This is a genomic window from Salmonella sp. 32100201201700099SM (genome assembly GCF_017572645.1).
Lineage (GTDB): Bacteria > Pseudomonadota > Gammaproteobacteria > Enterobacterales > Enterobacteriaceae > Salmonella > Salmonella enterica.
Genome location: NZ_JAGERQ010000003.1, coordinates 230687 through 288357 on the forward strand (window position 1 = coordinate 230687; position 57671 = coordinate 288357).

The following is a 57671-nucleotide window of genomic DNA, read 5'->3' on the forward strand; positions in this document are numbered from 1 at the left end:
ATCGCCGTCACCACCAGATCGGCGCCGCGCACCGCATCGCCGCCGGCGAAAATTTTCGGGTTGGACGTCTGGTAACGAAACTCGCTCTCGACGCTAGCGGCAATACGTCCCCAGTTATCCACCTTCACGCCATGCGATTCCAGCCACGACATACCATGCGGATGAAAACCAAACGCCATAATGACCGCATCCGCCGGCATCACGAACTCGCTGTCCGGTACAGGTACCGGGCGGCGTCGCCCCTGACCATCCGGTTCGCCAAGCCGCGTACGCAAAAAGCGAATACCGCTGGCGCGCCCGTGCGTATCCAGCACCAACTCAACCGGCTGAACGTTAAATTCAAAGTTCGCGCCCTCTTCCCGCGCGTTTTTCACCTCTTTTTTCGACCCCGGCATATTGGCCTCATCGCGGCGATAAGCGCAGGTGACGTTAGCAGCGCCATGACGCAGCGCCGTACGTACGCAGTCCATTGCGGTGTCACCGCCGCCCAGCACAACCACGTTAAGGCCCGCAGTATCAATAAACGGCTCGTCAGGCAACGCCGGAAGCCCCATCACCTGTTTGGTATTGGCGATGAGGAATGGCAACGCATCATATACCCCCGGCGCGTCTTCATTCGGTAAATCAGCCTTCATGGAACGATAGGTTCCTACCCCGACAAAGACGGCGTCATAACTCTCCAGCAGCGTCTCCAGAGAAATATCTTTCCCTACTTCGCAGTTAAGCTCGAAACGAATCCCCATCGCGCTGAAGATTTCCCGACGGCGCGCCAGCAGAGATTTATCCAGTTTGAAAGCCGGAATACCAAAGGTGAGCAAACCGCCGATTTCCGGATGGCGATCGTAGACGGTGGCGCTTACGCCATGGCGCGCCAGCACGTCAGCGCAGGCAAGACCTGCCGGCCCCGCGCCGATAATCGCCACGCGCTTATCGCTCTTCTGTACGTCCGACAGGTCGGGACGCCAGCCTTTGCTCAGAGCGCGATCGGAGATATAGCGCTCAATGTTGCCGATGGTAACCGCGCCATACTCATCGCGGAGTGTACACGCGCCTTCGCATAGCCGGTCCTGCGGACAGACGCGCCCGGTAATTTCCGGCAGGCAGTTGGTCTGGTGAGAAAGCTCTACCGCCGCATCAATATCGCCGGCTTTCACCAGTTCGATCCACTGGGGAATATGGTTATGCAGCGGACAGGTCCATTCGCAGATACTGTGTTCCCCGCATGTGAGGCAGCGGGACGCCTCACGCTCCGCCTGCGCGGCGCGAAACGGCAGATAAATTTCCTCAAAGGTGGTTTTACGCGCTTCAATCGCCAGTTTATCCGGTTCGCCGCGCGGCGGCGTCGCCTGCATACGCTCGACTTTGCTGCTTGCTGTCCCACGGTGTTGTGTATCAACGGTATGCCAGGGGCGAATCTCCTGCCGGGCGGTACGCAGCCGTCGCGTTTTAGCCAGACGGGTCAACGAGTCTTCGGTGACCAGTTGCAGCGCATCCGCCGGGCAATTTTCCACACAAGCCGGACCCTGTTCACGTCCCTGACACAGATCGCATTTATGCGCGCTGGCTTTGAACTGGTTTGGCGCGACGGGCGTCAATACCATCTGCATGGTGCCGAATGGGCAGGCGACGACGCAGGATTTACAGCCGATACACTTCTGCGCATTGACCTGCACGCTGTCGTTAATATGCGCGATCGCGCCGTTCGGACAGCTACGGGCGCAGGGCGCATCTTCGCAATGGTGACATGTAACCGCGCTGCGCTGGCGCTGATGTTTGATGACAGTAATTCGGGGCTGATAGCGCTGTGGCGTCAGAACATGTCGCTCATCATTGTGAGCCATTACGCAGGCGACCTCGCAGGCATGGCATCCCAGACACTGCTGGCTATTGGCCATAATAAAACGATTCATGGCGTCCTTCTGTTTTGGTTGCAAAAACCTTATTCTTTATATGAGCATTGTTATTAACTGACGAAGGCGGGGTCGGCAATGTTCATCTGCCCAGGAAGCACAACTATCTGTCCAGAACCTGTGGCAGATCAATTTATTTCAAAGCAAATGAAATTGCGGTTCAGCTAAATGCGGGGAGTACCAGTGTGACGGTTAAACGCCCGGTCTCGGCCAGTCTGGCTAAGGCTTTTTTCTATATTGTGCTGTTGTCTATTCTGTCCACCGGCAGCGCATTACTGACGCTGACCAGCAGTTTACGGGATGCCGAAGCGATCAATATCGCCGGTTCGCTACGAATGCAGAGCTATCGGCTGGGTTACGATCTGCAAAGCCGTAGCCCGCAGATTAATGCGCATCGTCAACTTTTCCAGCACGCGCTCAACTCGCCGGTACTGCAAAATCTCAACGCCTGGTATGTGCCGCAGGCGGTGAAAACTCGCTACGCGCGCCTGCACGCCAACTGGCTGGAGATGAATAGCCGCCTACAGGACGGCGACATTGCCTGGTATCAGACCAATATCAACAATTACGTCGATCAAATTGATCTCTTCGTTCTGGCATTACAGCATTACGCCGAGCGTAAAGTCATGCTGGTCGTCGCCATATCGCTGGCGGGCGGTATCGGCATATTTACGCTGGTCTTTTTTACCCTACGGCGTATTCGCCAGCAGGTCGTTCGCCCGCTGAATCAACTGGTCACCGCCAGTCAGCGAATTGAACATGGTCAGTTCGCCCCGCTGCCGCTGGATACCAGCTTACCCAATGAGCTGGGATTGTTGGCGAAAACGTTTAGTCAGATGTCGAGCGAGCTGCATAAACTTTATCGTTCGCTGGAAGCCTCGGTGGAAGAAAAAACGCACGATCTGCACGAAGCGCACCGCCGCCTGGAGGTGTTATACCAGTGCTCTCAGGCGCTGAATACCAGCCAAATCGACGTCCACTGTTTTCGCCATATTTTGCAAATTGTCCGTGAACATGACGCCGCCTGGTATCTGGAGTTAACCGTGGGCGATAACTGGCGGATTAGCGAAGGCACGCAAAGCCCCGACCTGCCGATGCAAATGCTGCCAGTGACGATGCAGGACACGGTCTATGGCGAACTCCACTGGCAAAGCCCCAACGTTAATGCCTCTACGCCGCTGCTGAACAGCGTCTCCACGATGCTGGGGCGTGGTTTGTACTTTAATCAGGCGCAAAAACACTTCCAGCAACTTTTGTTAATGGAAGAGCGCGCGACGATTGCCCGTGAGCTACACGATTCGCTGGCGCAGGTACTTTCTTATTTACGTATTCAGTTAACGCTTTTGAAGCGCGCCATTCCAGAAGATAACGCCGGCGCGCAAAGCATCATGGCGGATTTTTCCAGAGCGCTGAACGACGCCTACCGTCAGCTTCGCGAGCTACTCACCACGTTCCGTCTGACGTTACAGCAGGCCGATTTACCCTCCGCATTGCATGAGATGCTGGAAGATTTACAGAGTCAGACCCCGGCCAAACTCACGTTGGATTGCCGTTTACCCACGCTGGCGCTGGATGCGCAAATGCAGGTGCATTTGTTGCAAATTGTGCGTGAAGCGGTCCTGAACGCCATTAAACACGCCAACGCGAGCGAAATCGCCGTGAGCTGCGTCACACCGCGCCTGACGGCGATCATACCGTTTATATTCGCGATAATGGCATTGGTATCGGCGAACCGCATGAGCCTGCCGGACACTATGGTCTGAATATAATGCGTGAGCGCGCGGAACGCCTTGGCGGCACGCTGAATTTTTCGCAACCCTCCGACGGCGGCACGCTGGTCAGTATCAGTTTTCGCTCCTCCAACAAGGAAGAGAGTCAGTTAACGTAAAGAACGGCAAATCACCGGAAGGCCAGATGTCAGGCTTTCCGGCGTTGGCACAAAAAGTATGCTGTAAAAGCGCATGATAATTTACATTATCTCCTTTATTTCTCCACGTTTGGCTCGTAGCTTGCCGCTACAGTGAAGCAGTTCAAATCTATAACGATATGTAGAAACACGAGGTTCCCCTTTAATGGCGAATTTTTTTATCGATCGCCCCATTTTTGCCTGGGTGCTGGCTATCCTGTTGTGTCTGACAGGGGCGTTAGCCATTTTTTCTTTACCTGTTGAACAATATCCCGATCTGGCGCCGCCCAACGTACGTATTACCGCGAATTATCCGGGAGCGTCAGCGCAAACGCTGGAAAATACCGTAACCCAGGTTATTGAGCAGAATATGACGGGCCTCGATAATCTGATGTACATGTCATCACAAAGCAGCGGAACCGGACAGGCGACCATCACCCTGAGCTTTATTGCGGGAACCGATCCTGATGAGGCGGTTCAGCAGGTGCAAAACCAGTTACAGTCCGCGATGCGTAAACTGCCGCAGGCGGTACAGGATCAAGGCGTCACGGTACGCAAAACGGGCGATACCAATATTTTGACCATCGCTTTCGTCTCTACCGACGGTTCTATGGACAAGCAGGATATCGCCGACTACGTCGCCAGTAATATTCAGGACCCGCTCAGCCGCGTCAACGGCGTGGGCGATATTGACGCTTATGGTTCACAGTACTCTATGCGTATCTGGCTCGATCCGGCCAAATTGAATAGTTTTCAGATGACCACGAAAGACGTGACCGATGCGATTGAGTCGCAGAATGCGCAAATCGCCGTCGGGCAGCTTGGCGGTACGCCTTCGGTCGACAAGCAGGCGCTGAACGCCACCATTAATGCGCAGTCACTGCTGCAAACGCCGCAACAATTTCGCGATATCACCCTGCGCGTTAATCAGGACGGTTCCGAGGTCAAACTGGGCGATGTCGCCACCGTGGAGCTGGGGGCGGAAAAGTATGACTACCTCAGCCGTTTTAACGGCAATCCGGCTTCCGGTCTTGGGGTTAAGCTGGCTTCCGGCGCGAACGAAATGGCGACCGCGAAGCTGGTGCTGGATCGCCTCAACGAGCTAGCGCAGTACTTCCCTCACGGCCTGGAATACAAGATCGCGTATGAAACCACCTCCTTTGTCAAAGCCTCGATTATCGATGTGGTCAAAACGTTGCTGGAAGCTATCGCGCTGGTTTTCCTGGTGATGTACCTGTTCCTGCAAAACTTTCGCGCCACGCTAATTCCGACGATCGCCGTGCCGGTAGTATTAATGGGCACCTTCTCCGTGCTTTACGCGTTTGGCTACAGTATTAACACATTAACCATGTTCGCGATGGTGCTGGCGATCGGGCTCCTAGTCGACGATGCCATCGTGGTGGTGGAAAACGTCGAACGTATCATGAGCGAAGAAGGGCTCACGCCGCGTGAAGCGACGCGCAAATCCATGGGACAAATCCAGGGGGCGCTGGTCGGTATCGCGATGGTGCTGTCTGCGGTATTCGTGCCGATGACGTTCTTTGGCGGTACCACCGGGGCAATTTATCGTCAGTTTTCTATTACTATTGTCTCGGCAATGGTGCTGTCGGTGCTGGTCGCCATGATCCTGACGCCAGCGTTGTGCGCAACGTTATTAAAACCGCTGCACAAAGGCGAGCAGCACGGGCAACGCGGATTTTTCGGCTGGTTTAACCGTACCTTCAATCGTAATGCCGAACGTTATGAGAAAGGCGTAGCGAAAATTTTGCATCGCAGCCTGCGCTGGATTCTGATTTATGTTCTGTTGCTTGGCGGCATGGTGTTCCTGTTTTTGCGCCTCCCCACCTCCTTTCTGCCGCAGGAAGATCGGGGCATGTTCACTACGTCTATCCAGCTACCGAGCGGTTCTACGCAACAGCAGACCCTGAAAGTCGTTGAAAAGGTTGAAAACTATTACTTCACCCATGAGAAAGACAACATTATGTCGGTCTTCTCGACGGTCGGTTCCGGCCCTGGCGGGAACGGGCAAAACGTCGCGCGCATGTTTGTTCGCTTGAAAGACTGGGACGCGCGCGATCCCACCACCGGCTCCTCGTTCGCCATTATTGAGCGGGCGACAAAAGCATTTAACCAGATTAAAGAAGCTCGCGTCTTCGCCAGCAGCCCGCCGGCAATTAGCGGTCTGGGCAGCTCCGCCGGTTTTGATATGGAATTACAGGATCACGCCGGAGCAGGCCATGACGCGCTGATGGCCGCACGAGATCAACTCATTGAGCTGGCCGGGAAAAACAGTTCCTTGACCCGCGTGCGCCACAACGGCCTGGACGACAGTCCGCAACTGCAAATTGATATTGACCAACGAAAAGCGCAGGCGCTGGGCGTATCGATTGACGATATCAACGACACCCTGCAAACAGCCTGGGGATCGAGCTACGTCAACGACTTTATGGACCGGGGCCGCGTGAAGAAGGTCTATGTTCAGGCCGCAGCGAAATATCGTATGTTGCCGGATGATATTAATCTTTGGTATGTCCGTAACAAAGACGGCGGCATGGTCCCCTTCTCCGCCTTCGCCACCTCGCGCTGGGAAACCGGATCGCCGCGTCTGGAACGCTATAACGGCTATTCGGCGGTAGAAATTGTCGGAGAGGCCGCGCCGGGGGTCAGTACCGGGACGGCAATGGATGTCATGGAGTCGTTGGTGCATCAGCTACCGGGCGGTTTTGGCCTGGAATGGACAGCCATGTCTTACCAGGAACGGCTCTCCGGCGCGCAGGCGCCTGCGCTGTACGCTATTTCGCTATTAGTCGTCTTCCTGTGTCTGGCGGCATTGTATGAAAGCTGGTCGGTGCCCTTCTCGGTGATGCTGGTTGTGCCGCTCGGGGTCATCGGCGCGTTACTCGCCACCTGGATGCGCGGGCTGGAAAACGATGTTTACTTCCAGGTGGGGCTGTTGACCGTTATCGGCCTCTCGGCGAAAAACGCGATTCTGATTGTGGAATTCGCCAACGAAATGAATCAGAAGGGACACGCGCTGTTAGACGCCACGCTGTACGCCAGCCGCCAGCGCCTGCGACCGATACTGATGACTTCGCTGGCGTTTATCTTTGGCGTATTGCCGATGACCACCAGCACCGGGGCAGGCTCGGGTAGCCAACATGCTGTCGGAACCGGCGTGATGGGGGGAATGATCTCAGCAACCATTCTGGCTATCTTCTTTGTACCCCTGTTTTTCGTGCTGATACGTCGCCGCTTCCCGCTGAAGCCGCGCCCGGAATAAGCTCCCGGCCAGCCTGATACGGGTCATCGGGCACAAAAAAGGCGACTTTCGTTGAGTCGCCTTTTCTTATCCTCTATGGGAGCGCGGTGCTTTCCAGGCATTTATTTACGAAGCATGACTTCGATAAAATCTTTCCAGTTCCCCAGTTCACGTTCAATCATAATAGCCTCTCTTATTATTATGGGTATTCTACGTAGTTAGCGGTATAGAGAGAAGTTCATTTAACCGATTGTTGCGATATCCTCTGGTTATGCTGTCTATGATATTACTATGGCGCTGTAGCCGTAAATTTTATGTGACTTACTGCAATATTTAGCAACATTAATACCTTTTCTACTACTTTATCAAATTGGGTTAAAAAACAAACAATTGCATATACACAAAATAGGATTTATTCCACGAAGTATAAACAAGCCACATCTGGAACGTTTTGGAATCATTATTCACATTCACTCAACAATGTTATATTGATTGCCGATCAGTGCTGGATAAATAACCATAAACGGCCACACTTATTATCCCGCAGACGATACTATTGATTATTTATTCGAATTTCGCGTTAAAGGATTCAATATGATTACCCTCTATGGCATTAAGAATTGCGACACGATCAAAAAAGCGCGTCGTTGGCTGGAGGAGCATGGCATTGATTATCGTTTTCACGATTACCGTGTGGATGGCATAGACCTCCCTCTTCTTAATACCTTTATTGCCGAACTCGGCTGGCAGCCTCTACTGAATACGCGCGGCACAACATGGCGCAAACTGGATGAAGGCCACCGCAGCGGGATTACCGATGCCGACTCCGCCGCTGCTCTCATGGTTGAACAGCCGGCAATCATCAAACGCCCATTGCTCTGCGCGCCCGGGAAGCCTATGCTGCTTGGTTTCAGTGAATCCCGTTATCAGCAGTTTTTTGATGAGGTGTAGTCTATGTCGTGCCCGGTTATTGAGCTGACACAGCAACTTATTCGTCGCCCCTCCCTGAGTCCGGATGACGCAGGCTGTCAGGCATTAATGATTGAACGCCTGCGTAAAATCGGTTTTACCATTGAGCATATGGATTTTGGCGACACGCAAAATTTTTGGGCATGGCGTGGGCGTGGCGAAACGCTGGCGTTCGCCGGGCATACTGACGTCGTACCGGCTGGCGATGTCGATCGCTGGATCAATCCGCCGTTTGAACCTACGATTCGCGACGGAATGTTGTTCGGTCGCGGCGCGGCGGATATGAAAGGTTCACTGGCGGCCATGGTGGTGGCTGCTGAACGTTTTGTTGCGCAGCATCCTCATCACCGGGGCCGTCTCGCATTTTTGATTACCTCTGATGAAGAAGCCAGCGCAAAAAATGGCACCGTAAAGGTGGTTGAAGCGCTGATGGCCCGTAACGAGCGGCTGGATTACTGTCTGGTCGGCGAACCTTCCAGTACTGAAATTGTGGGTGATGTCGTCAAAAACGGGCGTCGCGGTTCCCTCACCTGTAACCTCACTATTCATGGCGTTCAGGGGCACGTCGCCTATCCGCATCTGGCGGATAACCCTGTTCATCGCGCTGCGCCTTTTCTTAATGAACTGGTCGCTATCGAGTGGGATCGGGGCAATGACTTTTTCCCGGCCACCAGTATGCAGGTAGCCAATATCCAGGCAGGCACCGGCAGCAATAATGTTATTCCCGGCGAACTGTTCGTGCAGTTTAACTTCCGTTTTAGCACGGAACTGACCGATGAGATAATCAAAGAACGGGTACATGCGCTGCTTGAGAAGCATCAGCTACGTTATACCGTAGACTGGTGGCTTTCCGGCCAGCCGTTCCTGACCGCACGCGGCAAGCTGGTGGACGCGGTGGTAAACGCCATTGAGCACTATAATGAAATTAAACCGCAATTACTGACGACGGGCGGTACGTCCGACGGACGTTTTATCGCCCGTATGGGAGCGCAGGTGGTAGAACTGGGGCCGGTGAACGCCACCATTCATAAAATTAATGAATGTGTGAATGCCGCCGATCTCCAGCTACTGGCCCGTATGTATCAACGCATTATGGAACAGCTCGTCGCCTGATGAGCGTTCCGGTAAGAGGAAATAAGCATGGACTGGCTGGCAAAATATTGGTGGATTCTGGTATTGGTGTTTCTGGTAGGCGTACTGCTGAATGTGATCAAAGATCTCAAACGCATCGACCATAAGAAATTCCTTGCCAATAAACCTGAGCTGCCCCCGCATCGCGATTTTAACGATAAGTGGGACGATGAAGAAGACTGGCCGAAGAAAGATCAGCCGAAAAAGTAACCGGATATCATGCCGGACAGGTATCGCTATCCGGCATGCTCCCCACCGCCGGGCATTACGTCGCGTAAACGCTGCGTTCGTCCGGCATCCAACGCAATCAGCGCCTGCGCCGCCTGCGCACGCTGCAACGCCAGCAGAGCTTTACGGCCTGAAATGCGTAGCCGGGCGCACAGTTCGGCATCGCTGGCTTTTTCTTCCAGCCGCCCTCTCAGCGCTGGTAATGGCAATGCGCTGTATTGCAGTAAACGATGCAGGCAACCTAACGATGTCAGTAGCGGGCGGTGCGCGAACGCAAAACCGACCAGCTCACGCCAGTCTTCATCATTAAGCGCCTGTTCATCTAACGCCGCCAGCGGTATCGCCTCGCCGTTCCACTGCGTCAGGATATCCGCATCGCGGCGCAAACGTCGGTGTTCCTGCTGCGCCAGCCGTTTTCCCGCGTCGCTCAGCGGCAATAACGCCATCGCCGTATAGCAACCGCTGCTCGCCTCCCGATGGTTGCCCATTCGTACCAGCACAAAACCGCAGCGTTGCCAGAAACGCCACAGCTCCGGCGTATAGCCGAAGCTGACGGAAAGATAATCACACTGCGCCGCCTGCATGCACGCGCAGGCAATCAACTGCTGACCGATGCCTTCGCGCTGGCGGGCGGGGTGCACCGCGATACGGCTTACGCGACGCCCGACCAGCGTCGCGGCTAAAGGGTCGCTACCGTGCGCCGCCAGCGACTGCGCCACCAGATTTCCACGCGGACGCCGGAAACCGCACCATACAGCCTGACTGAGTTCTGCGGATAACCCGCCCTCTTCGACCAGCCAGAGGGCGCCCGCCACACGGTTATTCGCCGTGGCCTGCAAGAAATGCTGTCCTGGCGCATCCATCATTCGGCGCAGATCCAGCGGCGAAGTACGATAGTGCGCCCCCGACAGTAATTGATACACAGCCCTCGGCAACGCGGGCGTCTCCCCCCAGGCCTGTTGGTAAAACGCCGAGATTGCTATCGCGCCATGTGGCGCCTGCGCAAATGCTTCATCGTCGAATATCAGCGCCTCGCTGACGATATTTTCCAGCGGGCATTCTGGCGCCCAGCGGACAGGCTGACGAAGCGTAAAGCGGTGAAGCTGCGAAAAACGGGCGCAAAACTTAAGTAAAAAACCGCGTCCGGTGCCTTCGTAGCCCTGAACGGTGGTGGTGAGTAGTATGCGGGGAAAGCGCGAAACCAGTTGCAGCAGCAGCGGCGCGGGGATTGCCGCCGCCTCGTCAACCACCAGCCAGTCGGCTCTTGCCCCGCTCGCCAGCAGCGCATCCGGCGCCATAAAGCAGAACCGCTCACCGGCAAACGCTGCCAGGATATCCGTTGCCGTTTTCGCCGGTGCGGTCACGATAGCCGTGTCCGCCATCCGGGAGATGAATTGCCCGGCCAGCGCCGATTTGCCGCGCCCACGGGGGGCAATCACCGTCGCCACGCCGGGCGGCATTTCACATAAACGCGATAAGATAGCCGCCTGCTCCGGCTGCGGCTCGCCGGTGGCGGGTCGCCAGCGTTCACGGGAAGGATAAGATGGCCAGCAAAACGGCTGGCGCTGTCGCCAAAGCAGCGTTTGCGGATCGCGGGAAAGAGTCCGTTTAAGATGCTGTGCAAACTGCGGTGTGGGGATAGGCTGCGCGCAGTCGCTCCAGCGCAGTGAATCGATATCAGGCCTGCTTTCCCACGTCTCGTACGGCGGCATCAGCAGAAGCAGCCAACTTCCGGCCTGCAAGGTCCCGCTCAGGGCGGCAAACGCTGCAGCGTCAAAGCCCTGCCAGGCATCAAATATCGCATGACGGAATTCACGGCCCAGCAGCGTTTGTAACGCCTGTGGTGTACAGCACGGCTGGGCGGGCGCGTCAGGCGCGACCCACAGCCAGTCACCGGGCAATGCAGCGCGTATCGCCTCGGCCCGCTCCCGGCACCACGCCGCATCGCCGCTGATGACCAGTAAACGGCGAATGCCTTCCTGTGTCATTTGCGACGTTAACGCCTGTAGCGCATCGATATCAGACATCCCTGCCCCGGTTTATCAAAAGTTTTTGCCAAACGTATTACATTGCGCCGGGTCGCCGCTGTCAAAGCCACGCTTAAACCAGCTGTAGCGCTGTTCTGAGGTGCCGTGGGTAAAACTATCCGGCACGACGCGCCCCTGCCCCTGTTGCTGTAAGCGATCGTCGCCGATAGCCTGTGCGGCATTGAGCGCCTCTTCCAGATCGCCCGCCTCCAGTACGCCTTGCTGCTGCATACTGTGTCCCCACACGCCGGCAAAGCAATCCGCCTGTAGCTCCATGCGCACCGAAAGGCGATTCACCTCCGTTTGCGACGCGTTTTGCTGTAACTGGCGTACTTTAGGCTCAATACCTAACAGTTTTTGTACGTGGTGGCCGACTTCGTGGGCGATAACATAACCCTGGGCAAAATCACCGTCCGCGCCCAGCTTATTTTTCATATCATCGTAAAATGAGAGATCGATATAGACGGTGCCGTCCGCCGGGCAGTAAAACGGCCCCATTACGGACTGACCCGCACCACAGCCGGTGCGCGTCATACCACGGTACATCACCAGTTTTGGCTGCTGATAGCCGCGCCCCATTTTTTGAAAGAGTTGCCCCCAGGTATCTTCGGTCGTCGCCAGGATCACCGAGGTAAATTTTGCCGCTTCATCATCATTGGGGCTTATCGAACGCGTCGACTGCTGCTGCGAAACCGGCTGACCAGTCAACAGACCGGTTAAATCCACCCCATAGTACCCTGCGACCAACACCACCACCAACAGAATGATGCCGCCTTTCCCGCGCGGAAGACGAAAGCCAGGGCCCCCCAGCGAAGGGCCGCCAGGCCGATTACGTCTGTCCTCTACATTGTTGCTTTCACGACGCCCTTGCCAGCGCATAATCACCTCATTCTCTCTTTGTTATACAGATGATCGTAGGCGGTCAGGCGCAGGATTACCACAGGTAAACGCTATCAGAATGAGGAAAGGATGATACCGGAGAGCGGTTGCCCCCCGGTCAGAAGCGGAATTAATCTAATTTCACGCCCAGGCGATGCGCGACGGCTTCATAGGCTTCAATCAGACCGCCCAGACTCTGGCGGAAGCGGTCTTTGTCCATTTTGTCCAGCGTCTCTTTATCCCACAGGCGGCTGCCGTCCGGCGAAAACTCATCGCCCAGCACCACTTCGCCTTTATACAGGCCAAACTCCAGTTTGAAATCCACCAGGATAAGACCAGCGTCATCAAACAGTTTTTTCAGTACGTCGTTGGCTTTGTAGGTTAACTCTTTCATACGGGCCAGATTTTCCTGACTTACCCAACCGAACGTTTCACAGTAGGAACTATTCACCATCGGGTCGTGCAGCGCGTCGTTTTTCAGGAACAGATCGAATATCGGCGGGTTAAGCTCCATGCCTTCTTCCACGCCCAGACGCTTGACCAGCGACCCTGCCGCACGGTTGCGCACCACACATTCAACCGGCACCATCTCCAGCTTCTTCACCAGACACTCGGTATCAGACAGCAAACGTTCCATCTGGGTCGGGATGCCCGCCTCGGCCAGTTTAGTCATAATGAAATGGTTGAATTTGTTATTTACCATGCCCTTGCGATCAAACTGTTCAATGCGCGCGCCATCCCCTGCTGACGTATCATTGCGGAATTCGAGCACCAACAGGTCCGGGTTTTCCGTGCTGTATACGGTTTTCGCTTTACCACGATACAACTCAGCTTGCTTTTGCATCTTTAACACTCCTGGGTGTGAATTAACGATAAGTATTCATTTCCTGCTACGCCTGCCGGAGACGCCGGCCTGTAATTGTGGTGCGAAATAGCGGTTAAATCGCGTTCTTGTACCGACGCACACGTTTGCGTGTCTTATCAGAAAAAAGGGCCGGATTACTCCAGCCCTGTTAAATTACTTGTTGAACGCTGCCTGGAAGACGGCAACCAGCGCGTCGTTCTGGCTTTGCGTCAGAGTATGCCCCTTAGGATCGATAAACTGCAAGCTGCTGCGGTTATCTAAATCGCCGACCTGCAATTTATAGTCTCCGGATGCCAGGCCCGGGTCGCTAGCGCCCAGATCCCGCCAGTCGCTGTCAGACAACGGTTTGTACGTTACCGCCATGCTGCCCTGAGAGCGAGTGCTGTCGGTGACTTTCATGCCCACTTTTTCCAGCGCGGCCGGGAGGCGTTGCCACACGAGGTTGAACGGACCGCGAACGACCAGCATAGGTAAACCGGTATCATCAGCGGCGCTCTGCACATCCATCGTTGCGGCGGAACGGTTCTGCGCGGCATTTGCCGCATCCGTAGCGGTCTTATCCAGACCGGCGGAAATGACGTTCATCATTTCAGTGCTATAGCGCTGCAGCGACGCCGCATCAGCGACCGGCTTGCCAGCCTGTTCCAGATTAACCAGTTTTACCGTTACCGCCTGCTGATAGCCCTGCGGCTTCACCGAGATTTGATAACGTCCACGATACTGTTCGTCTTCATCCAGGCGGTTCCAGCTCACCCAATCGGTCGTCAGGATCTGGCTGGCATCGTCACGTTTTTCAATCGGATAATTTTTCGCCTGAATCACGCTGACGACTTGCGGCCACAGCGTGCTGCTACGACCATTTTCCACCAATAGCGTAGCGGTATCGCCAGAGAACTGGGTACGCGCGCCGCTCACTAACGCTAACGGCTGCGCCGGCGGACGGATATCCAACGCCTTACCAACCGCGCCGCTCCCCTTCGTGACCGGAATAACGTAGTCGCCGGTCGTTATCGGCAGGATCATTCCTGCCGGGGCGTGAAGTTCAGCAAGCGGCGCGGCATCCAGATAGGATTCATCGCCGCTTACCTGGCGCTTGTAGCGCGAATCGGAACTACAGGCAGCGAGCAGCAAAACAAGCGAAACACCCGCAACCTTCGCCAGGCGCGACTTTTGTACTGAGTAAGCCATCAAATCTCCCTAAACTTTACAGCAGGCCAGCATGCTGAAGCGCTGCTTTGACGATGTCACGACCATGGTCCGTGATAGGCGTCATTGGCAGGCGCAGCGTGTCGGTCGCCACAAGACCCAATGCCTTACATGCCCATTTCACCGGGATAGGATTGGGTTCGACAAATAGTTTGTTGTGTAACGGCATCAGACGCTGGTTGATAGCGCGCGCCTCGGCAAATTGCCCTTCCGCCGCCAGTTTGCACATGTCAGCCATCTCGCGCGCCGCTACGTTAGCCGTAACGGAAATCACGCCATGACCACCCAGTTGCATAAAGTCCAGCGCAGACGCGTCATCGCCGCTAAGCAGAATAAAATCGTCTGAAACCAGCTCTTTGATCTGGTGAACGCGGGTTAAGTTCCCTGTCGCCTCTTTGATAGCGATAATATTTTTTATTTCCGCCAGACGACCCACGGTTTCCGGCAACATGTCGCAACCGGTACGGGACGGCACATTATACAGAATTTGCGGCAAGTCAGTGTGTTCCGCGATGGCTTTGAAATGCTGGAACAAACCTTCCTGCGTGGGGCGATTGTAGTACGGCGTTACCGTCAGGCAGCCAACAATGCCGCTATCGTTAAAACGCTGCGTCAGGCTAATCGCTTCCGCGGTCGCGTTTGCGCCCGTGCCGGCGATAACCGGAATACGTCCGTCAGCCAGTTCCAGCGTCATCATCACGACATCGCCATGTTCATCATGGCTTAGCGTGGCAGACTCGCCGGTAGTGCCAACCGAAACAATCGCCGAGGTACCGTTGGCGACATGATAATCAATGAGTTTTTTCAGGCAAGACCTACTGACGTTACCTTTCTCATCCATCGGCGTAACAAGCGCGACAATACTTCCCGTGAACATGGGCCATCCTCTGTGCAAACAAGTCTCTCAATGGTACGTTTGGTATGGCAATAAAAGCAAGCGACCAAAGCCGTTCTGATTGTTGTATGCAGGTTTTTTTTATGGTTTCCTTAAGATTACCTCACCGCTCAAAGGAATAACTGGTTTGACACCGTCATCACAACACTATTTGGTTATCACTGCGCTGGGCGCCGACAGGCCCGGTATTGTGAATACCATTACTCGCCATGTCAGCAGTTGCGGCTGTAATATCGAAGACAGCCGACTGGCGATGCTGGGCGATGAATTCACGTTTATTATGCTGTTGTCCGGCACGTGGAACGCGATTACCTTGATTGAATCGACATTGCCGTTAAAAGGCGCGGAGCTGGATCTGCTGATTGTGATGAAACGGACGTCCGACCGTCCCCGCCCGGCAATGCCCGCGACGGTATGGGTTCAGGTTGAGGTCGCCGACTCCCCGCATTTAATTGAGCGATTCACCGCGCTGTTTAATAGTCATGAAATGAATATTGCGGAGCTGGTCTCCCGCACGCAGCCGGCTGAAGGTGATAAAGCTGCGCAATTATTTATTCAAATCACCGCACATAGTCCGGTGTCGCAAAATTCCGCAAATATTGAGCAAGCCTTTAAAGCACTATGTACAGAACTCAATGCGCAAGGCAGTATAAACGTCGTCAATTACTCACAACATGATGAACAGGATGGAGTTAAGTAATGAATCCACTGAAAGCCGGTGATATCGCACCGAAATTTAGCTTGCCGGATCAAGACGGGGAACAAGTAAATTTGACCGACTTCCAGGGACAGCGCGTTCTGGTTTATTTCTACCCAAAAGCCATGACACCCGGCTGTACCGTGCAGGCCTGCGGCTTACGCGATAACATGGACGAGCTCAAAAAAGCAGGCGTGGACGTGCTGGGCATCAGCACCGATAAACCTGAAAAACTCTCCCGTTTCGCTGAAAAAGAGCTGCTGAACTTTACCCTTTTGTCCGATGAAAACCATAAGGTGTGTGAACAGTTCGGCGTCTGGGGCGAAAAGTCGTTTATGGGCAAAACGTATGACGGCATTCACCGCATCAGCTTTTTGATTGACGCTGATGGTAAGATTGAACACGTCTTTAATGATTTTAAAACCAGCAATCACCATGATGTGGTGCTGAACTGGCTGAAAGAAAACGCGTAAAAGCCTCAGGCCGCGCTGATGTGCGGCCTGGAAAGGGAATGCGCCGTCAGGCTTGCCGCGCCAGACGCCATATCGCCGCCACATTGCGCGCCGACAGGCTCAGGTTATATTCCGCCTCGTGTAAGGCTTCCGGCAGCGTAACGATATGCGACAAAATCGACAGCGCCGCATCGATACCCTGTTGATACACAACGTGATGATCGTGTTGCAGCCCACCGGCGAGCGCGATAACCGGTTTATGATACCGCTTCGCCACTCTGGCGACGCCAATCGGCGTCTTGCCGCAAATACTTTGGCTGTCCAGCCGCCCTTCTCCGGTAATCACCAGATCGGCATCTTTAACCGCCTGCTCAAGCTGTAGCGTTTCCACGACAATCTCTACGCCGGCGCGTAATTCCGCATTGAGCAATCCTAAAAGCGCGGCGCCCATTCCACCTGCCGCGCCCGCGCCGGGAGCATTAATCACCTCACGCCCCGTAGCCTGATAAATATGTCGGCCCCAGTTTTCCAGCGCCGCGTCCAGGGTGTTCACCATTTCCGCTGTCGCCCCTTTTTGTGGGCCAAAGATGGCCGATGCGCCCTGGGGACCACACAACGGATTGTTGACATCACACGCCACGGTTATCGATACCTTACGCAGCAATGGGTGACAACCGGACAGATCGATAGAGGCCAGCGCCGCCAGCGCCTCGCCGCCCGGAGAAAGCGAGCGCCCTTGTTTATCGCGCAATATAACGCCAAGCGCCTGCATCATCCCCGCGCCGCCGTCATTCGTCGCGCTGCCGCCAATTCCCAGAATAATACGCTTTACGCCACGCTCCAGCGCCGCGACGATTAACTCGCCGGTGCCGTAGCTGGTGGTATTAAGCGGGTTGCGCAATTCAGGCGAAACGTGATGCAGCCCGGATGCCGCCGCCATTTCAATCACGGCGGTATCGCTATCGCCCAGCATTCCCCAGCGCGCGGCCACCGGTTGCCCAAGCGGGCCTTGTACCCACTGGTCAACATAACGCCCGCCGCTGGCCTCCACCATTGATTGTACAGTTCCTTCCCCGCCATCCGCCATGGGCACTTTAACGTAGTCGGCGTCAGGATAAATTTCGCGGAACCCCTTTTCTATCGCCTCAGCGACCGCCATTGCGGACAAACTTTCTTTAAATGAATCAGGAGCAATAACAATTTTCATAGGGATTATCCTGCAAAACCAAAGAAACCGAACATCAGAGTAGAAATAAAGGTAATGGCTAACCCCACCAGCGTTTCATACGGCATTAGCTTTAAACGTTCATGAATTTGCATATTGACGCTGCCGCCCGTCGCGTGGAAAAAGCTGCCGTGCGGCAGATGGTCCAGCACCGTGGCGCCCGCATGGATCATAGCGGCTCCCGCCAGGGCGGAAACGCCAAGTTCAAGTAACGTGGGAGAGAAAACGCCGGACGCCACCGCCGTTCCCGCCGTGGTTGAGGCCGTCGCCATTGACATCATGGCGCCAGACACGGGCGCCAACAGCCAGGACGGCAATCCCGAAGCGGTGAGGCCATGAATCAGGACATCTTTAAGTTCGGAATTAGCGATAATGCCGGCCAGCGTACCGGTTCCCAGCAACATAATAGCGACAGGCGCCATACGCATCAGACCGGCGACCATGTACTGGTTACAGTGGCGCGCGCGTCCCATCAACAGCAGACCGACCAATCCCCCTACGGGCAGGGCAATTAACGGGTCAATGGAAATGCCGGCAAACGGACGGAGAGAAAGCAGGAAAATAGCGACCAGCGGCGCGCTAATCGCCACCAGAAAGCCGGGTCTGGCGACGGAGTCATCATGGTGAGTCACTTCATGATCGGCGACGCCCGCGCCTTTATTATTCAGCCGTTTCGCTAACAGATAGGCGATAATAAGCCCAACGATGCCCGGAACCACGCCCGCCAGCATAATAGAGGTAAGAGGAACATGAAACGCATCAGAGGCGGCAATAGCGTTCGGGTTGGGTGACATCACGTTACCCGCTTTGCCGCCGCCAACCATCGCCAGCAGAATAGCGCTTTTTGACAGGCCTGCATTACGCGCAATCGACAGCGCAATCGGCGCGACGGTAATCACCGCCACATCAATAAATACGCCGACGGCGGTCAAACATAGTGTGGCAATGGCTAATGCCAATAATGCCCGGGTTTCCCCCACTTTGCGGACAATCGTCTCAGCAATCGTATTCGCCGCCCCGGACTCAATTAATACGCCCGCCAGTACGCCTGCGGCCAGAATACGCAATACGGCATTAACGATGCCCTGCGCGCCTGACACCATCAGCGACACGGTTTGCAGAAGATCGGCGCCGCCAATCAAACCGCCGACCAGCGCGCCCGCCATCATGCCGTAGGCTGGCGACACTTTTCTTAAAATTAATACGATGGCCACAACCAATGCGGCAATGGCTCCCAGGGTGGATATCGACGTCATATACTGCGCCTCCTTTAACATGGAGCGCGCAGTATGGAAAAAACCGCCTAAAAATCCGCTGGAGCTTTCAACAAATTTCGATTCGACCAGGCAGCGGTAACTTGTCGGACGATACAGATTCGGCCTGAAGCTCCATACCGATATAAAGCCAAAGCGTACTTTTTAACTCGTTGATTTTTATGTGCGTAATATCCTCACAGCGCTGTAAGCGATAGCGCAATGTATTCACATGAATATGCAATGCTTTGGCCGTTTGCGTCAGGTCACAATTATGTTCAAACCAAGTCCGCAGCGTCTGTTGCAATACGCCTTTCGCGTCATGTTGCACCAGTTGCAGCCACAGACGCGATAACTCCTGCACTTGCCAACTTTCAGACAGCCCGCTTAGCAGCGCGGGAAGCGCGTGGTCATGATAAAAAATGTACTGGCTGCGCAGCTTTTGTCTTTTCGCCATCGCCTGCGTGGCTCTCGCTGTGAGCAAAGATCGGTGCAATCCCGTCTCGCCGGCAAAATAGCCCCCAACCAAAATACGGCTAAAGCCCGATGATGCAGCCCATGATTTAAAAATCTGCAATTCGCCCATTTCCTGGCGGGTATTCCACTTTCCCTCTTTTAACGTGATAGGCTTAATAATGATTAATTCATTAAATTCGGTAAACGTCACCAAATGGTTGCGCGCGTGATTCTCGAAATAATCCATTACATTGCGCAGCGCTTCGCGATCCGGCTGGGAAAGTTCAATAATCAGCACCACTCTGGGAACCGCCAGATCAATGCCCAGATAGGCCGCCATGGAGCGCAACGACTCTGTTGAATTTTCTCGCAAAATCAATTGGTTGATCAGCTCTTCGCGATAGCGTTTATCCCATTGTCGCTGTTCGATCAGCACCATATGCTCGATCACCAGCTCCGCCGCCATTTTAACCAGCTCGGCATACGCGCGAACCTCCTCCGGTTCGCCGGTAATGCCGACCACGCCGATAAGCTGTTCATGAAAAGAGATGGGAAGATTAATGCCGGATCGCACGCCTTTAAGCTGATTGGCGGTAGCGGAATCAATTTCTACAATACGGTTTTCCTTCAGCGCCAGAATGGCCCCTTCGTGACGCTGGCGAAGCCGCGAAGGTTCGCCAGACGCGATAATGACGCCATGCTCATCCATGACGTTTACCGAGTAAGGAATAATTTTCATGGCTCGCTGTACAATTTGCCGCGCGGTATACCCTTTCAAGTAATGTTTTCTCAACACACTCATTCCCTGTTTCGTTATCGCTTCACATTAAAAAAGCAATCTCGCATCAATGATGTCACTTATTAACGAATTTCTCAGAAGAATGCTTAGGCTAAGTCACCAAATTTTGGCGGCTTTACAGCGAGAATTTTGTAGGTTCCGACAATAAAAATGCCGCAACACGGTGCGGCATTAAAAAAAAGAGCGGCTTTCTAAGCGCTTGACCCTCATCAGGCGTGCGCAAAATGGCGGCAGGGCACTATGATGTCGTTCACGCTTTACAACTTTTGTACAGACCGCTCAGGATGAGGCATCCGTCACCTGACCATCCGGCCAGGCATGGACAACGGCTTTAATCAGCGTCGCCAATGGAATGGCGAAAAATACCCCCCCAGAATCCCCACAGACCGCCGAAAATCACCACTGACAGAATAATCACCAGCGGATGCAAATTCACCGCTTCGGAGAAAAGTACCGGTACCAGCAAATTGCCATCCAGCGCCTGAATAATCAGATAAACGGCAAAACAGCTCCAGAATTCCGTCCCCAGACCAAACTGAAACAGCGCGACGCCCACCACCGGAATTGTCACCACAAAGGCGCCGATATAGGGGATCAGGACCGAAAAGCCCACCAGTACCGCCAACAGTAGCGAATAGTTGAGGCCAAACAACAAAAAGCCCAGCCAGGTCGCCACGCCCACCACTACCATCTCCAGCACTTTTCCGCGGATATAGTTGGTGATCTGCTGATTCATCTCATTCCACACCTGCCCCGCCAGCCCGCGATTACGCGGCAGCACGCGGCGCACGGCATTCAGCATCTGCTCTTTATCTTTTACCAGGAAAAAGACCATCAGCGGCACCAGCACCAGATATACCGCCAGCGTCAGTAGCCCGACTAACGAAGCCAGCGAATATTTCACCACCGAATCGCCCATGTTAAGCATCCGGGTACGCATGTTTTCCGCCATCGCATCAATAATGCCCGCATCCATCAGCGCCGGATAGCGTCGCGGCAAGGTCGCGGCAAAATCGGACAGTTTATTCAGCATACCGGGCATATCACGAATCAGGTAAATACCCTGCTGCCAGGCAATCGGCATCACCACAAACACCATTAATAACAGAATGCCGACAAAGAGGATAAGGACAATGGAGGCTGCCCAGCGCCGGGAACAGCCAATCGCCTGCAGGCGCGCCGTCGGCCACTCCAGCAGGTAGGCCAGTACGATAGCGACCAGCAGCGGCGCTAACAGGCCGCTAAAGAAAAAGAGGATGCTAAAACCAGCCACCAGAATGACCAGCAAGGCAATCGCCTCCGGATCGCTGAAGCGACGGCGATACCATTGCATTAACATTTCGAGCATAAAACCCTTCCCAGAACTCAACTGCGGGATTGTGATGCCGAATTGTATCGAAATGTCACAAAAAAGACTTCGCTTTTTATCGTTGATTCAGGAAACTAAAATAGTGAGTCTGTGCTCATCACAGTTACACTTATGAAGTGTCGGAGCGTGGAACGATATTTCACGACGTTGGTCAAAGGGCTATCTCAAAACAACAGGATAGAGGTTATGTTCAAGCAGTTGAAAAAAAACCTGGTGGCAACCCTCATTGCAGCATTGGCTCTCGGTCAGGTCGCGCCCGCATTTGCCGACCCTGCCGACACGCTGCCCGATATGGGAACCTCGGCAGGAAGCACGCTTTCTATTGGACAAGAGATGCAAATGGGCGACTTTTATGTGCGCCAGCTACGCGGCAGCGCGCCGTTAATCAACGATCCGCTGCTGGTGCAATACATTAACGCGCTGGGGATGCGTCTGGTCTCGCACGCCGACTCCGTCAAAACGCCCTTCCATTTTTTCTTGATCAATAATGACGAAATCAACGCGTTCGCGTTCTTTGGCGGCAATGTGGTGCTGCACTCGGCGCTTTTTCGCTACGCGGATAACGAAAGCCAGCTAGCTTCAGTCATGGCGCATGAAATTTCCCACGTTACGCAGCGCCATCTGGCGCGCGCGATGGAAGATCAAAAGCGCAGCGCGCCGCTTACCTGGGTGGGCGCGCTGGGTTCCATTTTGCTGGCCATAGCCAGCCCACAGGCCGGTATGGCGGCGCTAACCGGTACTCTGGCGGGAACGCGCCAGGGAATGATAAGTTTCACCCAGCAAAATGAGCAAGAGGCCGACCGTATTGGTATTCAGGTACTGCAACGCGCCGGATTTGACCCACAGGCGATGCCCTCTTTCCTCGAAAAACTGCTCGACCAGGCGCGTTACTCCACGCGACCGCCTGAAATTTTGCTCACTCACCCCTTACCGGAAAGCCGCCTTGCGGATGCCCGCAACCGTGCCAACCAGATGCGCCCGGTCGTGGTGCAATCTTCCGCCGACTTTTATTTCGCCAAAGCGCGCGCCCTGGGAATGTACAATTCCGGACGTAACCAGCTCACCAGCGACCTGCTGGATCAGTGGTCTAAAGGCAACGTGCATCAGCAACATGCGGCGCAATATGGCCGGGCGTTGCAGGCGATGGAAGCGAGCAAGTACGATGAAGCGCGCAAAACGTTGCAGCCGCTATTAAGCGCGGAGCCGAACAATGCCTGGTATCTTGACCTCGCCACCGATATTGACCTGGGGCAGAAAAGAGCCAACGACGCGATTAATCGCCTGAAAAATGCCCGCGATCTGCGCGTTAATCCTGTGCTGCAGTTAAACCTCGCCAATGCGTACCTCCAGGGAGGCCAGCCGAAAGCGGCGGAAACCATTCTGAATCGCTACACCTTTAGCCATAAAGATGACGGTAACGGCTGGGATCTGCTTGCTCAGGCCGAAGCCGCGCTGAACAACCGCGATCAGGAGCTGGCGGCACGCGCTGAAAGTTATGCGCTGGCGGGACGGCTGGATCAGGCAATTTCACTGCTCAGCAGCGCCAGCGCCCAGGCAAAACTGGGTAGTCAGCAACAGGCGCGTTACGATGCGCGTATCGACCAGTTGCGCCAGTTACAGGAACGCTTCAAGCCATACACGAAAATGTAATCGCCGTTTATTAGCCGGATGGCGTCACAAGGAGAACTCATGACCGACACGATTAAAATCTACCATAACCCGCGCTGCTCGAAGAGCCGCGACACGCTGAACCTGCTGAAATCTAACGGCGTGGAACCGGAAGTGGTGCTTTATCTGGATACGCCCGCCGATGCCGCCACCGTGCGGGAACTGCTGCGTATGTTGGGCATGTCCAGCGCGCGCGAACTGATGCGCCAGAAAGAAGATCTCTATAAGACGCTTCACCTGGCGGATAGCCAGCTAAGTGAAGAGGCGTTAATCCAAGCGCTGGTTGAACACCCTAAACTGATGGAGCGCCCCATTGTAGTGGCAAATGGTCAGGCGCGTATTGGCCGACCGCCTGAGCAGGTGCTGGACATCCTCGGTTAACCGTTAAACGCCGCCGTCGCGGCGTATTACAGTTTCAGGATCTCTTTGACAAACGGGATCGTCAGTTTTCGCTGGGCAGTGATCGACGCATGATCGAGCTGATCCAGCGTCATAAACAGCGTGCGCATTTCGCGATCAAGACGTTTGAGTAAAAACCGTCCGACATCTTCCGGCAGTTCAAACCCCCGTAATCGGGCACGCAACTGTAGCGCCTGAAGTTTGTCTTCATCGGAAAGAGGCTGGAGTTTATAGATTTGCCCCCAGTCCAGACGGGAAGCGAGATCGGGCAAGCCCAGATTTAACTGTCTTGGCGGACGATCGCCGGTGATCAATAACCGCGTCTTACCGGACTCCAGAATGCGGTTATAGAGATCAAAGATCGCCATCTCCCACAGTTCATCGCCAGCGACACACTCAATGTTATCAATACACACCAGCGAGAGGTGTTCCATACCGTCGAGCACTTCCGGCACGAACCAGGTACGTTTATCGAGCGGGACGTAGCCTACCGCATCTCCACGCTGCGACAATTCAGCGCAGGCGGCGTGCAGCAAATGGCTGCGGCCCGCGCCTTCACGCGCCCAAAGGTAGATATATCCACTATGTTCCTGGCGCAACACGTTTTGTAACGCGGCCAGTAGAGAGGCGTTATCCCCCGGCCAGAAACTTGCGAAAGTTTCGTCGTCAGGAAGATAAAGTGGCAAAGAGAGCTGTGCCGGTGTGTTCAGAGATACCTCAACCCAGAATGACATAAAATCGCGCTGAGTTTACCACATAATTCCCGTGAGATAGAACCGGGCAGCATCGCTGCCCGGCAACCCGTTACTGATGCGGAGACTCCGCATCATTTGCCTCCAGTACCACTTCTTCCGGACGCAACAGGCTAATCAGTTTAAAAATCAGGCTCAGGCCAATCCCGACGATGGTCGCCAGCGCCATCCCTTTCAATTCTGCCGCGCCGATATGCACTTTCGCGCCGCTCACGCCGATGATCAAAATCACCGAGGTGAGGATCAGGTTTTGCGCTTTGTTGTAATCGACTTTCGATTCGATCAAGACACGAATCCCCGACGCGCCGATGACGCCGTACAACAGCAGCGAGACGCCGCCCATCACGGGTAACGGGATAATCTGAATCGCCGCCGCCAGTTTGCCGACGCAGGAAAGCAGAATGGCGAAAATCGCCGCGCCGCCGATAACCCAAGTACTGTAAACGCGGGTGATCGCCATGACGCCAATATTTTCCCCATAGGTGGTATTCGGCGTGGAGCCGAAGAAACCGGAGACGATCGTCGACAGTCCGTTAGCGAACATCGAGCGGTGTAAACCGGGATCGCGCACTAAATCTTTTTTGACGATATTCGCCGTCACCACCAGATGACCGACATGCTCGGCAATCACGACCAACGCCGCGGGCAGAATCGTCAGGATCGCGAACCATTCAAAACGCGGCGTATAGAAGGTCGGCAGCGCAAACCAGTGTGCCTGGGCAATCGGCGTGGTATCGACCACCCCCAGCGCGAATGACAGCGCATAGCCCGCCAGCACGCCGATCAAAATCGGAATGATCGCCAGGAAACCGCGAAACAGTACGGAGCCGAACACCGTCACCGCCAGCGTGACCATGGAGATAATAATTGTTTTCGTGTCCGGCGACTGCCCTTGCGCAGGCAGTAATCCGGCCATCCCCGCCGCGACGCCAGCCAGCTCCAGACCGATGACGGCAACGATTGCGCCCATTGCCGCAGGCGGGAACATCACATCCAGCCAGCCGGTGCCCGCTTTTTTAACGATGAAAGAGACCAGACAGAACAACACGCCGCACATAATAAAACCGCCCAGCGCCACTTCATAACCCAGCGGCAACAACAGTAATACCGGGGAAATAAAGGCAAAGCTCGATCCGAGGTAGGCAGGAATTTTACCTTTGCAGATAAAGAGATACAGCAACGTTCCGATACCGTTAAACAGCAGCACCGTCGCGGGATTGATATGAAACAGAACTGGCACCAGCACAGTCGCGCCAAACATGGCGAAAAGGTGCTGTAAACTAAGCGGGATTGTCTGTAAAAGCGGCGGTCTTTCACTCACCCCGATAGCACGGCGCGTCATAGTGTTTTCCTCTAAGTGTGTTTGTTATGAGTTGTTTTATTCAAAAAAAAGCCGACTCTTAAAGTCGGCTTTTAATTATTTATTCACTTATTTGGTACCAAAAATCTTATCGCCGGCATCGCCAAGCCCCGGAATAATGTATCCGTGCTCGTTAAGCCCCTGATCGATAGAGGCGGTGTACAGTTCAACGTCCGGGTGCGCTTTTTCCAGCGCCGCAATGCCTTCCGGCGCGGCGACCAGCACCAGCACCTTAATGCTGCTACAGCCTGCTTTTTTCAGCAGGTCGATGGTCGCGATGACAGAACCGCCGGTCGCCAGCATCGGGTCGACGATCAGCGCCATGCGCTCATCAATGTTCGATACCAGTTTCTGGAAATAAGGTACTGGCTCAAGCGTCTCTTCGTTACGGTACATCCCGACTACGCTGATACGCGCGCTCGGTACATTTTCCAGAACGCCTTCCATCATGCCCAGACCCGCGCGCAGAATCGGCACAACGGTAATTTTTTTACCTTTGATCTGGTCGATTTCCACCGGGCCATTCCAGCCTTCGATGGTGACTTTTTCCGTTTCCAGGTCGGCTGTCGCTTCATACGTCAGCAGGCTGCCTACTTCTGAGGCGAGTTCACGAAAGCGTTTAGTGCTAATGTCGTTTTCACGCATCAGACCCAGCTTGTGTTTGACGAGTGGGTGTTTGACTTCCACGATCTTCATACTCTTCTCCTATCCTCAGATGACTGGCAACCACAAAAAAATCGCCGGATTATACCGCTTTTCCTCTCTGACGCAACACAATGTATGCTTGACCTGGATCAACCAAAAGCGCTGATAGTGGAAAAGTGAGTATAAATCACTCACGTTGAAACAGGCGATAAAGGCTAACAACCGTTTGAATCTTAGCAATTTTAAGGATGAATGGCCTGTCCCGACCGCCTGTCGTAAACCAAGTGCTGGATATCCTTTTCTTTTTTACCAACAGGGAAATTTTCAAGCAGCGACCGAAACCATGCCAAAAAAATCGTCCGGATATCCAGGGCGCAGACCACGCTCGCAAACGTTTGCTTTCCCTGTTAGAATTGCGCCGAATTTAACTTTTACCGCAAGAAAAAACGTGGGGAACCAGGCAGTGACCGATAAGACCTCTCTTAGCTATAAAGATGCCGGCGTCGATATTGATGCGGGTAACGCTCTGGTTGATCGAATCAAAGGCGTAGTGAAGAAAACTCGCCGCCCGGAGGTTATGGGCGGTCTGGGCGGTTTCGGTGCGCTGTGCGCGTTGCCGCAAAAATATCGTGAACCGGTACTGGTTTCCGGCACTGACGGCGTAGGCACCAAACTTCGCCTGGCGATGGACTTAAAGCGTCACGACGCTATCGGTATTGATCTGGTGGCGATGTGCGTAAACGATCTGGTCGTTCAGGGCGCGGAACCGCTGTTTTTCCTCGATTACTATGCCACGGGTAAACTGGATGTCGATACCGCTGCCAGCGTGATCAACGGTATTGCCGAAGGCTGCCTGCAATCCGGCTGCGCGCTGGTCGGCGGCGAGACGGCGGAAATGCCGGGCATGTATCACGGCGAAGATTACGATGTGGCGGGTTTCTGCGTCGGCGTAGTCGAAAAATCAGAAATCATCGACGGCTCCCGGGTTGCCGAAGGCGACGTGCTGATTGCGCTCGGCTCCAGCGGCCCGCACTCGAATGGATATTCGCTGGTGCGGAAAATTATTGACGTTAGCGGCTGCGACCCACAAACCACTCTGCTGGAAGGGAAGCCGCTGGCCGATCATCTGCTTGAACCGACCCGTATCTACGTAAAATCGGTTCTGGAACTGATTGAAAACGTCGATGTGCACGCTATCGCCCACCTCACCGGCGGCGGCTTTTGGGAAAATATTCCGCGCGTTCTGCCGGAGAATACCCAGGCGGTAATTAATGAGTCGTCCTGGCAGTGGCCCGCCATCTTTACCTGGCTGCAAACCGCCGGTAATGTCAGCCGACATGAAATGTACCGTACCTTTAACTGCGGCGTCGGCATGGTGATTGCGCTCTCCGCTCCGGAAGCGGACAAAGCGCTTGCTCTGCTAAACGAGAAAGGTGAAAACGCATGGAAAATCGGTATCATCAAAGCCTCTGATTCCGAACAGCGTGTGGTTATTGAATAATGAATATTGTGGTGCTGATTTCCGGCAATGGAAGCAATTTACAGGCGATTATCGATGCCTGCGAAGCGAAGAAAATTAAAGGCACCCTCAGGGCAGTATTCAGCAATAAGGCCGACGCGTTCGGCCTTGAACGCGCCAGAGAAGCCGGCATTCCGGCGCAAGCGCTGACTGCCGATCGGTTTGACAGCCGCGACGCCTTCGATCGCGAGTTGATTCGCAAGATAGACGCGTATGCGCCCGATGTGGTCGTGCTGGCCGGTTTTATGCGTATTCTGAGTCCGATGTTTGTCGCGCATTACTACGGGCGTCTGCTGAACATTCACCCTTCCCTGCTGCCAAAATATCCGGGGTTGCATACCCATCGCCAGGCGCTGGAAAACGGCGATGAGGAGCACGGTACCTCGGTGCATTTCGTGACAGACGAACTCGACGGCGGCCCGGTCATTCTCCAGGCGAAGGTGCCGGTTTTTGCCGACGACAGCGAAGATGATATCACCGCACGCGTACAGACTCAGGAACATGCGATTTATCCGCTGGTGATTAGCTGGTTTGCGCAGGGGCGTCTAAAGATGCGCGATAACGCCGCCTGGCTGGACGGGCGTCGTCTGCCGCCGCAAGGTTATGCGTCTGACGAATAATACGTCATCGAACAGGACTGCGTCTGCTTGCCGGATGGCGGCATAAATGCCTATCCGGCCTACTCTTTTCCCTTCCTTTATGCTATCAGTTTATTGTCATATTTTTCTGGCGCAGTTGGACATTAACGCGTAATGCTCGCCATAATCATCAGGCAGTGTCCCGTGAATAAAACGGAGTATAGGTAGTAATGGGTCAGGAAAAGCTATATATCGAGAAAGAACTAAGCTGGTTAGCATTTAACGAACGCGTGTTACAGGAAGCGGCGGACAAATCCAACCCGTTGATTGAGCGGATGCGGTTCCTAGGAATCTATTCTAATAACCTCGACGAGTTCTACAAAGTGCGTTTCGCTGAACTGAAACGACGCATTATTATCAGCGAAGAACAGGGTTCAAATTCTCATTCACGCCATTTGTTAGGCAAAATTCAGTCCCGCGTGTTGAAAGCAGACCAGGAGTTCGACGGCCTGTACAACGAATTACTGCTGGAAATGGCGCGTAATCAAATCTTTCTGATCAACGAGCGTCAGCTCTCGGTGAACCAACAAAGCTGGTTGCGCCACTATTTTAAGCACTATTTGCGCCAGCATATTACCCCGATTCTCATTAACCGGGAGACGGATCTTGTTCAGTTTTTAAAGGATGATTACACCTATCTGGCGGTGGAGATTATCCGCGGCGACACCATCAACTATGCGCTGCTGGAGATACCGTCCGACAAAGTCCCACGCTTCGTTAATCTGCCGCCGGAAACACCGCGCAGACGCAAACCGATGATCCTGCTGGATAATATTCTGCGCTACTGCCTGGATGACATTTTTAAAGGGTTCTTCGACTATGACGCGCTCAATGCCTATTCGATGAAAATGACCCGCGATGCCGAATATGACCTGGTGCATGAGATGGAATCCAGTCTGATGGAGCTGATGTCCTCCAGCCTGAAGCAGCGCCTGACCGCTGAACCTGTGCGCTTTGTCTATCAACGCGATATGCCCGCCGCGCTGGTCGACGTGCTGCGGGAAAAACTGACGATCTCCCGGTATGACTCAATCGTACCCGGCGGGCGCTACCACAATTTTAAAGACTTTATTAATTTTCCGAATGTCGGTAAAGCCAACCTGGTCAATAAGCCGTTACCGCGATTACGCCATCTTTGGTTTGATAAAGAGAAGTTTCGTAACGGTTTCGACGCGATTCGTGAACGTGATGTGCTGCTCTATTATCCTTATCACACCTTTGAACATGTGCTGGAACTGCTACGCCAGGCGTCGTTTGACCCAAGCGTGCTGGCGATCAAAATCAATATTTATCGCGTAGCGAAAGACTCGCGCATTATTGACTCGATGATCCATGCCGCCCATAACGGCAAAAAAGTCACCGTGGTGGTGGAGTTGCAGGCGCGCTTCGATGAAGAGGCGAATATTCACTGGGCCAAGCGGTTAACCGAAGCGGGCGTCCATGTTATTTTCTCTGCGCCTGGGCTGAAAATTCACGCCAAACTCTTTCTCATCTCACGAAAAGAGGGCGATGACGTGGTGCGTTATGCGCATATCGGCACCGGTAACTTCAACGAGAAAACGGCGCGGCTGTATACCGATTATTCGCTGCTGACCGCCGATGCGCGTATTACCAATGAAGTGCGTCGGGTCTTTAATTTTATTGAAAACCCCTATCGTCCGGTCACTTTCGATTATTTGATGGTTTCTCCACAAAACTCACGGCGTCTGCTGTACGAGATGATCGATCGTGAAATCGCCAATGCCCAGCAAGGCTTACCGTCAGGGATTACCTTAAAGCTTAACAACCTGGTTGATAAAGGGTTGGTCGACAGGCTATACGCCGCGTCGGGTTCGGGCGTCCAGGTCAATCTGCTGGTACGCGGTATGTGTTCTCTTATTCCGCAACTGGAAGGCATTAGCGATAATATTCGCGCGATTAGCATCGTGGATCGCTATCTGGAACACGATCGGGTTTATATTTTCGAAAACGGCGGTGATAAGCAAGTTTGGCTCTCTTCAGCTGACTGGATGACGCGTAATATTGACTACCGTATCGAAGTCGCTACGCCTATCCTCGACCCGCGGCTTAAACAACGCGTCCTGGATATCATTGACATTCTGTTTAGCGACACGGTAAAAGCGCGTTTTATCGATAAAGAACTCAGCAACCGCTACGTACCGCGCGGCAATCGCCGCAAAGTTCAGGCGCAGCTGGCAATTTATGACTACATCAAATCACTCGAGCAACCAGACTAACGCTATGCCAATTTACGATAAATCCCCTCGCCCGCAGGAGTTCGCTGCGGTCGATCTCGGCTCAAACAGCTTTCATATGGTCATTGCCCGCGTGGTTGACGGCGCAATGCAGATTATCGGGCGCTTAAAACAGCGCGTCCATCTGGCGGACGGGCTAGGCGCAGATAATAAACTCAGCGAAGAAGCCATGGAACGGGGGTTTAGCTGTCTGTCGCTGTTTGCTGAACGCTTACAAGGTTTCTCCCCTTCCAGCGTCTGTATCGTAGGCACCCATACGTTACGTCAGGCGCAAAATGCCGCTGATTTTCTCAAACGCGCGGAAAAGGTTATTCCCTACCCGATAGAGATTATTTCCGGTAACGAAGAAGCGCGCCTGATTTTTATGGGCGTAGAACATACGCAGCCGGAAAAAGGCCGCAAGCTGGTGATCGATATCGGCGGCGGGTCAACAGAGCTGGTCATTGGCGAAAACTTCGAACCCAGGCTGGTTGAAAGCCGTCGTATGGGCTGCGTGAGCTTCGCGCAGCTCTACTTTCCCGGCGGCGTTATCAATAAAGAAAACTTCCAGCGCGCCCGAATGGCGGCGGCGCAAAAACTGGAAACCTTAACCTGGCAGTATCGTATTCAGGGTTGGAACGTGGCGATGGGCGCTTCCGGTACGATTAAGGCCGCTCATGAAGTTCTCCTGGCGCTGGGTGAGAAAGATGGCTTCATTACGCCGGAGCGCCTCGATAAACTGAAGTCAGAAGTGTTGAAGCACCGCTCCTTTAATGCGCTCAGCCTGCCGGGTCTGTCTGAAGAACGAAAAGCGGTCTTTGTGCCGGGCCTGGCGATTCTGTGCGGCGTTTTTGATGCTCTGGCTATCCGCGAGCTTCGCCTTTCCGACGGCGCGTTGCGCGAAGGCGTGCTGTATGAAATGGAAGGCCGCTTCCGTCATCAGGATGTTCGCAGCCGTACCGCAAAAAGTCTGGCCAATCAATACAACATTGACAGAGAACAGGCCAGACGCGTGCTGGAAACCACCATGCAGATGTACGAGCAGTGGCAGGCCCAGCAGCCAAAACTGGCGCATCCGCAGCTTGAAGCGTTGCTCCGCTGGGCGGCAATGCTGCATGAGGTTGGACTGAATATTAATCACAGCGGTTTACATCGCCATTCGGCTTATATTCTGCAACACAGCGATTTGCCCGGCTTTAATCAGGAGCAGCAAATGATGATGGCGACGCTGGTGCGTTACCATCGTAAAGCCATAAAACTGGATGATATGCCCCGCTTTACGCTGTTTAAGAAAAAACAGTATCTGCCGTTAATTCAGCTACTTCGGCTGGGCGTATTACTGAACAACCAACGGCAGGCGACCACCACGCCGCCGACGCTGCGGCTAACGACCGATGACAGCCACTGGACGTTATGTTTTCCGCATGACTGGTTTAGCCAGAATGCGCTGGTACTGCTTGATCTGGAAAAAGAACAGCAGTACTGGGAAGCGGTAACTGGCTGGCGTCTCAATATTGAGGAAGAAAGCTCGCCGGAGATCGCCGCGTAAATTGTGAGCCAGACGCCGCGCCGCGGCGTCTGCCTTTACTGAATCTCAGATAATAGCTGCGGCTCGCCAATTAAATATCCCTGAAGATAGTCGATTCCCAACGAGAGCACTACGCTTCGTATTTCTTCGCTCTCGACATACTCCGCGACAACCTGCATATTTTTCATTCGCGCTAAATGACAAATAGAAGCTACAATCTGATAATCGAGACTGTTTGACACTATATTGCGAATAAAACTGCCGTCAATTTTAAGAATATCGGCGTCAACGTTTTTCAGCCGCGCATAGCTGGCGTAGCCAGTACCGAAATCATCAATCGCTATCTGACAGCCAAACTGCTGTAGCTGTCCCAGCGTCAACTGCGCCTGCTCAGCATTGGTGAGAGAGTTGCTTTCCGTTACCTCAAAAACCAGTTGCCAGGGTTCAATCTGATATTGCGTAAGCAGCTGCTTAACTTCTGCAGGAAAACGGGCGCGGCATACCGATGTTGGCGACAGATTAATGGCAAAACGATGCGCGGGCATATATTCCCGGCTGGCCGCCATAAACCGCAGCGTGTTTTCAATCACCCAGAGATCGATAGCGGAAGACAAACCAAACTCATGCGCCACGGGTAAAAAATTGTCCGGGTTGATAACGTCGCCGTTGTCATCCCTGAGTCGCAGTAAGATTTCATGGTAAACGTCCCCACGAACACCAAAAATAGGCTGCGCCATCAGGAAAAAATGATCGTGCTCCAACGCCTGTTGCAGGCGATTCATCATCGCAATTCTGCCCTTCAAATCGCGCTGCAGGTGCATTGCGCCGCGCCGCTGTAAATCCTCCGGCGCGTTAGTCGTCAACGAAAGATCGGAACTGGTGCTTAATTCGCCTAGCAGAAGATAAAGGTGGCTAACCGGAGAACGTACGCAGCAGTAGCTCACGCCGACAGGCGGCTGTAGCGGCAGTCCGTCCCAGATAAACCGAAACTGCTTAATATGTTTATCCAGCGCTTCAATACGCTGCTGATGCGCCTCTGTATTAAGACGCAGCACCAGGTCGTGCCCTGACATCTGGTAGACGCACTCATTTGAGGCCAACATCGGCGTAATCCAGTGAGAGAGCTTTTGCTTATACTGGATGCGTAACATGACGCCATAATTTTTACCCAATAGCTCCAGACCCGGCACGTGTAAAAAACAGATCGTAGACCAGGGTGCATTTTTAAGCGCGCGGTTTAACGCACGTAAATTGGGAAGATGTACAACCGGGTCAAGATAGGCCAGCCGCCGTGCGCGACCACTCACTACGCGCTGACGCGTGGCCAGTACAGACATATAATTAACAATAAAAGAAAAAACCAGATAGCTCGAAGAGGTAATCGCTAATTGCGTATCATAACCTGAATACCAGGGCATATAACGCTGATAATAATGAATCGACGTAATTAGCACGACGGCCCAGATAATTGAAATAAACTTATAACCATAGCGCATCGCGCCCCACAGCATGACCGGCAATAATAACGAAAGCGTATAGTTGGTACTAAATATTGAGCTATTATCCGTCAATGGCATACACAGTATAAACATTAGTGTAGTCAATACAGCCAGCCAAATAACGTTCTCTTTTTTAGTGGCCTTGCTATCAATCTGTAGCTTTAATTGCTGATAATACCCCCGCAGGTGCAGCGGATTGCGGAGAGTACGAATAATAAAATAGCACAATGGCACGCCGACAAGGTTACCGACCAGTAACGCCTGGTAATTAATCAGCGTGTTAATATTAAAGGGCATTACCCCCATCAGGCTGGCTTTACTTTCGTACATGCCAACAAAAGCGGCAAACTGGTAGATGACCAGAAATAATGTTGCTGAACAAAATACCTGCCAGAACATTCGTTGAAACAACAGGTGGGCGTCGCCGTGGGAAACATTGTTTCGCCGGGGGGAAAAGACACGATAGCCGCCCCAGCTTAGCACGATAGTAATGATAAAGTGCATCGTCACAGAAAGGGTTTCATACAGCCCTGTCTGCGGGTATCTGCGCCAGAAGATAGCAAGCACAATGCCCGGCAGTGCTGCCCAGCCGAAAAAGAGCATCAGACTAAGCATAAAAGCTAACGGCAGGTAAAAAAGAACCACATTTCCAGTGCTGGTAAGCGCATAAGTATTTGCGCTACTTAAAACAGGTAGTAAAATCGAAGGAAGGATGAGCGGTAGTCCCCACCATTTATCTCTGATATTTATATAAGTTTTATTCAGCTTCATAGATGCTCAGCAGAACCCCCCAATCCCAAAGGGGCGTTAACAGACAGGCATCCCACCTGACTTTAAATTGATGATGCGATATACATCACACGATAGTCATCGATTGTAATTATTAAACAAAAGTAACATTTGATTTAAGTCAATTATCACCTTTCTCCTGCAGCCTTTATTCGTCTTTTTATTCTTTGTTATCATTAAGTTATTATTAATGTAAATACTAAAATTATCTTCCATAACAATATAAGATAAATCAACTGACGCAATTTTACATTAAGAGGAATTGACCATCGGTTCGCAGTATGCCTTAATGTAGAGTGAACGCAGGCTTGTTACGTTCTTCGCCTTGATAATACCCTTGAAGAACCCAGCCTGATCCCGCCCATACCGCTGGGCCAACGTTAAGGAACCCTTTGTGAGTCAGGCCAACAGTATGCGAAAACGACATCGATTTAACACTCGCATGACCCGTATCGTACTGCTTATCAGTTTTCTCTTCTTCTTTGGACGTTTCGTCTACTCTTCTATCGGCGCCTGGCAGCACCATCAGGATAAAAAAGAAGCGCAACAGTCATCGCTTTCTGTCACCACACCGGGACAACGTTAAGCTGTTATCCGTTAAAATAGTGATGGCGGTATTATCGTCACAGGTTTGCCGTGTTATCCAGCGCTCTGTTATCCCCTTCCCTGGCTTAGCATGAACCGATAAAAACAAAGCATCGTATTATCTAATGCTTTGTTTTTTTTAGTGTAAAAAAAACAATCAACTACAAGAAACGATAGTTTACTTTTTTTAAGATTAGTCTTAAATACATTCCTTTTTGCGTTATTACCTAAACAAGGAATTGTGATGAATTTTAAAAAAAATGCTTTGCCTCTGGTTTTGTTTGCCTCTTTTTCTCTTGCCGGATGCCAGTCCAATGCGGATGACTACGCCGCAGATGTTTACCAAACCGGGCAGTTAAACGCGAAGCAAGAAACAAAGACCGTCAATATTATCTCTGTTTTGCCAGCGAAAGTTGCCGTAGATAATACCGCCAATAAAAAAACCGCTCAGACCTTCGGCGCAATTCTTGGGGCTGTAGCGGGCGGCGTTACTGGTCATAACGTGGGCTCAGGTAGCGGTTTGGGTACTACTGCCGGCGCGGTTGGCGGCGGAGCCGTTGGCGCAGCGGCGGGGTCATTGGTTAAAGATAAAACGTTAGTTGAAGCCGTATCTTTGACTTACAAAGAAGGAACGAAGGTTTATACCTCCACCCAGGTGGGAAAAACGTGCCAATTTACCACCGGTCTGGCTATGGTGATATCGACCAAAGATAACGAAACGCGAATTCAACCCAATACGAAATGTCCTGAGAAAAGCTAACTATCGGGAGATTTTATGAAGAAAGTTATTTTAGGCGCTGTTTTATTCACCCTAAGCGGCTCGGTTTTATCTTCTTCTTTGCAGGATCAGCTTGCGGCGGTAGCCCAGGCTGAACAGCAAGGAAAAAATGAAGAAAACAGACAGCGTGATGCTCTGCAAGCCAAACGAGATCAAGAGGCTCAACAGGAAAGACAAAGGCAAGCCAATGCGGCAGCGGTTGCTAAGCAGCGAGCAAAAGCGGCAGAAGCTGAACGGAAAGCACGGCAAGCAAAATTGGCAGCGGAAGCCGCGCAAGATAAAGCGCGCGATCAAAGCTACGAAGATGAGCTTCGTCGTTTAGAAATTCAGAAACAAAAACTGGCACTGGCCAGGGAAGAGGACCGGGTAAAAAGAGAAAATGAATTCATCGATCAAGAGCTGAAAAGTAAAGCTGCCCAGACAGATGTTATTCAATCTCATGCTGATGCAAACAGAAATCTATCTGAAGGCGGTCGCGATCTGCTGCAAAGCGAAGGTAAAGCCCGTGAGGAAAAGGCAAGCGGCTGGTTTAACTGATTTCGCTAATCATTTATGTGTATTAGCTCAGATTTGACCTGACATAGCTATGGCACAGACCTAAACCTAATCTGACAGGCAGGTCTGTGCCAATAGCGGACGTTGTTAACTTTGGCCCATATTCATCAATGGACGCAGGTCAATCTATACGCTAATTGTTTTGCGCTTAAGTTCTGAACTATAGTGCCGATAGTAAAATTAAGTACTTTTGCCTTAAGGAAGCAAGGTTTGAAAGATTTTTCAAAATACTCAAAAGCGTTAGGGATGGCTAAGTTCTATGTTTATGCATTTTATGACACTGAAGATGCAGCTAAGAAGCCGTTTTATATAGGCAAAGGCAAGTCAGAACGCTGCCTTGATCATATAAAGTATAATGATGACTCTCCGAAATCAGAACGAATTAATCATCTGTTAAAAACAGGAAATCTGGGTATCGACATACTACGCCATGGCATGGATGAGGCAACCGCGAAGCTTGTTGAAGCAACATGTATTGATCTCTTGGGTGTTGGAGAACTGACCAACAAAGTACGAGGAAGCAGCTCCCTTATGGGGCGAATCACGCTGGATGAGCTCAATCATCTTCTTCTTAAGCAAGAGACGGAAATCGCACCTGAACATGCCGGGCTCGCTTTTTTGCTAAACAGCACCTACAAGTCTGGCATGAGTGCACTTGCATTATATGAAGCTACGCGTGGCATCTGGGCAAAAGTACCAAAAGATGAAAACCTACAATTTGCATACGCCACCTACGGCGGTTTGGTGATGGAAGTTTACGAGATACAGTGCTGGTTGAAGGCAGGCTCTCAGCAATACTTTACCCGGGAATTGGTCATCCCCCCCGAAACCAACCGTTCAGAATTTGTTGGACGAATCGCATCACCAGAAATCAGAGAATTATACGTTGGCAAGCTAATCAAAAAATCGCGTAGTCATGGTAGCCCTTTCGTAAAAGTCGGGCTGGCGGAGTAAACTGACCTGCTTCCCGTTGATTAATACACCTCAATGCCAGTCATGTTGTTGAGGCTACCAATGTCCGCACCTCGCTCGAAGCCGACTGTCAGATTTGATTGTGTGCTGCCAGTGAAACCCACTATTGTGTCGATGCAGTGCTTTGCCGCCAGAAGCTGTGCGCTACACAGAAAATGCATCTATGCACATAAATAAAAACCCTCTGCAAAAACAGAGGGTTAAATTCACTTTTACCTGTTCATGAAAACACAGGAAGGGTTATCGACTTATTCCCACTCAATGGTAGCCGGTGGTTTACCGCTGATGTCATACACCACACGGGAAATCCCGTTGACTTCATTGATGATGCGGTTGGAAACACGACCCAGGAAGTCATACGGCAGATGCGCCCAGTGCGCAGTCATAAAGTCGATGGTTTCGACAGCACGCAGGGAGACCACCCAATCGTACTTACGACCATCGCCCATTACGCCAACGGAGCGTACTGGCAGGAAGACGGTGAACGCCTGGCTGACTTTGTCGTACAGATCCGCCTTACGCAGCTCTTCAATGAAGATGGCGTCAGCACGGCGCAACAGGTCGCAGTACTCTTTCTTCACTTCACCCAGTACACGTACGCCGAGGCCCGGCCCCGGGAACGGATGACGGTACAGCATGTCGTACGGCAGGCCCAGCTCCAGACCAATCTTACGCACTTCGTCTTTGAACAGCTCTTTCAGCGGTTCAACCAGCCCCATCTTCATCTCTTTCGGCAGGCCGCCAACATTGTGGTGAGATTTGATGACGTGCGCTTTACCGGTTGCAGACGCCGCAGACTCGATGACGTCAGGGTAGATGGTGCCCTGCGCCAGCCATTTCACGTCTTCCAGTTTCAACGCTTCTTCGTCGAACACTTCCACAAAAACACGGCCAATGATCTTACGCTTCGCTTCCGGATCGTTTTCGCCAGCCAACGCGGACAGGAAGCGCTCTTCCGCCGGAACGTGAACGATATTCAGGCCAAAATGGTCGCCAAACATGTCCATCACCTGCTCGGCTTCGTTGAGACGCAGCAGGCCGTTGTCGACGAATACACAGGTCAGATTTTTACCGATCGCGCGGTGCAGCAGCATTGCGGTGACGGAAGAATCCACGCCGCCGGAGAGACCGAGGATCACTTTATCGTCGCCTACCTGCTCGCGAATGCGCGCCACGGCGTCGTCGATGATCTTCGCCGGCGTCCACAACGCTTCACACTGGCAGATATCACGCACAAAACGCTCCAGCATGCGCATCCCCTGGCGGGTGTGGGTCACTTCCGGGTGGAACTGTACGCCGTAGAAGCGTTTTTCTTCGTTAGCCATGATGGCGAACGGGCAGCTCTCGGTGCTGGCGACGGTCACGAAGTCGGACGGAATCGCCGTCACTTTATCGCCGTGGCTCATCCACACGTCCAGCAGCGGTTTGCCGTCTGCGGTCAGGGAATCTTCAATACCGCGAACCAGCGCGCTGTCGGTCAACACTTCGACCTGCGCATAACCAAATTCACGCTCATTAGAACCTTCTACATGACCGCCAAGCTGCATCGCCATGGTCTGCATACCATAGCAAACGCCAAATACCGGCACGCCTGCTTCAAAGACATACTGCGGCGCGCGCGGGCTGTTTTCTTCGGTGGTGCTTTCCGGGCCGCCGGAAAGAATAATGCCGCTTGGGTTGAAGTCACGAATTTGTGCTTCTGTCACATCCCACGCCCACAGTTCGCAGTAAACACCCAGCTCACGCACGCGGCGCGCAACCAGTTGAGTGTACTGAGAACCGAAGTCCAGAATGAGGATGCGATGCTTATGAATGTTTTCCGTCATTGACGCTTATTCCGAGGCAAGTGAAACAGATTAAATAAATCGCCCGACGCGAAGGTCGGGCGAAGAAAATCAGGAGCCCAGACGGTAGTTCGGGGACTCTTTGGTGATGGTCACGTCGTGAACGTGGCTTTCCTGGATACCCGCACCGCTGATACGCACAAACTCCGCTTTAGTACGCAGTTCGTCGATGGTAGCACAACCGGTCAGCCCCATACAGGAGCGCAGGCCGCCCATCTGCTGGTGAATGATCTCTTTCAGGCGACCTTTATAGGCTACGCGGCCTTCGATACCTTCCGGCACCAGTTTGTCAGCGGCGTTGTCGCTCTGGAAGTAACGGTCGGAGGAACCTTTGGACATCGCGCCCAGCGAGCCCATGCCGCGGTAAGATTTGTACGAACGGCCCTGGTAGAGTTCGATTTCGCCCGGGGATTCTTCGGTACCGGCCAGCATAGAGCCCACCATCACGGCGCTCGCGCCTGCGGCGATGGCTTTGGCGATGTCGCCGGAGAAACGGATACCGCCGTCAGCGATAACCGGAATTCCGGTGCCTTCCAGCGCTTCTACCGCGTCGGAAACAGCGGTGATCTGCGGAACGCCCACACCAGTCACGATACGAGTGGTACAGATGGAGCCCGGGCCGATACCCACTTTCACCGCGCTGCAACCGGCTTCCGCCAGTGCGCGAGCGCCTGCGCCCGTCGCAACGTTGCCGCCGATGATTTGCAGGTCAGGATATTTAGCACGCGTCTCACGGATACGTTGCAACACGCCTTCAGAGTGACCGTGAGAGGAGTCGATCAGCAGTACGTCAACGCCTGCCGCCACCAGCGCGTCAACGCGCTCTTCGTTGCCCGCGCCTGCGCCGACCGCCGCGCCGACACGTAAACGGCCCTGCTCATCTTTACAGGAGTTTGGTTTACGTTCCGCTTTCTGGAAATCTTTTACGGTAATCATGCCAAGCAGATGGAAGTTATCATCAACGACCAGCGCTTTTTCTACGCGTTTTTCGTGCATTTTTGCCAGCACGACTTCACGGGCTTCGCCTTCACGAACGGTCACCAGACGCTCTTTCGGCGTCATGTAGACACTTACCGGCTGGTTCAGGTCAGTCACAAAACGCACGTCACGACCGGTGATGATCCCCACCAGCTCGTTATCTTCAGTCACCACCGGATAGCCCGCAAAACCGTTACGCTCGGTCAGGGCTTTCACTTCATGCAACGTGGTGGTTGGCAGGACGGTCTGCGGGTCGGTCACTACGCCGGACTCGTGTTTCTTCACGCGGCGAACTTCTTCCGCCTGGCGCTCAATGGACATGTTTTTGTGGATAAAACCAATGCCGCCTTCCTGGGCCAGGGCAATTGCCAGGCGCGCTTCCGTCACGGTGTCCATCGCCGCAGAAAGCATAGGAATATTCAGACGAATAGTTTTCGTCAACTGCGTGCTGAGATCGGCAGTATTCGGCAAAACGGTGGAGTGAGCGGGAACAAGGAGGACGTCGTCAAACGTCAGGGCTTCTTTAGCGATACGTAGCATGGGCAATATCTCACCTGGGAGGTTAATAAATATTGCCGCGGCATTATACAGAACGTAATCGGTTGCATCTACATTTTTTTGCAAATAGTGCTTGCGATCCCCCGTGAGCAGGTTACTATCGATTGAATAACCTGCTGATTTAGAATTTGATCCCGCTCACATGTTATCCTCTCAAACTTCCTCAATTTTTACCGTAAGCCGCCTTAACCAGACGGTTCGTCTGCTGTTAGAACAGGAGATGGGACAGGTATGGATCAGCGGCGAGATTTCTAATTTCACGCAGCCTGCGTCGGGCCACTGGTACTTTACGCTCAAAGACGATACCGCTCAGGTGCGCTGTGCGATGTTCCGTAACAGCAACCGCCGGGTGACGTTCCGTCCGCAGCACGGGCAGCAGGTGCTGGTACGCGCCAATATCACGCTGTACGAGCCGCGCGGCGATTATCAAGTCATCGCCGAAAGTATGCAGCCCGCGGGCGAAGGCTTGTTGCAGCAGAAATATGAGCAGCTAAAAGCCAAACTCCAGGCCGAAGGCTTGTTCGATCAGCAGCATAAACAGCCGTTGCCCTCCCCGGCCCACTGTGTGGGGGTGATCACCTCGAAAACCGGTGCGGCACTGCACGACATTCTCCACGTGCTAAAGCGTCGTGACCCATCCCTACCCGTTATTATCTATCCGACGGCGGTCCAGGGCGACGACGCGCCGGGGCAGATCGTTCGTGCTATCGAACTGGCAAACGCGCGCGGCGAGTGCGACGTGCTGATCGTCGGGCGCGGCGGCGGTTCGCTGGAAGATTTGTGGAGTTTTAACGACGAACGCGTGGCGCGGGCTATTTTTGCCAGCCGTATTCCGGTGGTCAGCGCCGTCGGTCACGAAACGGATGTCACGATAGCCGATTTTGTCGCCGACCTGCGCGCGCCGACGCCATCAGCAGCGGCAGAAATTGTCAGCCGTAACCAGCAGGAGTTGTTACGTCAGATCCAGTCCGCCCAGCAGCGCCTGGGCATGGCGATGGACTACTACCTCGCCAATCGCAGCCGTCGTTTCACGCAGATTTTTCACCGTCTGCAACAGCAACATCCGCAACTGCGTCTGGCCCGTCAGCAAACCGCGCTGGAACGTCTACGCCAACGGATGGGATTTGCGCTTGAGGCCAGGATTAAGCAGGCCAATCAGCGCCAACAGCGCGTAAGTCAACGCCTGAGCCAGCAAAATCCGCAGCCGCGCATTCACCGCGCGCAGTCGCGCATCCAACAGCTGGAATATCGTCTGACGGAGAATATCCGCTCACGGTTAAGCGAACAGCGCGAACGTTTCGGCAACGCGGTCACGCATCTGGAAGCGGTCAGCCCGTTGGCCACGCTGGCGCGCGGCTATACGGTTTCGACGACAACGGACGGCAAGGTGCTGAAAAAGATCAAACAGGTCAACGCAGGCGATATCATGACCACGCGGCTGGAGGACGGTTGGCTTGAAAGTGAAGTCAAATCCGTCACGCCGGGCACGTAATCCAATATTCCCCCACCCTTTGCACCGCGATGTCAGCTTTCGGTTTCGCCTCAGCCAACCTACGCGCCACGTCGGATAAGGTGTAACCACAATCCGACGCTCAACCGATTTGTCATTCGCCTCAAAACCGGGCAGGGAATACCCGCCCGGTTTTGTCTAACTTACCAGTTATAGCGCAGATTGAGGCTACCGTTCAGATCGCCAAAGTCATTGCTGCCAGTCTGCCCGGCAACCTGAGCGCGAACGCTCCACTGCTTATCGATATCTGCCTGCAGACCCACTTTCAGCTCCGCACGGTTAGCCGGAAGATCCTGTTTCACCGTGGCATCATCAAACGATACCGACACATCATCGCTGGTGTGCAGCCAGTTGGCTTCAGCAAACGGCTGGATAACCGTACGACTGCCCTTGTACAGCTTGCCGTCAACACGCAGACCCAGGCGCGTTGTCCAACTGTCGCCATCCTGACCGTCGATCCGGGTGCCGTAGTTATCCTTCACGCTATCCGCTGAGTAGTTCTGCCAGACAACCTGCGCCTGAGGCGTCAGACTGACAGTATTACCGTTGCTAAGCGCAATATCGTAGCGATAACCGGTTTCCAGCGAGACAGCATTAGCAGTTGAGTCGTAAGATTCAGATCCCGCATCACCGCTCTCTACGCTGTTGTTGTAGAAACCATATTGGTACCAGCTGTCGACATACGCGCCGCTATGCGTTTGGGCATCGGCAAACCAGGTGGCATAGACGCCAAGGTTGTAGCCGTCTACGTTGGCGCTGCTGGTGAACTGGCTACCGTCTGCGCCACGGTTACCGGTGCTGTCGGTATCGGCGTTGATGTAGCTCGCCATGACGCCAACGGTAATGCTCTGCTGGCCGTTGTCCCAGGCCAGAATGTCGCCGCCTAGCTGGAACTGAGAGTAGTTGCTGTCCATATCGATATTGCCGCTGACAGCCTCGGATTCCGCTTTACCCGCTTTGAAGCGCGCCCATACGCTGCCATCTGCGTTACGATACTGGCTGCCCTCGCGGTCATAGAGGGTCTGCATTTGCAGGTTGCGCGCCATCCACTGGTTGCCCATGTACGCGCCGATATCCGCCCGGTACTGTGGTGCGACATCGCCACCGTCGCCGCCATCGTCCGGAGGCGTGACATCGCCGCCATCGTCACCGCCATCCGAAGGCGTGACATCGCCACCGCTGTCGTCATCATCAGACTGTGCTTTTGACGCCAGATACCAGTCGTTGTCACTTTCATTCCAGTACAGACGGTAGGTATACAGACTGGCGTTTACCTCATTTTTTAACACAAACGCATCGCTGGTCGATACACCGCCAACATCCACCACTTCGATACCGTTAGTGGTCTGCGCCCCATCGCCGATGCCGTTGATGTACAGATCGGTGGTGCCGGAGGCATCGCCGGTAATGACCAACTTATCGGTCGCCGAATCATCGTCGCCCAGGACGGTATTCAGGTAAAGCGAGCCGCCGTTGCCGGTGTAATCGCCATCGACATAAAGCGTATTGCCAGGCGTGCTGGAGGAACTGCCGCTGGCGATCGTCCCCATGTTGATCAGATCGCCATTGAGGGTGAAGATGGCGCCTGTCTCCTCGCTGTCGCCGAAGACCAGCGTTCCTTCGTTGGTTACCTTACCGTTAACGGTAGTACCATTACTGCCGCCGAAGGTCGCGTCGGCGGCGACGTTCACCGCCTGCTGGCTGCCCATTTCGCCAATCGTACCGGCACCGGCCAGCCACAGCGTGCCTTCCTGTACGTTAGTATCGCCGGTGTAGGTGTTCACGCCGCTTAGCGTCAGTTTACCCGCGCCCAGTTTGGTCAACGTTTTACCATCCCAGTCGCCGTTGCCGGTTTTATCGCCCAGTACGCTGGTGACTTCAAAGCTATCGCCTGCGCCCAGAGTGAAGGTGCCGTGTGCTGGCGTCGCTGACGTGGCGGTCGCATTCCAGCTCAGCCCTTCGGTAAGCAGGTATTCAGACTGGTCTTGAGGATTGATTGTTCCGGTTACGGTCAGATAGTCCGGCTTGTCGGTGAGGTTCATCGTCAGGCTGGTAAAGTCGCCGCTGATATCGCTGTCCATATCCATCAGTTTAAAGGACTGGAACTCCGCGTCGGAGGCGCGCGCTTGCAGGCTGGCGTCGCTGACGACCAAATCGCCGCCAAGCGTGGCGCTGCCACCGGTAATCAGCGGTTGCACTGAGTCACTATTCAGCTCAACGTTCAGCGTACTGCCATCTTGCTGAATTAACGCGCTGTCGCCGAGATCCAACGAGGTGCCGAGCACCAGTTGGGTCGTCGCGCCGCTATGAGTGGTGATGCCGCCCACCGCGCTGACTTCACCATCTGCGTCCAGCACCAGCGTGGCGTTATTGTCTACCAGACCGGTGCCCAGCGCCGTCGTACTGGCGACGACCAGCGTACCTTCATTGATGGTGGTGCCGCCGCTGTAGTCGTTGTCGCCAGAGAGGATCAGCGTGCCTGCGCCTTCTTTGGTCAGCGATTTACCGTCCCATCTGCTACCCGGATCCAGCGTATCGTCAACGTCTGTCAGTGTAGCCGCAACGTTAAAGCTGCCGTCAGGGTCGCTCAGGGTAAAGGTGCCGTGGGCGTCGGTAGTAGCGTTGTCTCTGTCCGCATACCAGGAGAGGGAGGCCGTCAGATCATAGTTGGTGTTGTCTGCTTCATCGACTTTTCCGTCAATAGTCAGGAAGTCAACATCTTCGCTATTCATTCCCGCGACGGTCAGATTGTCGAAATCACTCGTAATGGCGCTGTCGCTGTCAATCAGCGTGTAGGTGTATGCCTCAGGCGTCCAGCTGTCTGTAACGCTGCCGATACCGCTGATGTTGAGCGTGCCGCCCAGCGTGACGCTGTCGGCGGTAATGGCGCTTTCACCGTTGGCCTTACTGAGGTCAATATTCAGCGTACTATCGGCTTGCTGAGTCAGCGAGTCGACGTTGAGCGTCGTACCTTTGGCCAGCTCAGTCGTTGCTCCTGACTGGGTCGTGACATTCGCAAGGTTGAATTCGCCCTCCGCGTCCAGCATCAGCGTACCCGCGTTATCGACATCACCGCCGCCCAGCGCGTTAACGTTGGCGGCAATCAGCGTACCGCCGGAAATAGTGGTGCCGCCGGAGTAAGTGTTGTCGCCGCTTAACGTCAGCTCGCCCGTACCGGTTTTCATCAGCGAACCGTTGCCGGAAAGCGTATTTTCCAGCTCGCCTTCGCCGACCTGAAGCACGCCGCTGTTGGCAACAGCCCCGGTACCCAGCGAATCTGCATGGTCAGCAATCAGCGTGCCGTCGGAAATAGTGGTACCGCCGCTGTAGTTGTTATCGCCGGTCACGATCAGCTCATCGCTACCGCTTTTGACAATTTGGCCCTCGCCGGTCACGTTGTTATCCAGCGTGCCCTGGCTCAACTCAAGCTTTGCGTTTTCTGCAATGGCCACGTCGCCGCTGCCGAGCGCGGCGGCATCATTCGCAGACAGCGTACCGCCGTTAATGTCGGTATTGCCGAAGTCGTTCGCCGTGTTGCTGAGGACGAGCGTACCGTCGCCTTCTTTGAACAGCGTTTTACCGTCCCAGTTGGAGGTGGCCGCGGTTTCATCCAGTTCGCTGGTGACGGTAAAGGTATCGCCTGCGTCAACGGTAAAGGTGCCGTGCGCAACGTGCGCAGATTTTGCGCCCGCGTACCAGCTCAGGCCCGTAGACAACACGTAGTTGGTATTATCATTCGCATCAACGCCCGCGTTGATCGTCAGGTAATCCGGCATAGCGGAGGTGTCGGCATCCAGCGTTACGCTGTCAAAATCGGTAGTAATCGCGGTTTGCGAATCAATTAGCGTGAACGATCCTAACTGCTCGTCGGTTTCGGGCGCGACAAAGGTGGCCGCTGAGCTAAGGTTCAGTGTCCCATCCAGCGTCACGTTGGCGGCTTTGATAATTGGCGAGCTGTTGGCGGTATCCAGCGTCGCGTTTATCTGGCTGCCGTCCTGCAAGGTCAGGGTATTGCCCCCCGTCAGCAGCGTGCCTGTCGAACCGCTCTCGTTGTTCAGCGTAATGTCGCCGTTGTTGGTCAGGTTGCCGATGATTGACGAGTCGGTCATATTCCACTGGCTAGTATCGTCGAGCGACAGTGTAGTAAACATCGCATCTACACTACCGGTTAACGTGGAACCCTGGCTTAAAGACAGCGATGACGATGACATGTCACTCTGAACAACGTCACCGTTCAATGTCGTATTGTCGGCCTGAATGACCGCCTTGCTGCCCAGCTTGATCACTGCCGGCGCGTCAAATGCGCTATCGGTTAGCACGATAGGATCGTTAATCGTCGTGCCAGAGTCCACATGCAGCGCAATCGTCTCTGAATTAACCTGTGCTTTGTTAACCGTCAGCGCGTTGATATCATCATACCCACCGCTTTTACCTTTGCTTGTTATAAAGATGCCGTCGCCGTCGGCGTTGATGGTGGCGCCGTTAATATCCACGCTGGAGGCGAGGATTTTAATACCGATGCCTTTGGAGTTGATGGCCATCGAATCTTTATCGTCAGAGATGCTCACCGTTGAGGCGTTTTTCACCTCAATGGCGGCGCCTGTGGCATTATCGTGCGTGACGGTAGAGTTCGTAATATCAAGAACGCCCTTGTTGGACACAAGAAGCGTACTATCCGTACCCGTGGAGCTCATCGTGCTATCGGACACATTCAGCCAGGAGTTGTATGTCGTCTCGCCTACTACGCGCACCTGGCCGTTTGTCAGCGTGATTACGCTCCCGTCCTTAATGTTAAGCGTGCTACCTGATTGTGACACTATGCTGCTACGACTTTGCGTCGTTGCCGTAACGTTGGTGCCAATCAGGGCAGCCCATGACTCGCCAGAGAGGGTCAGGATGCCGTAATTACTTCCGATCTGGATGCTCCCGCCATTCAGCGTCATGCTGCTTTGCGCCTGGAGGTCGATACCTGCCGTGTAGGTTCCTTCTGTAGAGATCTGCGCCCCGGTCAGGTCAAGTGTTGCGCCCTTGTTGAGGGTAACTGCCGTGGCGATAGCATGAGTTCCCTGAACAGGATCGCCGCCGCCGTTGGTGTTAATCACGACATTTGTACCTGTACCCGACGTTGCCTGCCACCCCCCTTCGGGCGTTGCCAGGCCTTAGAGGTGCAGTGCAGAACCTTCACCAGTGCCTGAGTAGGAAATCGGCGAATCGGCGCTCAGGTCGTGCTCGACCCCATCGGTGTATGACACCGGATTATCGGCGATGGCCAGCGGGCTGGCAAAGCCAAGCGCGGCAACAATTGCCAGGGCCAGCGCATGGTGTCTTGCCCATCCTGAATCAGGCTTTTTAATAGAAGGGGCGACTTCATTAGCGTGCGCCTGTATTTTAACTTTGCTGTGGCTTCGCGCCAGTTCTGAAGCTACGACATACATATTTCGCACGGCGCTCCAGACGATACTGTAGGTCCTGTTCAATTTTTAAATTTCCTTTTAATAACATTCACGAAGCAAACTTGATTTGATTGGCTGCAAATAACTTTTAAATGGTGTATATAAATGAATTAAATAATAAATAACAAAAATATGATTCTATGAATGGTCGCTGTCATCTGTAACAATGTATTATCAAAGACAAATTATTAACTAATTTCAAGCCTTATTTCAATACCAGGTCAGCTTCTGGTTAATTTATAATTAATATGAATATATTTATCTATTTAATAAATATTTATATTATGAATAACATTTAATAATTTCATATATTGAGATAAATAGATACGTGAGATAAAAGGTGTGATTATCATGCGACACCTGGTGTTATTTTGTATATAGGTAGCGCCAGATGCCGGGTTACAGAAGGGAAACGGCGCATCTACACACCAGCGGCAAACGGTGATGACTCCAATTAGCAGAACATATACTTTTCAATGAATGCTCCGATCACTTTTTCATGAAGCTCAATTGAACGTGAAAAACAAATTATTTTTCGTGCCAGACGCTTAATACGTTACTCCACGCACGTCGCATAACCTGCTGTACTTGCCGGCTGAATGGCGCAGTTTTGCTGCTTAGTATTCTCATCCACGCCGCAATACATGCCGCCGCCCGAGGTTGATTTAGATAAATAGGGATAGCCCAGCGTCGGCCAGCCTAACGAGCTAATTGAATGATACAGCGTCAACAGGTCGTTATTATCCGGTGCTTTGCTCAGGCTACCGCACTGTTTAGCAATATCCCATTTAGTGTTGTCCACCGTATGCGTCATCGCCCAGTACTCGTTATTTGCATGAACTCCGTTGGTAAATACTGGCGTCACGCCTGACGGTAGCTCAGCCTGCAGCCACGGACGATGCAGCGTTTTTCCGTTGACGGATGTCGTATCCGGCATATTTCCCCAGAACAACGCTTTATCCGTATCCGGGCTGGTAAGTACCATAAAAATCACATCCAGTGAGGCGTGAAGAGCCGTATTGTCCGTCAGTTTCACCGTGAGTGGCGTTTTTAACCCCAGGCTTTTATCCTGATTAAGCGTAAACGTTGCCGTACCGTCGCTGCCGGTAGTGCCGGTAAAGACAATCCCGGTGGTGGTCATACTTCGGCTGGCGCTTGCGGGAGTCAGCTCTTTAAGCATGAGATCATCGGCTCCGGCATCCGCTGCCACGTCGCCATCCGTTACCACCGTACCTGCCCGATTTTTCGAATCGCCACGTGACAACGTAAAACCGACGTTGGCGACCGGGTTACCGCTGCTATCTTTTACCGTCACCGTTAACGGCATCGCGCTTCCCTTCTCCACTACCGCCGCGTTTTTCGCGCTGTCCATCGCCGTCGAGGTCAGCGTAATAATGGCAGGAGTAGACGTATGCGGCTCGACCAGACACACCTGCGCGCCAGCCACGCTCGTGGAACTGGTGTGGCCTTTGGCGCCAGTATCCAGCCGCAGATACTGGTAATACCCGGTTCCAGGCTCCTGGTCCACCGCCAGCCAGCTTTTACCCGCCGCTACCGGCCAGCCGAATGCCGTATTGAGAGCGCTGTCTGGATGGTCGCTATACAGCGTTTGCAGATCATTAAACAGCGGCTGGTATGCCGCATCACAGGCGGTCGCGCCCGCTTTTTGGGTGTTCGCGATAGTCACCAGAGGCCAGGTTTCGTTATTGTGATAGTAGGTGCCGCTATTCGACGTCATCTCCGCCGCCAGCAGCGGGCGGTGGAATTTCACCCCCGCGCTGTTGGCCGCCGTTTCCGGCATATGGCCCCACATTTTGGCTTTATCGCTGTCCGGGCTGGTAATGACGGTAAAAATAACATCCATATTGCTGACGGTCGGCGGATTGTCGGGCAGCATCGCCTGCAACGCTGTTTTCAGGCCGGGGGTATTATCCTGCGTCAGCTCAAACTGCACCCTGCCGCTCTCATCCGTAGTGCCGTACCAGTACCAGAGCTGCTCCCCGGAATAGTGGTAGGCAAATACTTTAGCATCCGCTGGCGGCGCAATCGGCGTTAACAGCATGTCGCTGTTGTTGGTGCTGTCACTACCGCCAGCCCGGTTTTGCGAATAGTTTCCTCGCCCCAGCCGAATGGGCACGTTGGGCTGCGGCGTGCCGGCGCCGTCCGTGACGGTCACCGTCAGCGGGATTTTATCCCCTTTTTTCGCCAGCGCGGCGGATTTTTCGGCATTCATGGCGCTGGAGGTCAGCGCTATCGCCAACACCCTGCGCTTCGCCAGACAGAGCTGCGCCGTTGAGGTATTCGTATTTGTGACCTGCGTAACGCCGTTATTTAGCCTGATATACTGGAAATTATTCGTCGAGTGCGTATCGTTGACTTTCGAATCCCCTGCTCCCCAGTATTTCCCCGCGTCTACAGGCAACCCAAAGGCGGCCGTTAGTCCACCATTCGGATAGTCGTTATACAACGTTTTTAAATCATCCAGCGTCGGCAATCCCAGCCGATCGCACGGGCTGGCGGAGTCCTGATACAGGTTTGGATAGCGGTTCCAGGTGTACCAGAGCTCATTATTTGACAGGAAGGACGTGGTATCCGTCGTTGAAGAAAGCTCGGCGCGCAGCAGCGGCCGCGTAAACTCAACGCCCTTACTGTTGGTAAAGGTTTCCGGCATATGGCCCCAGTATGAGGCCTTGTCGCTATCCGGGCTGGTGATAACGGTAAAGATAGCGTCTTTGCTGTCTGTCAGGTTGCTGCCGTCCATCGTGGCGGCGCTGATGGTGGTCTTTAAACCTGCGGTACTGTCCTGCGCAAGGGTAAATGTCACCTGTCCCTGGGCATCGGTTTGCGCATACAGATATTTCGCGGAGGTATCCAGCAGGTATGTCGCCGGGCCGGACGGCATCACATTACGCAGCGTAATATCGTCTGCAGCGCTTGAGGACGATGTGGCGCTGTTGACGCGGTTGTACGAAGATCCCCGGCTGATTTTCACCATTACGTTCTTCATCGGCTGGCCCGCGGCGTCTTTCACCGTGACGGTGGCGGCCATCTGTTCGCCTTTTTTCGCTTTTGCGATCCCGGTGGCTGCATCCTGGCCTGCCAGCGTCAGCGTCAGGCTGGCGGCGGCGCTGCGTGGCGAGGTAAGGCAGGTCTGCATATAGTACGTCGTGGTGCTGGTCGTCGTTTTGACATCATTGCCGTCGTTAAACAGGTTGACCGCCGCGTAGAGCGACTGCGCGCCGTCTGACGACATCACGTAATCCCCCGCCCACCAGTAGCGGCTGACATTGTTGTTGCCAGAACTGGTCATCGGCCAGCCGTTACGGCTGCGCATGGCGTTATCAGGCCAGGTACTGTACAGCGTCTGGAGGTTGCTGACGGTGGGCAGATAATTGCGCCCGCAGCCGCCGCCGGCGCCGTTCCAGGCTTTATCGACGGTTATCATGCCCCAGGTTTCGCCTTTGTCGTAGTAACCGTTGGCGATGGTCAGCGATTTGCCGGGCGTGACGCTGAACTCGCTGGCCAGCAACGGGCGCTTGTACACCACGCCGCTGCTGTCGGTCAGCGTTTCCGCCATATGGCCCCAGTAGTTGGCTTTCGGCGTGTCCGGGCTGGTGACGACGGTAAAAATGACCGGTAGCGGCGCGCTCGTTACGCCGTTGTGCTCTATCACCGCCGTCAGCGGCGTTTTAAAGCCCGCGCCGCTGTCCTGGCTGATATTCAACGTCAGCGTGCCGTCAGCGCCGGTGGCGGTGTAATATTTAACGCCGCTGCTACGCCCGTCGCTGTGGTTTATCTGTATCTCCGCCGCCGACGCGCTATTCACTTCCTGATTCGCGCGCCCAACGCTGTCGCCGCGCGTAAAGATAACCGGCGTGTCGGCGGCCAGGTTGCCCTGGGCGTCCCGCGTGGTGATGATGACCGGGATGGTCTCGCCGACTTTCGCTTTGGCAAAGCCGTCGCTGTCGTTATACACAGGCGAAGTGAGCGTTATCTGCGTCGCCGCCGGATGGGCGTTTTGCAGGCAGACGAAATAGAGTTGTTCACTCCACGCCAGCGAGCTAATACCGCCATCGCGCAGATCAATCGACTTAACGTAGCGGTTTTCCGTACTCCTGCTCAAATCAGCGGTGCTGTTCTGGTAGTTTTTACCATCCAGCGGCCAGCCCTGCTGCGTATTCATGGTGCCGCCGGGCCTGGCGTCGTACAGCGATTGCAGATCGGCAAGTGTCGGTACGTATCCCGCGCCACAGGCGTCGTTCGCCACTTCAAAATCGACGATTCCCCAGGCTTCGTTGTTTTCCGTATTGTCGCCGTGGGTAAAGCCGCTGGCGATTTCAGCCGATAACAGCGGGCGCTTAAACACCACGCCGTTGGCCGCCGTGGTCGTTTCCGGCATATGGCCCCACATTTTGGCTTTGTCGCTATTAGGGCTGGTGACCACGCTAAAAATGGTGTCGATGCTGGCCGTCGCGCTGGCGTTATCGTACAGCGCCGCCGTAATCGCGACTTTCGTCCCGTGGGTGCCAGGGCGGGTAACATTGATGATTTTGCTGCCGTTTTCACCGGTCATGCCGCCGATTTTGGTGGCGGTGTCGTTGAGCGAATCGCCGTCAATCACTACCGCCGAGACGATGCCGTCGCCGCTGCCGGCGATATGTTTTTCCCCCTGACGGGTGTAGCCGTCGCCGCGGCTGAGCACAAACGGCGCTTGCGGCAGAGGATTGCCGCTGGCGTCTTTTACCGTCACTTTGAGCTGGAGCGTATCGCCCTTTTTCACCTTCACCGCGTGTTCGCTGTTCTCGTCATACCACAATGACGTATTCACCGGCTCAATGGTGATGGAGGCTGCCGTCGGGTTATCGCTGGCAAGGCAACTGACGTAATCGGATGCGCCAGCGCCGCCCGGAAATTCGCTACCGTTAGAAAGCGCTATCAGTTTCCACGTGGTGGCGCTTTGCCAGGTAGAGGTCCAGTAATTAATCAGTACCGGCCAGCCGTGCGTGCTGTTGATAGCCCCGTCGCGGTTGGCGGCATACAGCGCCTCCAGTTGATCGGCGCGCGGCAATCGGTTAGCGGCGCAGCCGCCCGCCGCCGTATTGCCTACCGCATCGGCATGGGTAACGCGCGCCCAGCTCTCGTTAGCCTCGGTTTGGGTGCGGGTCGCGGCAACCTCCGCCGCCAGTTTCGGCCGCTCAAAGGTCATATCGCCCACCGTGATAGCGTCGGACATATGGCCCCACATTTGCGCCTCCGGCGTGTCGGGGCTGGTGGGAACGGTAAACTTCACGCTGCGGTTAACGGGGGTGGTGATCAGCGAGTTAACCGGCAGTACGGTCAGCGGCGTCAGCAAGCCGACGCCCTGCGGCTGTTCAATGACCAGCGTGGCGTTGCCTGCGGCATCGGTCATGCCCTGGTACGTCATCGACGCCTGGGAAGAGCCGAAAGACGTTCCGCCCATCACCAGCGCTCCGTCGCTGGGATCGGTAAAGCCCGTGGTGGCGTTGGCGCGATTTTTACCGTGCGACATGGTGACGGTAAAGCTGGCGTTGGGCACGCTTAGCCCGTTCAGCGCATTGACGGAGTGGACGTTCATCGTAATTTTTTCGCCCACTTTGGCTACCGCATTACGTAACGACTCGTTGCCATCAAAGTACACGTCCAGGCTGGTCACCAACTCGTTACCGGAGCAGGAGAGATAGTTCGGTTCAGCGCCGCTGAACAGGCTGTCCGCGCCGGTCGCCAGGTTAACGTGCGCAGTGGTGGAACCATCGGTATCCGCCGCAATATAGCTATGTTTCTGTGTCGGCCAGCCGTAAGTCGTTTCCATCGTATTGCCGGAATGGGCGTCATACAGCGTATCCAGCAGCAGTTGTCCCGGCACCTGGCCTGCGCCGCACTGGTTTGTCGCCGCCGTCACTGAGTTAAACGTGGCCCAGTACTCGTTATTCTCAAATTCGGAACCGGTATCCTGCGCGGCCTCTTCCGCCAACAGCGGGCGTTTGTAAATATTGCCCGCTTCCACCACGCCCTGCATATGGCCCCACATACGGGCCTGCGTCACGTCCGGGCTGGTGACGACGGTAAAAATCACGTTCTGCGTCGCTTCCGTGCCGTCGAACAGCACCACACGCACCGGGGTTAATACGCCAGCGCCCTTGTCCTGGGTCAGCGCCAGCGAAAACTGGCCGTTGGCGTCGGTGATGCCGTGATAGTGACCGTCGCCGCCGTCCAGATTGGTGATGACTACCGGTTCATCCGTCCACTGATGCGCGGCATCAAGATCGGCGTTCTTCTGATTCTGGCGATTTTGCTCGTCGCCCAGGTAGACATTAAAGTAGCGATAAGGCAGCGGTTTATTGGTGGCGCTGTCGGTGACGGCGATCTTCATGTTGATCTCTTCGCCCACCTTCACTTTCGCCGCGTTGGCCGTCGAATCAAAATTATCGGTGCTAATCACTAATTTCGGCGTGACCGCAGGCGGGGCTTTATCCACACAGCTCACCAGCGATTGCGTGGCGTCCGGCATCTGCGTAAGGGCGCGGCTGCGCATATCAATGCTGATGTGGTCAGTTGCGCTCGCCCCCTGTGAGGAGGACCAGTACTCTTCGTCACCGGATATCACCCCCACCGGCCAGCCGAGAGTGGTGGCTAAATCGCCGCGCTCGATTTTTAACCCTTCCAGTTGGCGTGCATCCGGCAGAATATCGCAGTATTTATCCGCATGGCCCCAGGTGAACTGCGCCCAGTTTTCATTGTTGATACTGGCGACGCGGTCTTCGCCCTCGGTTTCCGCCGCCAGTTTGGGGCGGTCAAAGGTGTAGCTTACACCGTCCACCGTGGCGGTGGAGCTGTCCGCCATATGGCCGTACATGTTGGCGCTGCTGCTGTCCGGGCTGGTGAGGGTGGTAAAAATCACATCCGCGCTGGCTTTCAGCGCAGGCGCGTTCGACGGGTGCACCATCAGCGGGGTTTTAACGCCCGGCCCGTTAGCCTGGGTGACAACGACCGTCGCTACGCCCTCTGCGTTGGTCGTGCCGTGGTATTCGGTGGCTGTGGTGGTCAGTTCGGTGTTGCCGACGCGTACCGGCGCGGTATTGTTCACCACGCCCTGGCGGTTTTGCGCATCGTCGCGGGTAATCACGAACGCGATATTGCCCGCTGGCTCACCGTTACAACCTTTGGTATTCACCGTCAGCGTGATGCTTTCGCCCGCTTTCACCTTCGCGGCGTTAAGCGACTCATCCAAATGATCGGCGGTAAGGGTTACCGGGTCACCCACGGCGGGCGCGATATCCACGGCAAACTTTTGATCAAGCACTTCGACCGCCGTGTTATAAGGCACGCCGGTGCGGGTAAGCAACCACAACGGCGGCATAGCGGTTGAGGTATCCAGTTGCGACCAGACTACCAGATGGTGGCCTGCCATATTTTGCTCGTGGCGGCGTCGGCCCATACCAGCGTGACGGAGGGTATCCGTTCACTCTGCCAGACCAGCGGCGGCTCGGCGAAAATATCGCCTTCGGCATCGCGCGGATTGGTTAAGGTCAGCGCGCTGCCGACATCACTGGTGCTGAACTGGCTGGGTTTCGCGGAATAATCGACGGGATTCGCTGCATCAGATCGCAACTGAACGCTGCCCTGATAAACCGGGATCGTCACGCCATCAGCCAGCGGCGGCGTGCCGTTAATGGCGGCAGTTGAGACGTCAGGCTCCTGCCATGGGGTGCTGCTTTGCGCCGCCTGGGCAAAAAAAGCGGTAACACAAAACAGACATGCCTGTAGCCCGGATAAAAGACGGGTATTCGTTTTCAGTTTCAATGCAGCACCTGGAATACATCCCTTTCTGACTATTCATTCCATCGGCGGTAAAAATGCGAAACGTTTCACTACCGGTACCAACGACAATTTACCGAAACCCAACCATCCCGATCACGGCTGTACAAGACAGGCGGCATAGCCTATCGTGAAATCGTTGTTGATGGTCGGGCAATGTGTTGTGCCCCCTTTCGCTAACGAAACCCGGCAATAATTATACGTCCCAGGCGTACTGCTAACATAAGGCAACGAGATTGTCGGCCATCCGTTAGCGACTGCTATCTGCTCATCGCGCATTTTTTCCAGCACGCCTTTTGCCGGGAACCCGGCCACCCCGCCACAGTTCTTGCTCATATCATAGATAGTGCCATCGGCTTTCGTATAAACCGAAACCCAGGTTTCGTTATTTTCTTTCCGGCTATCCGTCGCGCCAGCAGGCGCTTCTTTCATTAACAAGGGTCGATGCAGCGTCACGCCATCAACCGTCAGCGTATCCAGCATATGCCCCCAGAACTCCGCGTAACTGGAGTCCGGGCTGGTAATCACGGTAAAGATCACGCCCAGCACGGTGTTGGTTGATTGCGTGACATCCCCCGTCGCGCTGGCCGTCAGCTCGGTTTTTAGCCCCACACTGCCGTCCTGGTTCACCGTAAACGTTGCCGTCCCGTCTGCCCCCGTGACGCCGCTAAACACATTGCCGGAAGAGGTCATTGATTTCGTTGTCGGCGACGGCGTCAGTTCCTGCAACGTCAAATCGTCTGCTGTAGTATTCCACGTATATTTAATGTCGAGGCGATCATTCGCATCGCCCCGTTTCAGGGTGAACGGTTCATTCGCTATGGGAACGCCCGCGCGGTTTTTCACCGTCACCGTCAAGGGAATAGCCTCGCCTTTTTTCGCCACTGCCGCGCCTTTCGCCGCATCCATCGCCGTCGAGGTTAGCGTAATGGAGGCAGGGACATTACGCGCATTGACCAGGCAGGCCTGCAAGCTGGTGGAGGTTGGCGCCGATATCTGACCGGTTTTCAGGTTTATCGCCTGGTGTGCTTTCGAGCTATTCAGATCGGCAGACCACCAGAGTTTACCGGTTTTCACCGGCCAGCCGAATTGATCCTCCAGCGCGCCGTCAGGATACAGTTGCTGTAGCGCCTTTAAGTCATTCATCAGCGGCATATACTCAAAGTCGCACGCAGACTGGCCTGCCGTATACGTCTGTACGCCGGTCGGCGCCGCCCATTTTTCACCGTTCACGGTGATGTAGTTGACGCCCGACGGCGCTTCCGCCTGCAAATGCGGGCGCTGGTAGCGAAGGCCGTCCGGCCCTTCCACGGTTTCCGGCATATGCCCCCAATAGTTGGCGCTGGCGGCGTCCGGGCTGGTAAGGACGGTAAATATCACGTCCTTACTGCTCGTTGCTGAAATGTCATTCGCAACGGTGGCGCGGATGGGCGTTTTAAGACCCATAGTATTATTTTGCGACACGCTAAACGTTATTTGCCCCTGGGCGTCCGTTTGCGCATACATATATTTATCCACCGTCCCCAGCAAGTACGTCGCCGTACCGGAAGGCTGGATATTACTTAAGGTAATATCGTCCGCGTTGTTGGTGGTATACACGCTCCCCGCACGCGTCAGCGCATCGCCGCGCGAGATTTTCACCGTCGCGTTGCTAACCGGCTGCCCGGCAGCGTTCGTTACCTTCACCGTCATGGGGATCGTTTCGCCTTTTTTCGCCACGGCCGCCGATTTGTCCGCGTTCCAGGCGTCCGTAGAGAGCGCGATATTCATCTGGCGCGGTTTGGTCAGGCAGAGCTGGTAATAGTAATTACCCGGCGTTCCCGACATAGAGCCATCTGCGCCCGTACTGAGATCGATATATCGCCAGTAAATGACTTGACCTTGCAGCAGGCTGTCGCCCGCCCACCATTTCTTCCTGACGGGTAAGCCTATGTCGGTCGTGACCTTGCCGCTGGGGTGATCGCGGTACAGCGCCTGGAGATCCGACAGCGTGGCCATCTGATTTATCGAACAGGCGCCATAATTACCGGTATCAAAATTATTCA

35 protein-coding genes and 5 pseudogenes (2 of these 40 running past the window's edge) are annotated in these 57671 nt (G+C 54.2%); 18 read left to right on the forward strand and 22 right to left on the reverse strand.

What is annotated here, in order from left to right:
• On the reverse strand, positions 1 to 1910 hold the 5' portion of the coding sequence (aegA, locus tag J4685_RS06755; RefSeq protein ID WP_001078924.1) for a formate-dependent uric acid utilization protein AegA. The gene continues 52 nt to the left of window position 1, outside the view; only the first 1910 of its 1962 coding nucleotides appear in the window; its start codon is at positions 1908 to 1910; its stop codon lies beyond the left edge, outside the window.
• Positions 1911 to 2095: 185 nt separating this feature from the next.
• On the opposite strand from aegA, the pseudogene narQ reads away from it, so the two are divergent.
• A pseudogene (gene narQ / locus J4685_RS06760) lies at positions 2096 to 3798 on the forward strand (nitrate/nitrite two-component system sensor histidine kinase NarQ).
• A 184-nt stretch (positions 3799 to 3982) separates the two neighbouring features.
• Entirely contained in the window at positions 3983 to 7096 is a 3114-nt protein-coding gene (gene acrD / locus J4685_RS06765) for a multidrug efflux RND transporter permease AcrD (protein WP_001263085.1), read from the forward strand.
• Positions 7097 to 7197: 101 nt separating this feature from the next.
• Here acrD and ypfM read toward each other — a convergent pair whose 3' ends face one another.
• The gene (gene ypfM, locus J4685_RS06770; protein ID WP_001386977.1) at positions 7198 to 7257 is read right to left on the reverse strand and encodes a protein YpfM; all 60 of its coding nucleotides are present in this window, start codon (positions 7255 to 7257) and stop codon (positions 7198 to 7200) included.
• A gap of 412 nt (positions 7258 to 7669) precedes the next feature.
• Here ypfM and J4685_RS06775 point away from each other — a divergent pair, with 412 nt between their 5' ends.
• Genes J4685_RS06775 through J4685_RS06785 form a run of 3 tightly spaced genes read left to right on the forward strand, consistent with a single transcriptional unit; the run spans position 7670 to position 9385 of the window.
• The gene (locus tag J4685_RS06775; RefSeq protein ID WP_000631925.1) at positions 7670 to 8026 is read left to right on the forward strand and encodes an ArsC family reductase; all 357 of its coding nucleotides are present in this window, start codon (positions 7670 to 7672) and stop codon (positions 8024 to 8026) included.
• A gap of 3 nt (positions 8027 to 8029) precedes the next feature.
• Positions 8030 to 9157 carry a succinyl-diaminopimelate desuccinylase gene (dapE, locus tag J4685_RS06780; RefSeq protein WP_001277823.1) on the forward strand — a complete coding sequence of 376 codons (1128 nt, stop codon included), beginning with the start codon at positions 8030 to 8032 and terminating at the stop codon, positions 9155 to 9157.
• A gap of 27 nt (positions 9158 to 9184) precedes the next feature.
• Positions 9185 to 9385, forward strand: coding sequence for a YpfN family protein (locus tag J4685_RS06785; RefSeq protein WP_000383842.1), 201 nt, complete (start codon positions 9185 to 9187; stop codon positions 9383 to 9385).
• Between the two features lie 26 nt (positions 9386 to 9411).
• Here J4685_RS06785 and tmcA read toward each other — a convergent pair whose 3' ends face one another.
• The 5 genes from tmcA to dapA all read right to left on the reverse strand — a co-directional run bounded on the left by tmcA (position 9412) and on the right by dapA (position 15257).
• Positions 9412 to 11430: a tRNA cytosine(34) acetyltransferase TmcA gene (tmcA, locus tag J4685_RS06790; RefSeq protein ID WP_001279807.1), complete on the reverse strand. Its 2019-nt coding sequence runs from the start codon at positions 11428 to 11430 to the stop codon at positions 9412 to 9414.
• A gap of 15 nt (positions 11431 to 11445) precedes the next feature.
• The gene (locus tag J4685_RS06795) at positions 11446 to 12309 is read right to left on the reverse strand and encodes a neutral zinc metallopeptidase (RefSeq protein ID WP_001267523.1); all 864 of its coding nucleotides are present in this window, start codon (positions 12307 to 12309) and stop codon (positions 11446 to 11448) included.
• A 130-nt stretch (positions 12310 to 12439) separates the two neighbouring features.
• Complete coding sequence (purC, locus tag J4685_RS06800) at positions 12440 to 13153, reverse strand: phosphoribosylaminoimidazolesuccinocarboxamide synthase (RefSeq protein WP_001171630.1); 714 nt, start codon at positions 13151 to 13153, stop codon at positions 12440 to 12442.
• A 174-nt stretch (positions 13154 to 13327) separates the two neighbouring features.
• Positions 13328 to 14362 carry an outer membrane protein assembly factor BamC gene (gene bamC / locus J4685_RS06805; protein WP_000331873.1) on the reverse strand — a complete coding sequence of 345 codons (1035 nt, stop codon included), beginning with the start codon at positions 14360 to 14362 and terminating at the stop codon, positions 13328 to 13330.
• A gap of 16 nt (positions 14363 to 14378) precedes the next feature.
• Positions 14379 to 15257, reverse strand: a complete 879-nt coding sequence (gene dapA / locus J4685_RS06810; protein WP_000494020.1) for a 4-hydroxy-tetrahydrodipicolinate synthase — start codon at positions 15255 to 15257, stop codon at positions 14379 to 14381.
• A 145-nt stretch (positions 15258 to 15402) separates the two neighbouring features.
• Between dapA and J4685_RS06815 the strand changes: the two genes are divergently transcribed.
• Both J4685_RS06815 and bcp read left to right on the forward strand, forming a co-directional pair.
• The gene (locus J4685_RS06815; RefSeq protein WP_000189062.1) at positions 15403 to 15975 is read left to right on the forward strand and encodes a glycine cleavage system transcriptional repressor; all 573 of its coding nucleotides are present in this window, start codon (positions 15403 to 15405) and stop codon (positions 15973 to 15975) included.
• Complete coding sequence (gene bcp, locus J4685_RS06820) at positions 15975 to 16445, forward strand: thioredoxin-dependent thiol peroxidase (protein WP_001068685.1); 471 nt, start codon at positions 15975 to 15977, stop codon at positions 16443 to 16445. The genes J4685_RS06815 and bcp overlap by 1 nt, the downstream gene beginning before the upstream one ends.
• A 46-nt stretch (positions 16446 to 16491) precedes the next feature.
• Here bcp and J4685_RS06825 read toward each other — a convergent pair whose 3' ends face one another.
• The 4 genes and pseudogenes from J4685_RS06825 to J4685_RS06840 all read right to left on the reverse strand — a co-directional run bounded on the left by J4685_RS06825 (position 16492) and on the right by J4685_RS06840 (position 21505).
• Positions 16492 to 17631: a glycerate kinase gene (locus J4685_RS06825; protein WP_000706377.1), complete on the reverse strand. Its 1140-nt coding sequence runs from the start codon at positions 17629 to 17631 to the stop codon at positions 16492 to 16494.
• Positions 17632 to 17636: 5 nt separating this feature from the next.
• Positions 17637 to 18905, reverse strand: a complete 1269-nt coding sequence (locus J4685_RS06830) for a GntP family permease (protein WP_000200859.1) — start codon at positions 18903 to 18905, stop codon at positions 17637 to 17639.
• A 67-nt stretch (positions 18906 to 18972) separates the two neighbouring features.
• The gene (locus J4685_RS06835; RefSeq protein WP_023211774.1) at positions 18973 to 20160 is read right to left on the reverse strand and encodes a sugar diacid recognition domain-containing protein; all 1188 of its coding nucleotides are present in this window, start codon (positions 20158 to 20160) and stop codon (positions 18973 to 18975) included.
• A 276-nt stretch (positions 20161 to 20436) separates the two neighbouring features.
• A pseudogene (locus J4685_RS06840) lies at positions 20437 to 21505 on the reverse strand (AI-2E family transporter).
• A gap of 207 nt (positions 21506 to 21712) precedes the next feature.
• Here J4685_RS06840 and bepA point away from each other — a divergent pair.
• Both bepA and arsC read left to right on the forward strand, forming a co-directional pair.
• A complete protein-coding gene (gene bepA, locus J4685_RS06845; RefSeq protein WP_000476195.1) occupies positions 21713 to 23176 on the forward strand; it encodes a beta-barrel assembly-enhancing protease in 1464 nt (487 codons plus the stop codon).
• A gap of 39 nt (positions 23177 to 23215) precedes the next feature.
• Positions 23216 to 23575 carry an arsenate reductase (glutaredoxin) gene (gene arsC / locus J4685_RS06850; protein WP_000132650.1) on the forward strand — a complete coding sequence of 120 codons (360 nt, stop codon included), beginning with the start codon at positions 23216 to 23218 and terminating at the stop codon, positions 23573 to 23575.
• Between the two features lie 26 nt (positions 23576 to 23601).
• Here arsC and J4685_RS06855 read toward each other — a convergent pair whose 3' ends face one another.
• The 3 genes from J4685_RS06855 to upp form a co-directional block, all read right to left on the reverse strand.
• Positions 23602 to 24303 (reverse strand): DnaA inactivator Hda, encoded by a 702-nt coding sequence (locus tag J4685_RS06855; protein WP_061835882.1) that lies wholly within the window; start codon positions 24301 to 24303, stop codon positions 23602 to 23604.
• A gap of 94 nt (positions 24304 to 24397) precedes the next feature.
• Positions 24398 to 25687 (reverse strand): uracil permease, encoded by a 1290-nt coding sequence (uraA, locus tag J4685_RS06860; RefSeq protein WP_000198346.1) that lies wholly within the window; start codon positions 25685 to 25687, stop codon positions 24398 to 24400.
• An 87-nt stretch (positions 25688 to 25774) separates the two neighbouring features.
• Complete coding sequence (gene upp / locus J4685_RS06865; protein ID WP_000706208.1) at positions 25775 to 26401, reverse strand: uracil phosphoribosyltransferase; 627 nt, start codon at positions 26399 to 26401, stop codon at positions 25775 to 25777.
• A 412-nt stretch (positions 26402 to 26813) separates the two neighbouring features.
• On the opposite strand from upp, the gene purM reads away from it, so the two are divergent.
• The 4 genes from purM to ppx all read left to right on the forward strand — a co-directional run bounded on the left by purM (position 26814) and on the right by ppx (position 32290).
• Positions 26814 to 27851, forward strand: a complete 1038-nt coding sequence (purM, locus tag J4685_RS06870; RefSeq protein WP_000130477.1) for a phosphoribosylformylglycinamidine cyclo-ligase — start codon at positions 26814 to 26816, stop codon at positions 27849 to 27851.
• Entirely contained in the window at positions 27851 to 28489 is a 639-nt protein-coding gene (purN, locus tag J4685_RS06875; protein WP_001028589.1) for a phosphoribosylglycinamide formyltransferase, read from the forward strand. Before purM ends, purN begins: the two co-directional genes overlap by 1 nt.
• Before the next feature lie 188 nt (positions 28490 to 28677).
• Entirely contained in the window at positions 28678 to 30744 is a 2067-nt protein-coding gene (gene ppk1 / locus J4685_RS06880; protein ID WP_000529555.1) for a polyphosphate kinase 1, read from the forward strand.
• Positions 30745 to 30748: 4 nt separating this feature from the next.
• Positions 30749 to 32290: an exopolyphosphatase gene (gene ppx / locus J4685_RS06885; RefSeq protein WP_001123323.1), complete on the forward strand. Its 1542-nt coding sequence runs from the start codon at positions 30749 to 30751 to the stop codon at positions 32288 to 32290.
• 35 nt (positions 32291 to 32325) lie between these two features.
• Here the strand turns inward: ppx and J4685_RS06890 are convergent, their stop codons facing one another.
• A complete protein-coding gene (locus J4685_RS06890; RefSeq protein WP_000773657.1) occupies positions 32326 to 34539 on the reverse strand; it encodes a sensor domain-containing phosphodiesterase in 2214 nt (737 codons plus the stop codon).
• Between the two features lie 96 nt (positions 34540 to 34635).
• Positions 34636 to 34773: a hypothetical protein gene (locus tag J4685_RS06895; RefSeq protein ID WP_011232974.1), complete on the reverse strand. Its 138-nt coding sequence runs from the start codon at positions 34771 to 34773 to the stop codon at positions 34636 to 34638.
• Between the two features lie 178 nt (positions 34774 to 34951).
• Between J4685_RS06895 and J4685_RS06900 the strand changes: the two genes are divergently transcribed.
• From J4685_RS06900 to J4685_RS06915, 4 genes are all read left to right on the forward strand, one after another.
• Entirely contained in the window at positions 34952 to 35143 is a 192-nt protein-coding gene (locus J4685_RS06900) for a YfgG family protein (RefSeq protein ID WP_000075924.1), read from the forward strand.
• A gap of 243 nt (positions 35144 to 35386) precedes the next feature.
• Positions 35387 to 35902 carry a glycine zipper 2TM domain-containing protein gene (locus J4685_RS06905; protein ID WP_001009636.1) on the forward strand — a complete coding sequence of 172 codons (516 nt, stop codon included), beginning with the start codon at positions 35387 to 35389 and terminating at the stop codon, positions 35900 to 35902.
• Between the two features lie 15 nt (positions 35903 to 35917).
• Positions 35918 to 36457, forward strand: a complete 540-nt coding sequence (locus J4685_RS06910) for a DUF5384 family protein (protein ID WP_000755801.1) — start codon at positions 35918 to 35920, stop codon at positions 36455 to 36457.
• A 228-nt stretch (positions 36458 to 36685) separates the two neighbouring features.
• Positions 36686 to 37429: an LEM-3-like GIY-YIG domain-containing protein gene (locus tag J4685_RS06915; RefSeq protein WP_000651378.1), complete on the forward strand. Its 744-nt coding sequence runs from the start codon at positions 36686 to 36688 to the stop codon at positions 37427 to 37429.
• A gap of 266 nt (positions 37430 to 37695) precedes the next feature.
• Here J4685_RS06915 and guaA read toward each other — a convergent pair whose 3' ends face one another.
• Together guaA and guaB are read right to left on the reverse strand one after the other, a co-directional pair.
• Positions 37696 to 39273 (reverse strand): glutamine-hydrolyzing GMP synthase, encoded by a 1578-nt coding sequence (gene guaA / locus J4685_RS06920; RefSeq protein ID WP_000138296.1) that lies wholly within the window; start codon positions 39271 to 39273, stop codon positions 37696 to 37698.
• Positions 39274 to 39342: 69 nt separating this feature from the next.
• Positions 39343 to 40809, reverse strand: a complete 1467-nt coding sequence (guaB, locus tag J4685_RS06925; protein WP_000944174.1) for an IMP dehydrogenase — start codon at positions 40807 to 40809, stop codon at positions 39343 to 39345.
• A gap of 160 nt (positions 40810 to 40969) precedes the next feature.
• Here guaB and xseA point away from each other — a divergent pair, with 160 nt between their 5' ends.
• Positions 40970 to 42319, forward strand: a complete 1350-nt coding sequence (gene xseA, locus J4685_RS06930; protein ID WP_000953178.1) for an exodeoxyribonuclease VII large subunit — start codon at positions 40970 to 40972, stop codon at positions 42317 to 42319.
• A gap of 161 nt (positions 42320 to 42480) precedes the next feature.
• Here xseA and shdA read toward each other — a convergent pair.
• The 4 genes and pseudogenes from shdA to J4685_RS06950 all read right to left on the reverse strand — a co-directional run.
• A pseudogene (shdA, locus tag J4685_RS06935) lies at positions 42481 to 47814 on the reverse strand (fibronectin-binding autotransporter adhesin ShdA).
• 430 nt (positions 47815 to 48244) lie between these two features.
• Positions 48245 to 48346 (reverse strand): annotated as a pseudogene (locus tag J4685_RS06940) (IS1 family transposase); the annotation flags it as partial.
• Positions 48347 to 55611 (reverse strand): annotated as a pseudogene (gene ratB / locus J4685_RS06945) (DUF823/DUF824 repeat adhesin RatB).
• 111 nt (positions 55612 to 55722) lie between these two features.
• A protein-coding gene (locus tag J4685_RS06950; protein ID WP_023211766.1) for an adhesion domain-containing protein crosses the window boundary here: on the reverse strand, positions 55723 to 57671 show its 3' portion. Its footprint extends 4426 nt past the window's final position; 1949 of the gene's 6375 nt are visible here — the last part of the coding sequence; the start codon falls outside the window, past its right edge — the gene reads right to left on this strand; its stop codon occupies positions 55723 to 55725.

Bases quoted from the DNA above. Each gene is read 5' to 3' on its own strand.
- J4685_RS06825 (WP_000706377.1), bottom strand. From the start codon at position 17,631: ATGAAAATTGTTATTGCTCCTGATTCATTTAAAGAAAGTTTGTCCGCA.
- dapA (WP_000494020.1), bottom strand. From the start codon at position 15,257: ATGTTCACGGGAAGTATTGTCGCGCTTGTTACGCCGATGGATGAGAAA.
- guaA (WP_000138296.1), bottom strand. From the start codon at position 39,273: ATGACGGAAAACATTCATAAGCATCGCATCCTCATTCTGGACTTCGGT.
- J4685_RS06890 (WP_000773657.1), bottom strand. From the start codon at position 34,539: ATGAAGCTGAATAAAACTTATATAAATATCAGAGATAAATGGTGGGGA.
- xseA (WP_000953178.1), top strand. From the start codon at position 40,970: ATGTTATCCTCTCAAACTTCCTCAATTTTTACCGTAAGCCGCCTTAAC.
- J4685_RS06910 (WP_000755801.1), top strand. From the start codon at position 35,918: ATGAAGAAAGTTATTTTAGGCGCTGTTTTATTCACCCTAAGCGGCTCG.
- bamC (WP_000331873.1), bottom strand. From the start codon at position 14,362: ATGGCTTACTCAGTACAAAAGTCGCGCCTGGCGAAGGTTGCGGGTGTT.
- tmcA (WP_001279807.1), bottom strand. From the start codon at position 11,430: ATGTCTGATATCGATGCGCTACAGGCGTTAACGTCGCAAATGACACAG.
- J4685_RS06775 (WP_000631925.1), top strand. From the start codon at position 7,670: ATGATTACCCTCTATGGCATTAAGAATTGCGACACGATCAAAAAAGCG.
- bepA (WP_000476195.1), top strand. From the start codon at position 21,713: ATGTTCAAGCAGTTGAAAAAAAACCTGGTGGCAACCCTCATTGCAGCA.
- J4685_RS06895 (WP_011232974.1), bottom strand. From the start codon at position 34,773: ATGGAAGATAATTTTAGTATTTACATTAATAATAACTTAATGATAACA.
- J4685_RS06830 (WP_000200859.1), bottom strand. From the start codon at position 18,905: ATGACGTCGATATCCACCCTGGGAGCCATTGCCGCATTGGTTGTGGCC.
- purC (WP_001171630.1), bottom strand. From the start codon at position 13,153: ATGCAAAAGCAAGCTGAGTTGTATCGTGGTAAAGCGAAAACCGTATAC.
- J4685_RS06835 (WP_023211774.1), bottom strand. From the start codon at position 20,160: ATGAGTGTGTTGAGAAAACATTACTTGAAAGGGTATACCGCGCGGCAA.
- J4685_RS06795 (WP_001267523.1), bottom strand. From the start codon at position 12,309: ATGCGCTGGCAAGGGCGTCGTGAAAGCAACAATGTAGAGGACAGACGT.
- acrD (WP_001263085.1), top strand. From the start codon at position 3,983: ATGGCGAATTTTTTTATCGATCGCCCCATTTTTGCCTGGGTGCTGGCT.
- guaB (WP_000944174.1), bottom strand. From the start codon at position 40,809: ATGCTACGTATCGCTAAAGAAGCCCTGACGTTTGACGACGTCCTCCTT.
- J4685_RS06785 (WP_000383842.1), top strand. From the start codon at position 9,185: ATGGACTGGCTGGCAAAATATTGGTGGATTCTGGTATTGGTGTTTCTG.
- bcp (WP_001068685.1), top strand. From the start codon at position 15,975: ATGAATCCACTGAAAGCCGGTGATATCGCACCGAAATTTAGCTTGCCG.
- ppk1 (WP_000529555.1), top strand. From the start codon at position 28,678: ATGGGTCAGGAAAAGCTATATATCGAGAAAGAACTAAGCTGGTTAGCA.
- purN (WP_001028589.1), top strand. From the start codon at position 27,851: ATGAATATTGTGGTGCTGATTTCCGGCAATGGAAGCAATTTACAGGCG.
- dapE (WP_001277823.1), top strand. From the start codon at position 8,030: ATGTCGTGCCCGGTTATTGAGCTGACACAGCAACTTATTCGTCGCCCC.
- upp (WP_000706208.1), bottom strand. From the start codon at position 26,401: ATGAAGATCGTGGAAGTCAAACACCCACTCGTCAAACACAAGCTGGGT.
- uraA (WP_000198346.1), bottom strand. From the start codon at position 25,687: ATGACGCGCCGTGCTATCGGGGTGAGTGAAAGACCGCCGCTTTTACAG.
- J4685_RS06905 (WP_001009636.1), top strand. From the start codon at position 35,387: ATGAATTTTAAAAAAAATGCTTTGCCTCTGGTTTTGTTTGCCTCTTTT.
- arsC (WP_000132650.1), top strand. From the start codon at position 23,216: ATGACCGACACGATTAAAATCTACCATAACCCGCGCTGCTCGAAGAGC.
- ppx (WP_001123323.1), top strand. From the start codon at position 30,749: ATGCCAATTTACGATAAATCCCCTCGCCCGCAGGAGTTCGCTGCGGTC.